General features: G+C 72.9%; 50 protein-coding genes, 2 tRNA genes, 1 other RNA gene and 2 pseudogenes (1 of these 55 cut by a window edge). 31 read left to right on the top strand and 24 right to left on the bottom strand.

Translation table 11 applies throughout. From position 1 onward, the window contains the following. The 4 genes from COO58_RS24530 to COO58_RS24515 all read right to left on the bottom strand — a co-directional run. Positions 1-156 carry the start of an NUDIX hydrolase gene (locus COO58_RS24530; RefSeq protein ID WP_098747564.1) on the bottom strand. The gene continues 357 nt to the left of window position 1, outside the view, so the window shows 156 of its 513 coding nt (coding positions 1-156); it begins with the start codon at positions 154-156; its stop codon lies beyond the left edge, outside the window. Positions 157-177: 21 nt separating this feature from the next. Then, positions 178-1,257: a DNA-binding protein gene (locus COO58_RS24525; protein ID WP_255292763.1), complete on the bottom strand. Its 1,080-nt coding sequence runs from the start codon at positions 1,255-1,257 to the stop codon at positions 178-180. 372 nt (positions 1,258-1,629) lie between these two features. Then, a complete protein-coding gene (locus COO58_RS24520; RefSeq protein ID WP_098747440.1) occupies positions 1,630-3,390 on the bottom strand; it encodes a glycosyl hydrolase in 1,761 nt (586 codons plus the stop codon). A gap of 255 nt (positions 3,391-3,645) precedes the next feature. After that, positions 3,646-3,730 (bottom strand) — tRNA-Ser (locus tag COO58_RS24515). An 80-nt stretch (positions 3,731-3,810) separates the two neighbouring features. On the opposite strand from COO58_RS24515, the gene ffs reads away from it, so the two are divergent. The 9 genes from ffs to COO58_RS24470 all read left to right on the top strand — a co-directional run bounded on the left by ffs (position 3,811) and on the right by COO58_RS24470 (position 14,143). Next, positions 3,811-3,900: signal recognition particle sRNA small type (ffs, locus tag COO58_RS24510), an RNA gene on the top strand. A gap of 107 nt (positions 3,901-4,007) precedes the next feature. Further along, entirely contained in the window at positions 4,008-6,863 is a 2,856-nt protein-coding gene (locus tag COO58_RS24505; RefSeq protein WP_098747439.1) for a DNA polymerase III subunit gamma and tau, read from the top strand. Between the two features lie 107 nt (positions 6,864-6,970). Continuing rightward, positions 6,971-7,279, top strand: coding sequence for a YbaB/EbfC family nucleoid-associated protein (locus COO58_RS24500; RefSeq protein ID WP_216642399.1), 309 nt, complete (start codon positions 6,971-6,973; stop codon positions 7,277-7,279). 8 nt (positions 7,280-7,287) lie between these two features. After that, positions 7,288-7,881, top strand: a complete 594-nt coding sequence (gene recR, locus COO58_RS24495; RefSeq protein ID WP_091568414.1) for a recombination mediator RecR — start codon at positions 7,288-7,290, stop codon at positions 7,879-7,881. A 324-nt stretch (positions 7,882-8,205) separates the two neighbouring features. After that, the gene (locus COO58_RS24490; RefSeq protein WP_098747437.1) at positions 8,206-9,867 is read left to right on the top strand and encodes an ABC transporter substrate-binding protein; all 1,662 of its coding nucleotides are present in this window, start codon (positions 8,206-8,208) and stop codon (positions 9,865-9,867) included. 77 nt (positions 9,868-9,944) lie between these two features. Continuing rightward, entirely contained in the window at positions 9,945-10,949 is a 1,005-nt protein-coding gene (locus COO58_RS24485; RefSeq protein ID WP_091568422.1) for an ABC transporter permease, read from the top strand. Further along, positions 10,946-11,914, top strand: a complete 969-nt coding sequence (locus COO58_RS24480; RefSeq protein WP_091568427.1) for an ABC transporter permease — start codon at positions 10,946-10,948, stop codon at positions 11,912-11,914. Before COO58_RS24485 ends, COO58_RS24480 begins: the two co-directional genes overlap by 4 nt. Positions 11,915-11,925: 11 nt before the next feature. Continuing rightward, positions 11,926-13,047 carry an ABC transporter ATP-binding protein gene (locus tag COO58_RS24475; RefSeq protein ID WP_098747435.1) on the top strand — a complete coding sequence of 374 codons (1,122 nt, stop codon included), beginning with the start codon at positions 11,926-11,928 and terminating at the stop codon, positions 13,045-13,047. After that, entirely contained in the window at positions 13,040-14,143 is a 1,104-nt protein-coding gene (locus COO58_RS24470; RefSeq protein ID WP_098747433.1) for an ABC transporter ATP-binding protein, read from the top strand. Before COO58_RS24475 ends, COO58_RS24470 begins: the two co-directional genes overlap by 8 nt. A gap of 51 nt (positions 14,144-14,194) precedes the next feature. Here the strand turns inward: COO58_RS24470 and COO58_RS24465 are convergent, their stop codons facing one another. Beyond that, positions 14,195-14,653, bottom strand: a complete 459-nt coding sequence (locus COO58_RS24465; RefSeq protein WP_098747432.1) for a hypothetical protein — start codon at positions 14,651-14,653, stop codon at positions 14,195-14,197. After that, positions 14,635-15,294, bottom strand: a complete 660-nt coding sequence (locus COO58_RS24460) for an HNH endonuclease family protein (RefSeq protein WP_091568442.1) — start codon at positions 15,292-15,294, stop codon at positions 14,635-14,637. Before COO58_RS24460 ends, COO58_RS24465 begins: the two co-directional genes overlap by 19 nt. A 109-nt stretch (positions 15,295-15,403) precedes the next feature. Here COO58_RS24460 and COO58_RS24455 point away from each other — a divergent pair, with 109 nt between their 5' ends. After that, complete coding sequence (locus COO58_RS24455) at positions 15,404-16,837, top strand: MFS transporter (RefSeq protein ID WP_091568446.1); 1,434 nt, start codon at positions 15,404-15,406, stop codon at positions 16,835-16,837. A 114-nt stretch (positions 16,838-16,951) separates the two neighbouring features. Here the strand turns inward: COO58_RS24455 and leuA are convergent, their stop codons facing one another. Continuing rightward, positions 16,952-18,697 carry a 2-isopropylmalate synthase gene (gene leuA / locus COO58_RS24450; RefSeq protein WP_098747430.1) on the bottom strand — a complete coding sequence of 582 codons (1,746 nt, stop codon included), beginning with the start codon at positions 18,695-18,697 and terminating at the stop codon, positions 16,952-16,954. Between the two features lie 237 nt (positions 18,698-18,934). Next, the gene (locus COO58_RS24445; protein WP_098747429.1) at positions 18,935-20,209 is read right to left on the bottom strand and encodes an MFS transporter; all 1,275 of its coding nucleotides are present in this window, start codon (positions 20,207-20,209) and stop codon (positions 18,935-18,937) included. Positions 20,210-20,286: 77 nt separating this feature from the next. On the opposite strand from COO58_RS24445, the gene COO58_RS24440 reads away from it, so the two are divergent. Continuing rightward, on the top strand, positions 20,287-21,273 hold the full coding sequence (locus tag COO58_RS24440; protein WP_098747427.1) for a MarR family transcriptional regulator: 987 nt from the start codon (positions 20,287-20,289) through the stop codon (positions 21,271-21,273). Positions 21,274-21,320: 47 nt separating this feature from the next. Here the strand turns inward: COO58_RS24440 and COO58_RS24435 are convergent, their stop codons facing one another. After that, the gene (locus COO58_RS24435; protein ID WP_091568465.1) at positions 21,321-21,851 is read right to left on the bottom strand and encodes a nitroreductase family protein; all 531 of its coding nucleotides are present in this window, start codon (positions 21,849-21,851) and stop codon (positions 21,321-21,323) included. 84 nt (positions 21,852-21,935) lie between these two features. After that, positions 21,936-22,700 carry a hypothetical protein gene (locus COO58_RS24430; protein WP_098747426.1) on the bottom strand — a complete coding sequence of 255 codons (765 nt, stop codon included), beginning with the start codon at positions 22,698-22,700 and terminating at the stop codon, positions 21,936-21,938. 238 nt (positions 22,701-22,938) lie between these two features. Between COO58_RS24430 and COO58_RS24425 the strand changes: the two genes are divergently transcribed. Together COO58_RS24425 and COO58_RS24420 are read left to right on the top strand one after the other, a co-directional pair. Continuing rightward, positions 22,939-24,204 carry an aspartate kinase gene (locus COO58_RS24425; protein WP_091568473.1) on the top strand — a complete coding sequence of 422 codons (1,266 nt, stop codon included), beginning with the start codon at positions 22,939-22,941 and terminating at the stop codon, positions 24,202-24,204. 5 nt (positions 24,205-24,209) lie between these two features. Next, positions 24,210-25,268, top strand: a complete 1,059-nt coding sequence (locus tag COO58_RS24420; RefSeq protein WP_098747424.1) for an aspartate-semialdehyde dehydrogenase — start codon at positions 24,210-24,212, stop codon at positions 25,266-25,268. A gap of 130 nt (positions 25,269-25,398) precedes the next feature. Here COO58_RS24420 and COO58_RS24415 read toward each other — a convergent pair whose 3' ends face one another. Beyond that, on the bottom strand, positions 25,399-26,853 hold the full coding sequence (locus tag COO58_RS24415; protein WP_091568479.1) for a diguanylate cyclase: 1,455 nt from the start codon (positions 26,851-26,853) through the stop codon (positions 25,399-25,401). Positions 26,854-27,030: 177 nt separating this feature from the next. On the opposite strand from COO58_RS24415, the gene COO58_RS24410 reads away from it, so the two are divergent. The 3 genes from COO58_RS24410 (at position 27,031) to COO58_RS24400 (ending at position 30,641) form a co-directional block, all read left to right on the top strand. After that, positions 27,031-27,810, top strand: a complete 780-nt coding sequence (locus COO58_RS24410; protein ID WP_098747562.1) for a phosphodiesterase — start codon at positions 27,031-27,033, stop codon at positions 27,808-27,810. 5 nt (positions 27,811-27,815) lie between these two features. Continuing rightward, a complete protein-coding gene (locus COO58_RS24405) occupies positions 27,816-28,496 on the top strand; it encodes a histone deacetylase (protein WP_091568483.1) in 681 nt (226 codons plus the stop codon). A gap of 402 nt (positions 28,497-28,898) precedes the next feature. Further along, positions 28,899-30,641 carry a bifunctional UDP-sugar hydrolase/5'-nucleotidase gene (locus COO58_RS24400; RefSeq protein ID WP_091568486.1) on the top strand — a complete coding sequence of 581 codons (1,743 nt, stop codon included), beginning with the start codon at positions 28,899-28,901 and terminating at the stop codon, positions 30,639-30,641. Between the two features lie 132 nt (positions 30,642-30,773). On the opposite strand, the gene COO58_RS24395 is transcribed toward COO58_RS24400, so the two are convergent. After that, positions 30,774-32,054: an MFS transporter gene (locus COO58_RS24395; protein WP_098747423.1), complete on the bottom strand. Its 1,281-nt coding sequence runs from the start codon at positions 32,052-32,054 to the stop codon at positions 30,774-30,776. Between the two features lie 110 nt (positions 32,055-32,164). Here COO58_RS24395 and COO58_RS24390 point away from each other — a divergent pair, with 110 nt between their 5' ends. Beyond that, entirely contained in the window at positions 32,165-32,638 is a 474-nt protein-coding gene (locus COO58_RS24390; RefSeq protein WP_091568493.1) for a hypothetical protein, read from the top strand. Positions 32,639-32,651: 13 nt separating this feature from the next. Here the strand turns inward: COO58_RS24390 and COO58_RS24385 are convergent, their stop codons facing one another. Beyond that, positions 32,652-33,755 carry a calcium:proton antiporter gene (locus COO58_RS24385; protein WP_091568496.1) on the bottom strand — a complete coding sequence of 368 codons (1,104 nt, stop codon included), beginning with the start codon at positions 33,753-33,755 and terminating at the stop codon, positions 32,652-32,654. A gap of 162 nt (positions 33,756-33,917) precedes the next feature. Between COO58_RS24385 and COO58_RS24380 the strand changes: the two genes are divergently transcribed. Then, the gene (locus tag COO58_RS24380) at positions 33,918-34,430 is read left to right on the top strand and encodes a SigE family RNA polymerase sigma factor (RefSeq protein ID WP_098747421.1); all 513 of its coding nucleotides are present in this window, start codon (positions 33,918-33,920) and stop codon (positions 34,428-34,430) included. Continuing rightward, positions 34,427-35,677 (top strand): hypothetical protein, encoded by a 1,251-nt coding sequence (locus COO58_RS24375; protein ID WP_098747419.1) that lies wholly within the window; start codon positions 34,427-34,429, stop codon positions 35,675-35,677. The genes COO58_RS24380 and COO58_RS24375 overlap by 4 nt, the downstream gene beginning before the upstream one ends. Here the strand turns inward: COO58_RS24375 and COO58_RS24370 are convergent. Further along, on the bottom strand, positions 35,619-36,326 hold the full coding sequence (locus tag COO58_RS24370) for an HAD family hydrolase (RefSeq protein WP_098747417.1): 708 nt from the start codon (positions 36,324-36,326) through the stop codon (positions 35,619-35,621). The two genes, COO58_RS24375 and COO58_RS24370, sit on opposite strands and share 59 nt — an antisense overlap. Before the next feature lie 102 nt (positions 36,327-36,428). Here COO58_RS24370 and COO58_RS24365 point away from each other — a divergent pair, with 102 nt between their 5' ends. Then, positions 36,429-37,232, top strand: a complete 804-nt coding sequence (locus tag COO58_RS24365) for a nucleotidyltransferase domain-containing protein (protein ID WP_091568510.1) — start codon at positions 36,429-36,431, stop codon at positions 37,230-37,232. Positions 37,233-37,346: 114 nt separating this feature from the next. On the opposite strand, the gene COO58_RS24360 is transcribed toward COO58_RS24365, so the two are convergent. Together COO58_RS24360 and COO58_RS24355 are read right to left on the bottom strand one after the other, a co-directional pair. After that, a tRNA-Pro gene (locus COO58_RS24360) sits at positions 37,347-37,423 on the bottom strand. Between the two features lie 135 nt (positions 37,424-37,558). After that, positions 37,559-38,452: a metallophosphoesterase gene (locus COO58_RS24355; protein ID WP_098747416.1), complete on the bottom strand. Its 894-nt coding sequence runs from the start codon at positions 38,450-38,452 to the stop codon at positions 37,559-37,561. Between the two features lie 25 nt (positions 38,453-38,477). Here COO58_RS24355 and COO58_RS24350 point away from each other — a divergent pair, with 25 nt between their 5' ends. Next, positions 38,478-38,933, top strand: coding sequence for a GatB/YqeY domain-containing protein (locus COO58_RS24350; RefSeq protein ID WP_091568548.1), 456 nt, complete (start codon positions 38,478-38,480; stop codon positions 38,931-38,933). Positions 38,934-39,003: 70 nt separating this feature from the next. Here COO58_RS24350 and COO58_RS24345 read toward each other — a convergent pair whose 3' ends face one another. After that, complete coding sequence (locus COO58_RS24345; protein ID WP_091576836.1) at positions 39,004-41,442, bottom strand: transglycosylase domain-containing protein; 2,439 nt, start codon at positions 41,440-41,442, stop codon at positions 39,004-39,006. Between the two features lie 403 nt (positions 41,443-41,845). Here COO58_RS24345 and COO58_RS24340 point away from each other — a divergent pair, with 403 nt between their 5' ends. After that, on the top strand, positions 41,846-42,166 hold the full coding sequence (locus tag COO58_RS24340) for a WhiB family transcriptional regulator (RefSeq protein ID WP_043327856.1): 321 nt from the start codon (positions 41,846-41,848) through the stop codon (positions 42,164-42,166). A gap of 21 nt (positions 42,167-42,187) precedes the next feature. Here COO58_RS24340 and COO58_RS24335 read toward each other — a convergent pair whose 3' ends face one another. The 3 genes from COO58_RS24335 to COO58_RS24325 are packed head-to-tail and all read right to left on the bottom strand — an operon-like array spanning position 42,188 to position 45,006. Next, a complete protein-coding gene (locus COO58_RS24335; RefSeq protein WP_176558961.1) occupies positions 42,188-43,339 on the bottom strand; it encodes an ArsA-related P-loop ATPase in 1,152 nt (383 codons plus the stop codon). A gap of 54 nt (positions 43,340-43,393) precedes the next feature. Further along, positions 43,394-44,368, bottom strand: coding sequence for an ArsA-related P-loop ATPase (locus COO58_RS24330; RefSeq protein WP_098747413.1), 975 nt, complete (start codon positions 44,366-44,368; stop codon positions 43,394-43,396). Between the two features lie 26 nt (positions 44,369-44,394). Further along, positions 44,395-45,006 carry a hypothetical protein gene (locus COO58_RS24325; RefSeq protein WP_091568556.1) on the bottom strand — a complete coding sequence of 204 codons (612 nt, stop codon included), beginning with the start codon at positions 45,004-45,006 and terminating at the stop codon, positions 44,395-44,397. 334 nt (positions 45,007-45,340) lie between these two features. On the opposite strand from COO58_RS24325, the gene COO58_RS24320 reads away from it, so the two are divergent. The 7 genes from COO58_RS24320 (at position 45,341) to COO58_RS24290 (ending at position 53,151) form a co-directional block, all read left to right on the top strand. Beyond that, positions 45,341-45,784 carry a hypothetical protein gene (locus COO58_RS24320; RefSeq protein WP_091576838.1) on the top strand — a complete coding sequence of 148 codons (444 nt, stop codon included), beginning with the start codon at positions 45,341-45,343 and terminating at the stop codon, positions 45,782-45,784. A 62-nt stretch (positions 45,785-45,846) separates the two neighbouring features. Further along, positions 45,847-46,002, top strand: a complete 156-nt coding sequence (locus COO58_RS24315; RefSeq protein ID WP_013289021.1) for a DUF4177 domain-containing protein — start codon at positions 45,847-45,849, stop codon at positions 46,000-46,002. A 64-nt stretch (positions 46,003-46,066) separates the two neighbouring features. Next, the gene (locus COO58_RS24310; protein ID WP_091568559.1) at positions 46,067-46,528 is read left to right on the top strand and encodes a RidA family protein; all 462 of its coding nucleotides are present in this window, start codon (positions 46,067-46,069) and stop codon (positions 46,526-46,528) included. Positions 46,529-46,646: 118 nt separating this feature from the next. Further along, positions 46,647-47,441 (top strand): MBL fold metallo-hydrolase, encoded by a 795-nt coding sequence (locus tag COO58_RS24305; RefSeq protein ID WP_091568561.1) that lies wholly within the window; start codon positions 46,647-46,649, stop codon positions 47,439-47,441. Further along, entirely contained in the window at positions 47,438-51,016 is a 3,579-nt protein-coding gene (locus tag COO58_RS24300) for an adenylate/guanylate cyclase domain-containing protein (protein ID WP_091568563.1), read from the top strand. Before COO58_RS24305 ends, COO58_RS24300 begins: the two co-directional genes overlap by 4 nt. A 137-nt stretch (positions 51,017-51,153) precedes the next feature. Beyond that, positions 51,154-51,624: a hypothetical protein gene (locus tag COO58_RS24295; RefSeq protein ID WP_098747411.1), complete on the top strand. Its 471-nt coding sequence runs from the start codon at positions 51,154-51,156 to the stop codon at positions 51,622-51,624. A gap of 30 nt (positions 51,625-51,654) precedes the next feature. Further along, positions 51,655-53,151, top strand: a complete 1,497-nt coding sequence (locus tag COO58_RS24290; protein ID WP_098747410.1) for a serine/threonine-protein kinase — start codon at positions 51,655-51,657, stop codon at positions 53,149-53,151. Here the strand turns inward: COO58_RS24290 and COO58_RS24285 are convergent. Continuing rightward, positions 53,138-53,530, bottom strand: a complete 393-nt coding sequence (locus COO58_RS24285) for a hypothetical protein (RefSeq protein ID WP_091568570.1) — start codon at positions 53,528-53,530, stop codon at positions 53,138-53,140. The genes COO58_RS24290 and COO58_RS24285 overlap by 14 nt on opposite strands. A 235-nt stretch (positions 53,531-53,765) precedes the next feature. Between COO58_RS24285 and COO58_RS30985 the strand changes: the two genes are divergently transcribed. Together COO58_RS30985 and COO58_RS31145 are read left to right on the top strand one after the other, a co-directional pair. Further along, positions 53,766-54,227, top strand: a complete 462-nt coding sequence (locus tag COO58_RS30985; RefSeq protein WP_255292762.1) for a hypothetical protein — start codon at positions 53,766-53,768, stop codon at positions 54,225-54,227. Further along, entirely contained in the window at positions 54,184-54,498 is a 315-nt protein-coding gene (locus tag COO58_RS31145) for an alpha/beta fold hydrolase (RefSeq protein WP_304363132.1), read from the top strand. Before COO58_RS30985 ends, COO58_RS31145 begins: the two co-directional genes overlap by 44 nt. A 39-nt stretch (positions 54,499-54,537) precedes the next feature. Here the strand turns inward: COO58_RS31145 and COO58_RS24275 are convergent. The 3 genes and pseudogenes from COO58_RS24275 to COO58_RS24265 all read right to left on the bottom strand — a co-directional run. Then, a pseudogene (locus tag COO58_RS24275) lies at positions 54,538-55,001 on the bottom strand (bifunctional nuclease family protein). Positions 55,002-55,213: 212 nt separating this feature from the next. Continuing rightward, on the bottom strand, positions 55,214-55,915 hold the full coding sequence (locus tag COO58_RS24270) for a MerR family transcriptional regulator (RefSeq protein WP_176558866.1): 702 nt from the start codon (positions 55,913-55,915) through the stop codon (positions 55,214-55,216). A 50-nt stretch (positions 55,916-55,965) separates the two neighbouring features. Beyond that, positions 55,966-56,083: pseudogene (locus COO58_RS24265) on the bottom strand (FHA domain-containing protein); the annotation flags it as partial.

Genomic DNA, 56,083 nt, shown 5'->3' with positions numbered 1-56,083 from the left:
CTTGTAGCGGGGGTCGACCAGCAGGACCTCGCCCCGCTCGTTGCGCAGCAGCACGTCGACGCCGACCCGCTTCCGGGGTTGCCTGGCGTTGCCCTCGGCCAGGTGAGCCTGCCAGGCTGCCGGATCTCGCTCGTACAGGGGGCGATCGTCGACCATGACGCCCATTGTCGGCGGTGTTCATCCCGATGGCAGTGGCAGCGTCAACCAACTCCGTTCCCGGAACGTGTCCCGCAGCCGATCCAGGAGCTGCGGCACATCCGGGCATTGGCCGGCGTGCGACCGCAGCAACAGGGCGAGATGCCGGAGCTGGCCGAGAACGACGGCGGAGGCGAGCCCCTGGGTGAGGTCGATGGTCCGGTGGGTGAGGTCGCATGCCTCCTCGACCCTGGCCTGTGCCATCAGGGCGGTGACCAGCAGAGTACGAGCGAGCGCCTGACTACGTACCCGGGTGGTCGGTTCGTCCCCGACGATGCCGACGAGGGTGCGAAGAGCGGCTGTCACATCGCCGAGGCGAAGCAGGCACCGGGCCGTCTCTATGTCGAGTGAGGTGCGGTCGTACGGGCTCAGCCAGGGGGTGGGGGAATTCGTCGCGTCTCCGAGAGCGGCTTCCGCCAGCCGGAGGGAGGAGTGACAGTCCGCGGAACGGCCCGACGCTGCGAACCCGCGTGCCCGGAGGGCGAACAGTCGGGCGCGAACCGGGCCGGCGGCCTCCTCGTCGGTGACGACGCCGAGTCCGTCCACCGCGTGGGAGACGGCCGCCTCCGCGTTCCCGTCGTGACTCGCCAGGTGGCTCAGGCTGCCGTGTACCTGACCGATGAGGAGCCCGTCCTTGCTGTCGGCGGCGAGCGCCAGAGCGTCCCGGAAGTGCCGGCGACCGGTGGCCGAGTCTCCCGAGTCGTGCGCCATCCAACCGGCCATCTCGTGCAGCGACGCCGCCGCCGTCAGCATCTCTCGCGGAGAGTTCGGTGACCGCCTCGCCGGTCCGGAGAAGGCGGCGAGGTGGGTCAGGGCGGCGCCGTAGAGGTTCTTCCCGCCGATCTGCCGGTCCGCCGACCGGAGCGCGCGGATCAGGTTGAGGCCGGCTTCCCCGTCGACGGGTGATACAGCGCGCTCCGAGGACGGAAGGTCGAACCACAGGCGGTGCGCGGGGATCCGCAACACCCGAGCCCAGTGCACGAGCCGGTCGAGGTGCACCATCGGCGGTCCGTTCTCGACGCGGCTGAGTTGTGCCTGCGTGATCCCGAACCAGCCGGCCACCGTGGCTTGGGGAAGCGGCTGCCGTCCGTGATAGGGATGGTGGCGGTAGGCCCGGATTGCATGACCGAGATGGCGCTCGGCCAGCGCTCGCCGGAGTGGCTCGTGGGACCAGAACGCGGCCGGAACATCAGGTGAGGCGACGATCCGGTTCCGCTCCGCACGTTGGCACGGGGCGCAACGTCCGGAGTTGTTGTCCGTCGCCAGGCCGGTCCCACACCGGGCGCAGGCGGCGTGCCTCGACGTCACGGTCATCGGCTCATTCAACCCGCTGCGTGACTGTCCGGTATACAGGCGGCGCATATGCGGCTTGCTCTACCCGTACGCCAGAGAGGGCCGGACCCTCGACGGGCCGGCCCCCTGACGATCAGGTCGTCACCACGCGGACATGTCGGGGAGCTGGTCGATGGAGATGGTCCTCGGGTTGGCCATCGCGGTGCGCCACAGCCCGGCCACGTCCTTGCCGCTGCCGTTCCAGTCGCGCGAGGCCCACACCACGAAGTACGGCCACGCCGGGTCGGAGTTCGGGTTGAGCGGGCTGAACGTCTCCGCCACACCGGTGGTCTTGGCGCCGCTGACCGCCTTGGTGGTGGCGAAGTCGGAGGCGCTCTGGAAGTAGTCGGAGGTGACCAGGTCGACGTAGCCGTCGCCCGGGTACCAGGACGCCAGCGAGGTGCCCTGGCCGCTGGCCATGCCGTTGAACACCCAGACGATGTTGTGCGCGCCGGCGAGCTGGGCCCGCTGGTAGATCAGCCGCCAGAGCTGCTTGTAGGCGTCCTGACCCTTCTTCGCCCACCACATGTAGTTGTTGTTCGCCTCGTGCAGTGGGCGGAACAGCACCGGCACCCCGGCGTCACCCATCTTCTTCAGCTCGCGGACCACCAGGTCGATGTCCTGGTAGAGCTTGGACGACGGGTTGTTCAGGTCGGGCTGGAAGTCGCAGGGCGCGGAGTAGTTGCCGCCGCGCGGGCAGTACCAGTGCCACTGGAACGCGACGATGCCGTTGCGCGCCTTCGCCCAGTCGATGACCTGCTGGGTCTGGATGCTGCCTCGGGTGTACTCCATGAAGTCGAACGCCACCATCGCCGGGTAGCGGCCGGTCAGCTGCTGCACCCGGTCCGCGTCCGGCAGGTCGGTCTGGCCGCTGACGTAGGTGTGCGTCCGCAGGTAGCAGATCAGGTTGCGGGCCTTGGAGTTCGCCTGCGGGTCGGCGGGCGCCTGGCCGCAGTCCGGGCCGGGCGGGGCGGGCGGCTTCACCGCGTAGACCTCGAACTCGTAGAGCGAGTAGCCCCAGGCGGTGCCGCGTGCGGTGCCGGCCATCCGGACGTACCGGCCGCTGGCCCCGGCGGGCGTGACGTCGTCGGTGCCGCCGTCGCCCGTCGTGGTGCTGAACACCGGGGTCCAGGTGGCGCCGTCGGTCGAGGTCTGGATCTGGTACGCCCTGCCGTACGCCGCCTCCCAGCGCAGCCGCACGGTGGTGATCGGGTACGTGGCGCCCAGGTCGACCTGGATCCACTGCGGGTCGGCGTAGAGGCTGGACCAGCGGGTGCCGCCGTTGCCGTCGACCGCCTGCCCGGCGGCGTTCGGGCTCTCCGTCGACGAGGCGGTGACCGGCCGGTTCAGGGCGAGGTTGCCGGTGGGGACGGTGGTCGGGTCCGGTCCCGGGGTGTCGGTGGGGCTCGGGCTTCCCGTCGGGCTCGGGCTCGGCGGCGCGGTGTCGCCGCAGGCCGCGCCGTTGAGCGTGAACGCGGTCGGGGCCGGGTTCGCGCCGGTGTAGGTGACGTTGAAGCCGAAGCTGACCGTGCCGCCGGCCGGGACGCTCGCGTTGTAGGAGACATTCGTGGCGGTGGCGTTCGCGCCGGACTGCGTCTTGGTCGCGTTCCACATGTCGCCGATCACCTGGTTGCCGGGGAACGCCCAGCCCAGCGTCCAGCCGTTGACGGCGGCGCCGCTGGTGTTGGTGATCGAGACGTTCGTGGTCGCGCCGCCGCCCCAGACGTTGGTGACCTGCCAGGTCACCGAGCAGGCCCCGGCGGCGGCCCGGGCGGGTGGCGTGGTGACGAGGGCGGTGGCCAGCGCGGTGACGGCTGCCGCCGCCCCGGCCAGGCACGCCCGCGTGCGGGTGCGCTGGATCATGAGGAACTCCCGTACGGGTGGTGGGTGCGGGGAGTCCTCGCCGCCCGGACGGGCCGGACCGTCGGTTGCCCTTCCGGTGGTCGACCCGGCGAAGATATCAACGATGGTCTTCTTAACCGGTTAACTTTGTCAATGCCCAGTCGAACACTTGTCGAACGGGAAGCCTTGTGAACCGGTCAATAGGGCCGGTCGGTGGGCCGGCCGGCGGGAACGACGAAGGGCCGGCACCCGGAGGTGCCGGCCCTTCGTCGACGGCGGAGGATACGAGATTCGAACTCGTGAGGGTGTGAACCCAACACGCTTTCCAAGCGTGCGCCCTAGGCCTCTAGGCGAATCCTCCGCGAGCCAGGATACAGGTCCCCCGACGGCGGGCCACCCCACCCTCCCGGAAGATCCACACGGCGTCGGGTAGGCTGGTCCCACCTCCCGTGCGGCGGTATCTCGTGAACCTCCCCAGGGCCGGAAGGCAGCAAGGATAAGCGAGCTCTGCCGGGTGCACGGGAGGCCTTTCTGTCTCCGGGTCCCGGTAACGTCGCCTCGGGTCGAGTCACGGGGTGGTGGGTGGTCACCCGGGGCCGACCGGCGCAGAATGGCTCGGTCGAGAGGAGGCGGGACGGGTGGCACTGGCCCTTTACCGCAAGTACCGGCCCCGCACCTTCGCCGAGATGATCGGCCAGGAGCAGGTCACCGAGCCGCTGTCCCAGGCGTTGCGCAGCGGCCGGCTCAACCACGCGTATCTCTTCTCCGGCCCCCGCGGCTGCGGCAAGACCTCCAGCGCCCGGATCCTGGCCCGCTCGCTCAACTGTGAGCAGGGCCCCACCCCCGAGCCGTGCGGGCAGTGCGACTCGTGCCGCGGGCTGGCCCCCGACGGCGGCGGATCGATCGACGTCATCGAGATCGACGCGGCCAGCCACGGCGGTGTCGACGACGCCCGCGAGCTGCGCGAGAAGGCGTTCTTCGCGCCGGCCCGCAGCCGTTTCAAGATCTACATCATCGACGAGGCGCACATGGTCTCGTCGGCCGGCTTCAACGCCCTGCTCAAGCTGGTCGAGGAGCCGCCGGAATACGTCAAGTTCATCTTCGCCACCACCGAGCCGGAGAAGGTCCTCGGCACGATCAGGTCGCGGACGCACCACTACCCGTTCCGGCTGTACCCGCCGAAGGTGGTCCGGCCCTACCTGGAGCAGCTCTGCGAGGCGGAGGGGGTGACCGTCGAGCCGGCGGTCTTCCCCCTGGTGGTGCGCGCCGGTGGCGGCAGCATGCGGGACAGCCTCTCCGTGCTCGACCAGCTCATCGCCGGCGCCGGTCCGGAGGGGGTCGGCTACGCCCGGGCCGCCGCCCTGCTCGGCGTCACCGACTCCGCGCTGATCGACGAGATGTGCGACGCGCTCGCCGCCGGGGACGGCGCGGCCGCGTACGCCACCGTCGACCGGGTCGCCGAGGCCGGCCACGACTCGCGCCGGTTCGCCACCGACCTGCTGGAGCGGCTGCGCGACCTGATCGTGCTCCAGCAGGTGCCGGACGCCGCCGCCAAGGGCCTCATCGACGGCCCGGCCGACCAGATCGAGCGGATGGCCGCGCAGGCCCAACGGCTCGGCCCGGCCACGCTGTCCCGCTGCGCCGACATCGTGCACAACGGTCTGGTCGAGATGCGCGGCACCACCGCGCCCCGGCTGCTGCTGGAGCTGATCTGCGCCCGGATGCTCCTGCCCGGCGTCGACGACTCGTCCGGCGGCCTGCTCCAGCGCCTGGAGCGGATGGAGCGCCGGCTCACCCTGGGTGGCGCCGAGCCGGCCGCCGCGCACGCCACCGGAACCCCGGAGGTACGCCCGGCGACGCCCGCCCCGGGCGCGGCTGCCGCCGCGGTCCACCCGGAGACCGCCGGCACGCCGGCGGCTGCCGACGCCCCGACCGGCGCGGCCGCCGCCCGCGCCGCCGCCCTGGCCGCCGGCTCCACCCGTGGTGCCGCCGCGAGCGGTGGCCTTCCCGGCGCCTCCGGTGCCGCAGCGGGTGCCCCGGCTGCCGATGCCGCATCCGGTGGCCCGACGGCCGACGCCCCGGCCGCCCCGGCCCGCCGCCCGGTGCCGCCCTCGGCGGTGATGCCCGACCCGGCCACCCCCGAGCCGCCCCGCCCGGGCGCGGCGAACCCCGGCGCGCTGGACGCGGTCGCGGTGCGCCGGGTCTGGCCGGAGGTGGTCGGCAAGGTCAACCGGAGCAACAAGCGGATCGCCGCGCTGATGCGTGACGCGGTGGTGCGTGACCTGGACGGCGACACGCTGGTGCTGACCGTGAAGTCGACGGTGCTGGCGAAGATGATGGCCGACCACGCCGCCGTGCTCACCGACGCGCTCTACGAGGAGTTGGGCGGTCGCTGGCAGATCCGGTGCGAGGTGGCCGGCGAGCGGGGCGCGTCCTCGCTGGGCGGCCCGTCCCGCCCGTCCGGCGCGAGCCGCGCCCCCGCCGAGGCCGTCCCGGCCCCCGCCACCTCCGGTCCGGACGACGCCGCCCGCCGGCGCCCCGACTCCGGGACGCCGGACGCCGCCGACGGGCGTCCGGGCTCCGGTGGCCCGCACGGTGCCGGTGGACGTCCCGAATCCGATGGCCCGCACGGTGCCGGTGGGCGCCCCGAATCCGATGGACCGCACGGTGCCGGTGGGCGCCCCGACTCCGGTGGGCCCGACGGTGCCGGCGGCCGTCCGGACTCCGGAAACGGCGGGGCCGCGCGTTCGGCGTCCGGGCCGGGCGGGGCCGCACCGGCCGGCTCGACCGGTGACTCGGGCACCCGGTCCGCGCACGGCAACCGCGCCGACGACCACGGCAACCGCCCCGGTGGACCGGCGGGTCCGGGCGGCGGCCGCGCCGGCGCCGGCGCCGCGCCGGCCGGCGGGGCGGCCCGGGCGTCGGCGGGTGCGCCGGCCGCTGGGAAACAGGACGACGAGGAGGACTGGCCGGAGCCGGTGCGCCCCGGTGGCGCCACCGGTCCGGTGCGTACCCCCGCCGCGACGCCCGCCGCCGACGGGGAGGACTGGCCGGCGGCGGCCCGTCCGGGCGGGGTGACGGCGACCGCGACCGCCGCTCCGGCCGTACCGAAGCCGGCCGCGCCCCCGGCGGTGCCGGCGGGCGGCGGTGGGCCGAAGAACAGCGCCATCGCGGCGGCCCGCGCGGCCGCGGCGGCCGCGGCGGCCGGCGGTGGGCCCGGCAAGGGGACGCGGGCCGCGCAGCCGGCGCGGAAGACCGCGGACGCGGAGTGGGCCGGTGAGCCGCCCTACGACCCGGACTTCGACGGGCCGGTCCGGGGTGGTCGGGCGCCGGCGGCCGCGGCACCGGCGTACGAGGGCTTCGACCCGGGCGACGAGCCGCTGGACGAGGTGATCGACGAGCGGACCGCCCGGCAGTCCAGCGAGGAGCAGGCGGTGCAGCTGCTGCGCGAGACGTTCGGGGCCGAGAAGATCAACGAGGTGGACGCGCGCTGAGCGCGGGTCGACCCGGAGGAGCGGTGCCGTGGCCCGACTAGGCTGGGCGCGGCCGAGCAGACGAGTGCGAGAAGGAGCGGTCCGTGCGCCCAGGTGGACAGCCGAACATGCAGCAGATGCTGAAGCAGGCGCAGAAGATGCAGCAGCAGATCGCCAAGGCCCAGGCCGAGTTGGCCGAGGCGGAGCTGGAGGGCACCGCGGGCGGTGGCCTGGTCACCGCCACCGTCGCCGGCACCGGTGAGCTGAAGGCGATCAAGATCGACCCGAAGGCGGTCGACCCGGAGGACGTGGAGACCCTGGAGGACCTGGTCGTCGCGGCCGTGCACAACGCCGCCGAGGCGGCCCGCGAGCTGACCGAGAAGAAGATGGGCCCGGTCGCGGGTGGGATGGGCGGCCTCGGCCTGCCCGGGTTCTGAGCCGGCAGATGTACGAGGGTGCCATCCAGGACCTGATCGACGAGTTGGGCCGGTTGCCGGGCGTGGGCCCGAAGAGCGCCCAGCGGATCGCGTTCCACGTGCTGTCGGCGGATCCGGCCGACGTCAACCGGCTGGCCGGCGCGCTGCGCAAGGTCAAGGACCTCGTCCGGTTCTGCACGACCTGCTACAACGTGGCCGAGTCCGAGCAGTGCCGGATCTGCCGCGACCCCCGGCGCACCGACGAGGTGCTCTGCGTGGTCGAGGAGCCGAAGGACGTGGTGGCGATCGAGCGGACCGGCGAGTTCCGCGGCCGCTACCACGTGCTCGGCGGCGCGATCAATCCGCTGGAGGGCATCGGCCCGGACAACCTGCGGATCCGTGAGCTGATGACCCGTCTCGGCAGCGGCGCGGTCCGCGAGCTGATCCTCGCCACGGACCCGAACACCGAGGGCGAGGCGACGGCGACCTACCTGGCGCTGATGGTCAAGCCGATGGGGATCGCGGTCACCCGGCTGGCCAGTGGCCTGCCGGTCGGCGGCGACCTGGAGTACGCCGACGAGATCACGCTGGGTCGTGCCTTCGAGGGCCGCCGGGCGGTCTGAGAACCGTCGTGTCGCCTCCGGCGGGTGCCCTGCGGGGTGCCCGCCGGCGGTGTCTCCGGACCGGATCTCCGACGTTCGTCGATCTGACAGGTACGAGCCTCCGGGACCGGATCGACGTAACAAATTCGGCTCTTCGGCCGACGAACATTAGGTGAACGGCAGCGATCCCCTTCGAATCGAATGCCTCGCTGCGGAAAAGACACGATCCGATACCAACCCGCCCCCCTGGCGTTTCCGCATGCTCCGCCCTGGGGCTAAGGTCACCGCACATCGGTGACCCCTGTCACCACGTTGTCCGTACCCCCAAGGACGAGGTGAAGCACCATGCGTGCACCCAGGCCGAAGGTCGCGATCGCGGCCGTCGCGGTCGCGGCCCTCGCGGTAGCAGGCTGCGCCGAGAGCGACCGCGACAGTGGCTCCGGAGGTAGCAAGAAGGACACCCTCGTCTTCGGCGTCGCCGGAGACCCGAAGGTGCTCGACCCCAGCTTCGCCAGCGACGGTGAGTCGCTGCGCGTGGCCCGCCAGGTCTTCGAGACCCTGGTCCGCCCCGAGGAGGGTGGCACCAAGGTGACGCCGGGCCTCGCCGAGTCCTGGACCCCGGACGCGGCGGGCACGACCTGGACCTTCAAGCTCCGCTCGGGCGTCAAGTTCCACGACGGCTCCGACTTCAACGCGGAAGCCGTCTGCTACAACTTCAACCGCTGGTACAACGCCAAGGGCCTCATGCAGAGCCCGGACGTGACCGCGTACTGGCAGGACGTCATGGGCGGGTTCGCCAAGAACGAGAACCCGGACCTGCCGCCGAGCCTCTTCAAGTCCTGCACCGCCAAGGACGCCACCACCGTGGACCTGGCGTTCACCCGGGTCTCCAGCAAGATCCCGGCCGCGTTGATGCTGCCGTCGTTCTCGATGCAGAGCCCGAAGGCGCTGGAGCAGTACGACGCCAGCAACGTCACCGGCACCGCCGAGGACATCAAGTACCCGTCGTACGCGATGGAGCACCCGACCGGCACCGGGCCGTTCAAGTTCAAGGCGTGGGACGTCGCCAACAAGACGCTCACCATCGAGCGCAACGACGACTACTACGGCGACAAGGCCAAGCTGAAGACCATCATCTTCAAGACCATCTCCGACGAGAACGCCCGCAAGCAGGCGCTCCGCTCGGGTGACATCCAGGGCTACGACCTGGTTGGTCCGGCGGACGTGGAGCCGCTGAAGAAGGAGGGCTTCAACGTCCTCACCCGCCCGGCCTTCAACATCCTCTATCTGGCGATCAACCAGAAGGGGAACCCGAAGCTGGCCGACATCAAGGTCCGGCAGGCCATCGCGTACGCGTTGAACCGGCAGGCGCTCGTCGACTCGAAGCTGCCCCCGGGCGCCAAGGTCGCGATGAACTTCTTCCCGGACACCGTCGAGGGCTGGAACGGCGACGTCACCAAGTACGACTACAACCCGGAGAAGGCCAAGCAGCTGCTGGCCGAGGCCGGCGCGACGAACCTGACGCTGAAGTTCCACTACCCGACCGAGGTCACCCGGCCGTACATGCCGAACCCGAAGGACATCTTCGAGCTGCTCTCGGCGGACCTCAAGGCGGTCGGCATCAACGTCCAGGCCATCCCGCTCAAGTGGAGCCCGGACTACCTCAACGCCACCACCTCCGGCAGCAAGCACGACCTGCACTTCCTCGGCTGGACCGGTGACTACGGCGACGCGTACAACTTCATCGGCACCTTCTTCGACCGGCCGAAGGACGAGTGGGGCTTCAACAACCCCGCGCTCTTCGCCCAGTTCAAGGACGCCGACACCACCGCCGACGCGGCTGCTCGGACGGAGAAGTACAAGGCCCTCAACAAGGCGATCATGGACTTCCTGCCGGGTGTGCCGATCTCGCACTCCCCGCCGGCGATCGTGTTCGGCAAGGACGTGACCGGGATCAAGGCGAGCCCGCTCACCGACGAGCGGTACGCGACCGCAGAGTTCAAGTGATCTGAAGGCACTGACGCGGGCGGGCGCTGTGACCACAGCGCCCGCCCGCACCCCTCCGCACCCCCTCCGAGGCGCCCGTGTTCCGGTTCATCGTCAGACGCCTGCTACAGCTGATACCCACGCTGTTCGGGCTCTCCGTCCTGCTGTTCATCTGGCTCCACCGACTTCCCGGCGGGCCCGAGACCGCGATCCTCGGTGAACGGGGCACGCCCGAGACGCGCGCCGCCATCCGGCGCAACCTCGGCCTCGACGAGCCGATCCTGGTCCAGTACGCCCGCTTCCTGCGGCGGATGATCCGGCTCGACCTGGGCACCTCGACCGGTACGAAGCGAGCGGTCACCACGGAGTTCGTGGAGCGGTTCCCCGGCACCGTCGAGCTGACGATCATGGCCATGATCCTCGCGGTCGGCATCGGCATCCCGCTCGGCTACCTGGCCGCCCGCCGGCGCGGCCGGTTCCTCGACCACGCCTCCGTCGGCGGATCGCTGATCGGCATCTGCATCCCGGTCTTCTTCCTGGCGTACGTGCTCAAGGCGATCTTCGCGGAGAACCTGGGCTGGTTCCCGTCCAGCGGCCGGCAGGACCCGACCATCGGGGCGACCCGGGTCACCAACTTCTTCGTCCTCGACGGGCTGATGACCCGCGAGTGGGACGCCGCCGCCGACGCGCTCTGGCACCTCGTGCTGCCGGGCATCGCGCTCGCCAGCATCCCGCTCGCGATCATCGTCCGGATCACCCGGGCCAGCGTGCTGGAGGTGCTCAACGAGGACTTCGTGCGGACCGCCGAGGCCAAGGGTCTGACCGAGCGGACCGTCCGCCGCCGGCACGTGCTGCGCAACGCCATGCTGCCGGTGGCCACCTCGATCGGTCTGCAGACCGGTCTCCTGCTCTCCGGCGCGGTGCTCACCGAGACCGTGTTCGCGTTCAGCGGCATCGGCGCGTTCGTCGCGGAGTCGATCAGCCAGCGGGACTATCCGGTGCTGATGGGCTTCATCATGATCATTGCGGTGGTGTACGTGCTGGTGAATCTCCTGGTCGACCTCTCCTACAGCGTGATCGACCCGAGGGTGAGGGTGCGATGACCATCACCACAGGCAAGAAGCGCGAGAAGATCGACCGGCTCGCCGAACTGGCCGCCCGCGACGACGAGCAGGGGGTGAGCCTCTGGAAGGAGGCGTTCCGCCGGCTCCGGCGCAACCCGGCCGCCGTCATCGGCGTGGTGATCCTGGCGCTTTTCGTGCTGGTCGCCGTCGTCGGTCCGTTCCTCGTCCCGTACAGCCCGACGGACTCCATCGGCATCCGCGAGGGGCTGGTCAAGTCCGGCCAGGGCATCATCCCGGGTGCCTCCGCCGACCACTGGCTCGGCTTCGACCACCAGGGTCGGGACGAGTTCAGCCGGCTGATCGTCGGCGCCCGGCAGACGCTGCTGGTCGGCGTGGTCTCCACCCTGATCGGCCTCGCGGTCGGCGCGTTCATCGGTGGCGTCGCCGGCGCCGCGGCCGGCCTCGGCGGGCGTTGGGGACGCTGGATCGACACCACCCTGATGCGCTTCATCGACATGCTGCTGGCCATGCCGAGCCTGCTCCTCGCGGTGAGCATCGCGGCGCTGCTCGGCGCCAGCCTGACCACCGTGATGATCGCGGTCGGCGTGGTGTCGGTGCCGATCTTCGCCCGGCTGCTGCGCGGCTCGATGATCGCCCAGGCCAACAGCGACTACGTGCTGGCCGCGACGTCGCTGGGGGTGAAGCGGTCGAAGATCGCCCTCACCCACGTGGTGCCGAACTCGATCGCCCCGGTCATCGTGCAGGCCACCCTGACGTTGGCCACCGCGATCATCGAGGCGGCCGCGCTGTCCTTCCTCGGCCTCGGCAACCCCGACTCGGCCATTCCGGAGTGGGGCGTCATGCTCGCCGACGCGCAGCCCTACCTGGGCATCCGCCCCGGGCTGGCGGTCTATCCGGCGCTCGGCATCATCATCACCGCGCTCGGATTCACCCTGCTCGGTGAGGCGATGCGCGAGGCCCTCGACCCGAAGCTGCGGAAGTAGGTCAGTCAGTCATGGCACTGCTCGAAGTGGACGACCTCTCCGTCACGTTCGCCCGGCGCGGGCAGCGCACCGTGCACGCGGTGGACGGGGTGTCCTTCTCGGTCGACGCCGGTGAGGTGGTCGGCCTGGTCGGTGAGTCCGGCTGCGGCAAGAGCGTCACGTCGCTGGCCATCATGGGCCTGCTGCCCAAGCAGCCGGGCCTGCGGGTCGGCGGCAAGGCGGTCTTCGACGGCACCGACCTGATCCAGCTCGACGACCGGTCCCGCCGCGACATCCGCGGCCGGGACGTCGCGATGATCTTCCAGGACCCGCTCTCCTCGCTGAACCCGGTCATCCCGATCGGGCTCCAGGTGACCGAGGTGCTCACCCGGCACCGGGGGATGAAGGGCGAGGCCGCCACCAGGGAGGCCGCCGACCTGCTCGACCGGGTCGGCATCCCGGACCCGCGCCGCCGGCTCAAGGAGTATCCGCACCAGCTCTCCGGCGGCATGCGGCAGCGCGCGTTGATCGCCATGGCGGTCGCCTGCCAGCCCCGGCTGCTGATCGCCGACGAGCCGACCACCGCGCTGGACGTCACCATCCAGGCGCAGATCCTGGAACTGCTCAAGGACCTGGTCCGCGACTCGGGCACCGCGCTCGTGATGATCACACACGACCTCGGCGTGGTGGCCGGCATGTGCGACACCGTCAACGTGCTCTACGCCGGCCGGGTGGTGGAGACGGCCACCCGCCGTCCGCTGTTCCGCCAGCCCCGGCACCCGTACACCGAGGGTCTGCTCGCTTCCGTGCCCCGCCTGGACGCCGGCCGGGGCGAACGGCTGAACCCCATCCCCGGCTCGGTACGCGACCTGCTGCCCTGGCCGGACGGCTGCGCGTTCGCCCCGCGCTGCCCGCGCCGGGTCGACGACTGCGTGGGCGAGCCGCCGGAGCTGGTGATCGCCCACGACGGGCGTGGCTACCGGTGCGTCAACCCGGTGCCGGTGCCCGGCCTGACCCCCGGTGCGGACGTCGCGGCCACCGTGCCGACCCAGGCCGCGCCCGGCGCGGTGCCGGCCCAGGCCGAACCCGCCGACCCGCCGGCCGTGCCGGGCTTCGGACCGGCCGCGCGCGAGGAGGAGACACCCCATGAGTGACAACGAGATCCTCGTCGAGGTCCGCGACCTGAAGGTGCACTTCCCGATCCGCCGGGGGCTGCTGTTCGACCGGACCGTCGGGCACGTCAAGGCGGTCGACGGCGTCGACCTGAGCATTCCGCGCGGGAAGACGTACGGCCTGGTCGGCGAGTCGGGCTGCGGCAAGTCCACGCTCGGTCGGGCGCTGCTCCAGCTCACCCCGCCGACCGGCGGCGAGGTGACGTTCGACGGCGTCGAGCTGACCACGCTGCCCGCCGGCAAGCTGCGGTCGATGCGGCGCCGGATGCAGATGATCTTCCAGGACCCGATGTCCAGCCTGGACCCCCGGCAGAACGTCGAGTCGATCCTCACCGAGGGCCTGCAGACGCACGGCATCGGCGCCGACCGCGACGAGCGGCGCCGGATCATCGGCGAGACGCTGGACGCGGTGGGCCTGCCGAAGTGGGCGCTCTCCCGCTACCCGCACGAGTTCTCCGGCGGCCAGCGGCAGCGCATCGGCATCGCCCGGGCGCTGGTCCTCGGGCCGGAGCTGATCGTCGCCGACGAACCGGTCTCCGCGCTGGACGTGTCGATCCAGGCCCAGGTGGTCAACCTGCTGGACGAACTCCAGGAGAGCCTCGGCCTGACCTACCTGGTGATCGCGCACGACCTGGCCGTGGTGCGGCACATCTCCGACATGGTCGGGGTGATGTACCTGGGCGCGCTGGTCGAGGAGGCGCCGAGCGAGCGGCTCTACACCGAGCCGCTGCACCCGTACACCCGGGCGCTGATGTCGGCCGTGCCGGTCCCGGATCCGGACGTCGAGGACCGGCGGGAGCGGATCCTGCTCGCCGGGGACCTGCCGTCGCCGGCCAACCCGCCGTCGGGCTGCCGGTTCCACACCCGCTGCCCCTGGGCGCAGCCGACCCGGTGCGCCGACGAACGACCCGAACTGCGGCCGATCGGCGGAAGCCGGGTGGCCTGCCACTGGGCCGAGCAGATCGCCGCCGGCGAGCTGCGCCCGCACGAGGTGACCGCGACGATCACCCGGCCCGAGGACGAGGGCGAGGAGCCGGGCGTGGTCTCCGCGCCCAGCGAGCCCGGCTCGTACGTCTGAGCGCGCGGCGGCGCGTCCCCACCCGGATCCGGACGGGGACGCGCCGCCGGCTCAGCCCTCGGGGCGGTTGAGCAGGCCCACCGCGATCGTGTGCACCGCGTCCACCGCGGCCGGGTCGGCCAGCGGGGCGCTGCCGCCGGTCACCGCGTACCACTCGTCGGCGTCCTTGTACTGCACCCGCAGCGTCACCCGGCCGTCGGCGTGTTCGGTGCGCAGGGTCAGCTCGCCGGTCACCACGCCGACCTCGTCGGTCATCACCCCGCCCGGACCGGCGGTGATGTCGGCCGTCCGGGCGGGTGCCCCGGCCGGGGCACCCGGCACGGCGTCGGCGGACATGCCCGCCCCGGAGACGTCGGCGGGCTCCGGCTGCCGACCGTCAGCCGTCATCCCGGCCGAGGCCGGGCCGGTCGCGGTGGTGTCACCGGCCGCCGCGGCGTCCTCGCCGGTGGCGTCCGGCGTCCTCTCCGGGGCCGGTGTGCCACCCGCCCCGGTCACGGCTTGCTCGCCCATGTGCAGCCCTCCAGCATGTCGGTGAGGGCGGCCTTCTCGGCACTGGTCACCGTCAGCCGCCAGTAGTGCTTGACCGTCACCCAGTCCGCCGCGTACTGGCACCAGTACGACCGGTTCGCCGGCTTCCACTGGGACGGGTCCTGGTCACCCTTTGCCCGGTTGGAGCGCAGAGAAACCGCGATGAGCTGCGGCCGGGTCTGGTCGTTGGCGAAGTCACCGCGCTTCGAGTCTTCCCACTCGTCCGCGCCGGATCGCCACGCGTTGGCCAGCGGGACGATGTGGTCGATGTCCACGTCCGAGGGGTCGGTCAGCACCACCCCGTCGTAGACGCTCTCCCACCGCCCGCCGACCACGTTGCAGCCGGAGAGCTTGATGCCCTCGCCGTCGCGCTGCAGCACGGTGTCCCGGACGTCGCAGTTCTTGCCGGTGTCCCGCCAGTGCGGGAAGCGGGAGCGGCTGTAGCCCTTCATCGACCCCGCGGCGGCCACGGTCAGCTCGCCGAGCTGCTGGTTCACGTTCCCGGCGGCGCTCGGTGGCGCGTCCGGTTCGGTGACGGAGGGGTCACAACCGGCCGCGCCGAGGGCGAGCACCGCGGCGAGCGCGGCGGTCAGCCCGGCTCGGAATCCTGATCTCGTACGCACAGACGACACCTCTCCAGCTTGCGGGCTCCGGGCGAGTCCGCACAGTACCCGGCGGCGGTTTCCGTGATTCGTGGCGTCGAGGGTGGAGTGCGGGGCAGAGTGGATAGCCGTGACCGCACCCGCTCCCGCACTGCGTACCGGCTCGGCCGCCGGGCGTGGCACCCTGCTCGCCGCGATCCTCGCCTCCGGCATGGTGTTCCTGGACAGCACCGTGGTCAACGTCGCGCTGCCGCGCCTCGGCGCGGAGCTGGACGCCACGGTGGCCGGTCTGCAGTGGACCGTCAACGGCTACCTCCTGATGCTGGCCGCGTTCGTGCTGCTCGGCGGCGCGTTGGGCGACCGGTTCGGCCGGCGACGGGTCTTCCTGATCGGGGTGGCCTGGTTCGCCGTCGCGTCGGTGCTCTGCGGGCTGGCCCAGGGCACCGGCTGGCTCGTCGCCGCCCGGTTCCTCCAGGGCGCGGGCGGGGCGCTGCTCACCCCCGGCTCGCTCTCCGTGCTCCAGGCCAGCTTCCATCCCGACGACCGGGGCAAGGCGATCGGCACCTGGTCCGGCCTGTCCGGTGTGTCCACCGCACTCGGGCCGCTGCTCGGCGGCTGGCTGATCGACACGCTCTCCTGGCGGTGGATCTTCTTCGTCAACCTGCCACTGGCCGTGGGCGTGGTGCTCGCCGCGATGCGCTGGGTGCCGGAGAGCCGGGACGAGGCGGTCTCGCGTACCGGGGGAGGGCGGGGGTTCGACGTGGCCGGCGCGCTGCTCGGCGCGCTGGCGCTCGGCGGCGTCACGTACGCGCTGATCGACGCCCCGGCGCAGGGCGCCTCCCCGGCGGTGCTGGCCGCCGCGGTGGTCGGGGTGGTCGCGGTGGTGGTGTTCGTGCTCGTCGAGCGGCGGCGCGGGGACACCGCGATGCTGCCCACCGGGCTGTTCTCCAGCCGGCTCTTCTCGGTGCTCAACGTCTTCACCGTGGTGGTGTACGCGGCGCTCGGCGGGTTCACCTTCTTCCTCGCCGTCTACCTGCAGAACGTGGTCGGCTGGTCGGCGCTGCTCACCGGCCTGGCCACGGTGCCGATGACGCTGCTGCTGCTGGTCGGCTCGCCCCGGGCCGGCGCGCTGTCCGCGCGGATCGGGCCCCGGCTGCCGCTCACCGTCGGTCCGGTGGTCGCCGCGGCGGGCCTGCTGCTGCTGCGCCGGGTCGGGCCGGGCGCCTCGTACTGGGTGGACGTGCTGCCCGGCGTGGCGCTGTTCGGGGCCGGGCTCACCCTGGTGGTCGCCCCGCTGACCACGTCGGTGCTGGGCGCCGTGGCGGACCGGTTCGCCGGGGTGGCCAGCGGCTTCAACAACGCCGCCTCCCGCGCCGGCGGCCTGCTCGCGGTGGCCGCGTTGCCGCTGCTGGTCGGACTCTCCGGCACCGGGTACGAGCAGAAGGGCGCGTTGGCCGACGCGTACCGGGGGGCGATGGCGTGGTGCGCGGGGCTGCTGCTGGGCGGCGCCCTGCTCGCCGTGGTGCTCATCCACCGCCCGGTGAAAGGAAGGGCCCCCTCTTAACGCCTCCGGTAGAGGAGGGGCCCCTTGTTAACACCGACGCCCGAAGGGTGCGGGGGTGTTAAGAAGGGCCCCTTCCTCTGCACGAAGCGTTAAGAAGGGGCCCTTCCTTGCACCTCAGGCGCGGGTGCGGTTGACGGCGCTGGTGACCGCCTTGATCGAGGCGGTGACGATGTTGGCGTCCACCCCGACACCCCACACCGTGCGGCCGTCCACCTCGCACTCCACGTACGCGGCGGCCTGCGCGTCACCGCCGGAGGACAGGGCGTGCTCGTGGTAGTCGAGCACGCGTACGGCCACGCCCAGCGACTGCAACGCGTTGACGTACGCGTCGATCGGGCCGTTGCCGACGGCGGTGAGCGGCCGGGTCTCGCCGTCGACGCCGACCCGGGCGTCGATCTCGACCTTGCCGTCGACGGTGCCGATGGTGTAGCCGGCCAGCGTGACCGCCGGGTCGACCTGGTGGTCGACCAGGTAGTTGCGGGCGAAGATCTCCCACATGGTGCCCGGCTCGACCTCGCCGCCGTCGTGGTCGGTGACCTGCTGCACGACGCCGGAGAACTCGATCTGGAGGCGGCGCGGCAGGTCGAGCTGGTGCTCGCTCTTCATGATGTACGCGACGCCGCCCTTGCCGGACTGCGAGTTGACCCGGATGACCGCCTCGTAGGTGCGGCCCAGGTCCTTCGGGTCGATCGGCAGGTAGGGCACGGCCCAGGTGAACTCGTCCACCGGCACCCCGGCCGCCGCCGCGTCGGCGTGCAGCGCGGCGAAGCCCTTGTTGATCGCGTCCTGGTGGGAGCCGGAGAACGCGGTGTAGACCAGGTCGCCCGCGTACGGGTGGCGCTCGTGCACCGGCAGCTGGTTGCAGTATTCGACGGCGCGCTTGACCTCGTCGATGTTCGAGAAGTCGATCATCGGGTCGATGCCCTGGGAGAACATGTTCAGGCCGAGCGTCACCAGGTCGACGTTGCCGGTGCGCTCGCCGTTGCCGAACAGGCAGCCCTCGATCCGGTCGGCGCCGGCCAGCAGGCCCAGCTCGGCGGCGGCCACGCCGGTGCCCCGGTCGTTGTGCGGGTGCAGGCTCAGCGACAGGCTGTCCCGTCGGGGCAGGTGCCGGTGCATCCACTCGATCGAGTCGGCGTAGACGTTGGGCATCGCCATCTCGACGGTGGCCGGCAGGTTGACGATCAGCTTCCGGTCCGGGGTGGGGTCGACGACCTCGATCACCGCCGCGCAGACCTCCAGCGCGTACTCCAGCTCGGTGCCGGTGTAGGACTCCGGCGAGTACTCGTAGTGGATGTCGGTGTCCGGGGTGTGGATCTCCGCGTACTTCTGGCAGAGCCGCGCGCCCTGGGTGGCGATGTCGGTGATGCCGTCGCGGTCCAGGCCGAAGACCACCCGGCGCTGCAGCGTCGAGGTCGAGTTGTAGAAGTGCACGATGGCCCGGCGGGCGCCGCGCAGCGACTCGAAGGTCCGCTCGATCAGGTGCTCCCGGCACTGGGTCAGCACCTGAATGGTGACGTCCTCGGGAATCAGGTCCTGCTCGATCAGCTGCCGCACGAAGTCGTAGTCGGTCTGGCTGGCCGACGGGAAGCCGACCTCGATCTCCTTGTAGCCCATCTGCACCAGGAGCTGGAACATCCGGCGCTTGCGCTCCGGCGACATCGGGTCGATCAGCGCCTGGTTGCCGTCGCGGAGGTCCACCGCGCACCAGCGGGGCGCGGTCTCGACGCGGCGGGTGGGCCAGGCGCGGTCGGGCAGGTCGACCCGGAACTGCCGGTCGTACGGGAGGTAACGGTGGACCGGCATCCGGCTGGGCCGCTGGCGGGCGAACGGATCGGTCTCGGTGACAGGTTGAGCCATCTCGGAGTGCTCCCTGGAACATGTGGCGTCAGCAGATCGGACGGTGTCGGCGAGATGCCGGGCGACGGTGCGCGGCGGTGCCGAGATGAAGATCGGATGTGCTGGACGGCGCGGTTCAACTCCGCGACGAGGTGCCGGCCGGTCAGGCCTCGTCGCGGCAGCCAAGGAGAAGGTACGCCTGCCACATGACAGGGTCACCCTACGTGGTGGGACGGGTGGTGGGAAGGTTGGTCCGGACTATGGGACCGGAGTCACCGCTTCGGTGGACTCCGGCACTCCGCCCAGCCGGGGCGTCCGCTCCGCCCAGGCCACCGCCGGCACGATCGCCGACCCGACCAGCACGAAGATCGCCGCCGTCGGATACCAGCCCCAGCCGCCGGTCGTCACACCGAGCGCGGTCAGCCCCGCCGGCGCGATCAGGTACTGCACCTGCTCGCCGAGCCGCAGCGCCCCCACGTACGCGCCGCGCTGGTCGTCCGGCGGAAGCGTGGCGGTGAGCCCCCAGGTGCCCGCCGACTCGATCAGCTCGGCCAGGATCAGCAGCGTCGCGGCGGCCACCAGCACCACCACGGTGAGCGCGCCCCGGGTGACCCCGGAGATCGGCAGGACCAGACAGAAGAGCGCGATCAGCAGGCCACCGCGGCGGGACGCCCGCGCCGCGCCCGCGGCGGTGTCGGCACCTCGGCTCACACGTACCTGGAGCAGCACGATCAGGACCGTGTTGAGCAGCACCAGGGCGGCGATCACGGTCTTCGGGGCGTCGGTGTGGGTGAGGATCCAGAGCGGCATGACCGTCAGGTAGAGCACCCCGTGCGCGGTGAGCAGCCCGGACAGCAGGGACACCGCCATGAACGGCCGGTCCCGCAGTACGGCGAGCCGACCCATCGGCTCCACCGGCCGGGTCACCTGCGGCAGTCGGGGCAGTCGTCGAATGAAGAGGGCCGTGACCAGGAAGACCGTCGCGATGAACCAGACCATTCCCCGGTACGCCTCGATCGTGTCCACCGCCAGCACCAGGCCGCTGATCACCGCGCCCAGCCCGAAGCCGACGTTCAACGACGACCGCTGGTACGCCATCGCGGTGACCCGTTCGGCCGGCGGGAGCGCGTTGATCGAGTAGACCTGACGGGCCACCCCGGTCGACGCGTCCACCGCCGCCAGCGCCACCACCACGGCGAGGAAGCCCGCGAAGCCGCCCACGAACGGGTACGTCGCGAAGAGCGCGGCGTTCAGCACCAGCCCGACCACCCAGACCCGCTGCGGCCCGTACCGGTCGGTGAGCCCGCCGAGCGGCACCGTGCCGAGCAGCGACACGCCTGCCGCGATGGACAGGCCCAGCCCGACCTGGGCGGCGCTGAGCCCGAGGGCCCGGGTGAAGAAGACGGCGCTGCCGGCGTGGAACAGGCCGCTGCCGACGGCTCCGACCATGGCCTGCACGGCCAGCGCGCGGGTCAGCCCGGCCGGCGGTACGACGTTTCGGACGGCGGTACGGATGGTGTCTCTGGCCCCCATGGCTCGGAAGTGAACCGTCCCCCCACGAGACCGGTCGAGCCTTTTAGGCTGGGCCGAATCCTGCTCCGGGGGTGCCTGTGTCCGAGTTGCGCTTCAGCCTGGCGGACGTGGCGGGTGTGCGGCTCGCCGTGTCGCCGGTCAACGAGACGGTCATGAGCATGTGGGCGCTGGCCGACCCGGTCCGCTATCCGGTGCACCTGCCCTGGATCGACCGCGCGCGGGTGACCCTGCGCCGTCCCGAGGTCGCCACCCGGGTCCGACCGCTGACGGAGCTGACCTGGCGCGGTTGCCCGTTGCCCGACTTCCTCACCCCGGCGGCCCGCCCGAACGTGGAGATGGCCGAGCAGCTCGACCAGATCGCGGCGACGCCGCCGGCCGTGGTGGTCCGGGACCTGATGGCGACCACCCCGCGCCGGCCGCTGAGTCCGTTCGGGCTGGCGCTGCTCGCCGACCCCCGTGGGCTGCTGCCGCAGCTCGTCGACGCGGTGCGGGTCTGGTTCGACGAGGCGATCGCCCCGGACTGGCCGCGGATGCGCGCGCTGCTCGACGCCGACGTGACGTACCGCGCGGCCCAGCTCGCCGAGAGCGGCGCCGGCCGGTTCTTCGGGCAGCTCCACCCGAGCCTGCGCTGGCTCGGCGACCGGTTGGTCAGCGACGATCCGTTCGAGCGGGACTTCGACCTGCGTGGTCGCGGGTTGGCGCTCAACCCGACGGTGTTCACCGACCGGCGGGTGCTGTGGAACCTGCTGGAGGACTCGTTGCCGGCCGGCGCGTATCCGGTCCGGGCGGTCGGGACGCTCTGGGAGGCGGCCACACCGCCGCCCGGCGACCCGCTGGCCAGGGTGCTGGGCCCCGGCCGGGCCGCGCTGCTGCACCTGCTCGATTCGGCGGTGACCACGACCGACCTGGCCCGGCTGACCGGGATGTCGGCGGGAAACGTCTCCCAGCACCTCACCGCGCTGCACGCGGCCGGGCTGGTCGCCCGCTGCCGGGTCGGGCGGCACGTGCTCTATCGCAACACCGACGTCGGGGCGGCTCTGCTCCGAGCCCCCCGCGGCGTCTGACCCGGCATCACCGGCCGCCGGCGCCACGACGGTCGATCGTCCGAGGCTCAGCGCAGCAGCAGGGCGGGCAGGGGGCGCCGGCGGCGCAGCGCGGTCTCCCGGGCGTACAGGTCGGGCGGGAGTGTGGCCGGGTCACCGAGGCGGCCGACGGCGACCACCACCAGCGGCCGGACGTCGTCGGGCAGGTCCAGCTCGGTGGCGAGGCGGGGCCGGTCGAGCCGGGTGAGCTGGCGTACGTGCAGGCCCAGCGCGGTGGCCTGCACGGTGAGGTGGGCGACCGCCTGGCCCAGGTCGTAGGCGCTCCGCTCGGGGTCGTCACCGGCGTGCGCGGCGAGCAGCAGGGCGGCGGCGTGCCGGGCCCAGCCCTGGTCGGCGTCGGGCAGGCCGACCAGGATGTGCTTCCAGGTCTCGTCCTGCCGGTGTCCGAGCGCGAACCGCCACGGCTGGGCGTTGCCCGCGGAGGGGGCCCACCGGGCGGCCTCCAGCAGGGTGGCCTCCTCGTCGGTGCTCAGCCGCGCGTCGGGGTCGAAGGCGCGCGGGCTCCACCGGAAGGCGAGCAGCGGGGTCAGGTCGGCCATGGGGACAGACTTCCCGAGGGGTGTGTCATCGGGCCGCCCGGGGGTCGCCAGATGTGGTCAAGGGCACCCGTAACGGACAAAGCGCTACGACGTTGTCGGCTCCGGCGCGTCCCGGCCGACCGGTTCGCTGTAGCCCACCGCACCGGCCAGCTCCACCGTCGCCGGCGCGGGGCCCGGCTCACCGGTCAGCGTGAGCATGCCGAACGCGGCGCGGACCGCCACCGGGGTGCCGTCCTCCCGGTAGCAGTAGATGCCGACGTCCAGCGGGGCGTTCATCGAGGCCGAGGTCGAGTCGACGGCATAGCACCTGCCGGTGACGCCGGTCGGCGCAGCGGCGGGGGAGACCGCCAGCGGGGCCCGCCGGTCGGTGAGCACCTCCAGCCAGTCGGTGAACGGGTGCTGCACCCGGGGGTCCAGCCGGCGGGGCACCGCGTCGTCGGCGTCGCCGAGACGTACGCAGGAGGCCGGCTCCGCCCGGCCGGCGGAGGGGAGAACGCACTGGAACAGCCCGTCGGAGGTGGCGGCGAGCGAGACGTCCACCGTGCCGTCGTGCGCCCAGCCGGGCACGTCGACCCGCCAGCTGCCGTCGTCGGCGCTGGTCACCGCGACGGTGCGGGGAGTGCCCCCGGTGGGGGTGAAGGCGTACGTGGCGGTGAAGTGTCGGTCCTGCGCGGCGGCGGCCACCCCGGCCAGTTCGTCGCGGGCGGCGTCGACCTGCACCGGGACCGGGTCGGCGTCGCCCGTCGGGGTCACCGCCGGCGGGTCGGCCCCGCATCCGGCCAGCACCGTCGGCAGGAGGAGCGCGAGTACGCCGGTCCGCCTCGGAACCGCGCGTCGATGAGCGTGCACCGGCCCATTCTGCTGGCTGGTGGTGGCCCGGGTCAGCCCACCGTACGGCTGTACCGCTTGGCGTGTCCGTGGTCCGCGGGGCTGGTGAGCCGCCCCACGCCGGGGCCGGATGGTGGGATCACCCGACCCGGCGTCGTGGCCCGCCCGATACCCTGAGGAGGTCTGACACACGCCGCCGGACGAAACGCCCGGCGGCGTCGGCACGCTCAGGGTCGTCGCTGGGAGGGAGTGCACCGTCGTGGCACTCGTGGTGCAGAAGTACGGCGGGTCCTCCGTCGCCAACGCCGAGCGGATCAAGCGGGTGGCCGAGCGCATCGTGGCGGCCCGCAAGGCGGGCGACGACGTGGTCGTGGTGGTCTCCGCCATGGGTGACACCACCGACGAGCTGCTCGACCTGGCCAACCAGGTCAGCCCGTTGCCGCCGGGCCGCGAGCTGGACATGCTGCTCACCGCCGGGGAGCGGATCTCCATGGCGCTGCTCGCCATGGCCATCCACAACCTGGGGTACGAGGCCCGCTCGTTCACCGGTTCCCAGGCCGGCGTGATCACCACCTCGGTGCACGGCCGGGCCCGGATCATCGACGTGACCCCGGGGCGGCTCAAGGGCGCGCTGGACGAGGGCGCGGTGGTCATCGTCGCCGGTTTCCAGGGCGTCTCGCAGGACACCAAGGACGTCACCACGCTCGGCCGGGGCGGCTCCGACACCACCGCCGTGGCGCTCGCCGCCGCGCTCCACGCCGACGTCTGCGAGATCTACACCGACGTGGACGGCATCTTCTCCGCCGACCCGCGGATCGTGCCGAACGCCCGGCACATCAAGCAGATCACCTACGAGGAGATGCTGGAGCTGGCCGCCTGCGGCGCGAAGGTGCTGCACCTGCGCAGCGTCGAGTACGCGCGGCGCGCGGGCTTGCCGATCCACGTCCGTTCGTCATACTCGACCAACACCGGCACGATGGTCACCGGATCGATGGAGGACCTTCCTGTGGAACAGGCACTGATCACCGGGGTCGCCCACGACCGCAGCGAGGCGAAGATCACCATCGTCGGGGTGCCGGACGAGCCGGGCGCCGCCGCGCGGATCTTCGACACCGTGGCCGGCGCCGAGATCAACATCGACATGATCGTGCAGAACGTGTCCACCGAGGGCACCGGCCGCACCGACATCTCGTTCACGCTGCCCAAGGCGGACGGCCCGACCGCGATGGCCGCGCTCAGCAAGATCCAGGAGTCGGTCAAGTTCAAGGGCCTGCTCTACGACGACCACGTCGGCAAGGTCTCGCTGATCGGCGCCGGCATGCGCTCGCACCCGGGCGTCGCCGCCGGGTTCTTCGCCGCGCTCGGCACCGCCGGGGTGAACATCGAGATGATCTCCACCTCGGAGATCCGGGTCTCCGTGGTCTGCCGGGACACCGACCTCGACAAGGCGGTCCGGGCCATCCACGACGCCTTCGAGCTGGGTGGTGACACCGAAGCCGTCGTCTACGCCGGCACCGGGCGGTAGCGCGGATGGCGTCGTTACCCACCCTCGCCGTGGTCGGGGCGACAGGTGCCGTCGGCACGGTGATGTGCCAGATCCTCTCCTCCCGCCGCAACGTGTGGGGCGAGATCCGGTTGCTCGCCTCCGAACGGTCGGCCGGTCGCCGCATCCTGTGCCGGGGTGAGGAGCTGACCGTCCAGGCGCTCACCGCCGACGCGTTCGACGGTGTCGACGTGGCGATGTTCGACGTGCCGGACGACGTGGCGGCCGAGTGGGCGCCGGTCGCGGTGGCGCGCGGCGCGGTGGTGGTGGACAACTCCGGCGCGTTCCGGATGGACCGGGACGTGCCGCTGGTGGTCCCCGAGATCAACCCCGAGCAGGTGCGCAACCGGCCGAAGGGGATCATCGCCAACGCCAACTGCACCACCCTGGCCATGATCGTGGCGATCGCCCCGCTGCACCGCGAGTACGGCCTGCGCGAGCTGGTCCTCGCCTCGTACCAGGCGGTGTCCGGGGCGGGGCAGGCCGGGGTGGACGCGCTGCACCTCCAGCTCGGCAAGATCGCCGGGGACCGGGTGCTCGGGTCCCGCGCCGGCGACGTGCGCCAGGCGGTCGGCGACGAGCTGGGCCCGTTCCCGGCGCCGTTGGCGCTGAACGTGGTGCCGTGGGCCGGCTCGCTGGCCGACGGCGGCTGGTCCTCCGAGGAGATGAAGCTCCGCAACGAGTCGCGCAAGATCCTCGGGCTGCCCGACCTGAAGATCTCCGCCACCTGCGTCCGGGTGCCCGTGGTGACCGGTCACTCGGTCGCCGTGCACGCGGTCTTCGCCACCGAGGTGGACGCCGAGGGCGCCCGCGAGGTGCTGCGCAACGCGCCGGGCGTGATCCTGGTCGACGACCCGGCGGCCGGGGAGTTCCCGATGCCGATCGACGCGGTCGGCACCGACCCGTCCTGGGTGGGCCGCATCCGCCGCGCCGTGGACGACCCCAGAGCCCTGGACCTCTTCGTGACCGGCGACAACCTCCGCAAGGGCGCCGCCCTCAACACCGCCCAGATCGCCGAACTCCTCGCCAAGGCCCTGACCTCCTGACTGCCTGACCCCCTGACCTGCCCCCGCTTCCTGCGCGATCTTGCACTTCGTGCCCGGGCATCGTGGACATATGCCGCGCATCAGGGGCTGGAACCGCAAGATCGACGGCGGGTGGGGGTGCGGGCGGTGGTCAGGCGGCGGAGAGGTGGATGCCGTCTCGGCCGTGGCGTTTGACCGCGTAGAGGGCCTGGTCGGCGCGGTGGAGGGTGCGCTCGGGGGTCTCGCCGGGGCGGGGCAGCGCGACGCCGACGCTGATCGTCCGACCGGTACGCCGGGCCGCCTCGGTCAACCGCTCGGCGATCCGGACCGCCTCCTCCGGGCGGCTCACCTCGATCACCGCGACGAACTCGTCGCCCCCGGTCCGGTACAGCTCGTCGCCCTGCCGCAGCGCGCCCTCCAGCGCCCGGGCCAGCCCCACCAGCAGCCGGTCGCCGGCCTGGTGGCCGTACGTGTCGTTGACGTCCTTGAACCCGTCCACGTCGATCGCCAGCAGGGCGGTACGCCCCGGCGTGGCGCTGGCGATCCGCTGCCCGAACGGGCCGGTGTGCCGGAGGCCGGTGAGCGGATCGGAGTTGGCCTGCTCGCGCAGCCGCGCCAGCGTGCGCAGCCGGTCCCGGCAGGTCCACGCCTGCCCGGCCAGCAACTCGATCAGGTTGACGGTGGTCGGGTCGGGGCGCAGCAGCCGCTCGTCGGCGACCAGCAGCACCCCGCCGGCGGTCGGCGTGCCGACCGGCACCGCCACCAGCGTGCGCGCGCCGGCCCGGGTCAGCGGCAGATACTCCTCGGTCGGCGGGTGCCCCGCCTCGCCCAGCGTGTACGCCGAGCCGTACCGGTGGGCACGGTCGATCATCCGGTCCAGCGCGACCGGCCCGGCCTCACCCAGCTCGGCCCGGATCCGCGCCTCCAGCTCACCGGGGGTGTCGGTGGGCGCGTTCAACCGGGGCCCGCGCCGGCCGGTGAGCACCAGCACGGCCGCGGCGAGCGCGGACACGTCCCGGGCGGCGGCGATCGCGGCGGTCGTCAGGTCCCAGTCCGTCGGCGCGGCGGTGAACGCGGCAGCGTGCCGGAGCAGCTTCTCGCTGCGGCTCTCGGCCGGCGGGCCGCCGAGCGCCGCGATCCGGGCGCCGAGCCGGTCGGCCAGCCGCTCGGCGGTCTCCCGCCACGGCGTGAGCCCGACCGGTTCGCTCCACTGCAGGTCGAGCACGCCGATCGGGTGGCCGTCCGGGTCGCGTACCGGCACGCAGAGCTCCGCGGTGACGTCCGGCCGGACCGGGAGGTAGTCGGGGTCGGCGGCCACGTCGGGCACGGCGGCGGTCTCCCCGGAGGCGTAGACCCGCCGCACCACGGACGGCTCGGGCCGGTGGTGGGCCGGCGTCCCGTCGGTCGTCGCCGGGACGTGCGAGAAGACCTGCCAGGCGCCGGTCGCCGCGACGCACCGGAGCCGGTCGTGGACCCGGAGCAGGATCGTCGCGGTCGCCGGGGTGTGCCGGGCGAGCGCGGCGGCCGTCCACTGGCACGCCTCCGGCACGGTCGACGCCGTGGGAAGGCGTGCCGTGACGTCGCGGAGAACTCGCTCGTGATCCACGTCGTTCCTGCTCGGAGGGGGTCGGGTGCGATCAAATGTACTCAGCGCGGCGGCCGTCGACCTTCGTACACATGTGCTATCCACAGGCTGTGGACGCGGCCTGTGGGTACCGGGCGGGCCTGCGCGGCGCGGCCCGCCGGCGATAGCGTGGAGGCCCCGGGCTCCGAGGAGGCGCCGATGCTCATCGCCCAGCTCAGCGACCCGCACGTGACCACCGGTCCGCTCGCCGCCGAGCCGGCCTCCGGGCTGCACCGGGCGCTCGGGTCGGTGCTCGCCCTGCGTCCCCGGCCCGACTGCGTGGTGATCACCGGCGACCTCACCAACAACGGTCGGCCGGACGAGTACCTCGCCCTCCGCGAGATCGTCGGGCGCTTCCCGTTGCCCGTCCACCTGGCCACCGGCAACCACGACGACCGCGAGTCGCTGCTCGACACGTTCGGCGGCACCCCCCACCTGGCCGGCGGGTTCTCCGCGCACTACCACGTCGACCATCCGGACGCCACGCTCGTGGTGCTCGACTCGCTCACCGCGGGCAGCTCCGACGGGCGGCTCGGCGACGAGCAGCTCGACTGGCTCGACGGCGTGCTCGCCGGCCGTCCGGAGGCGCCCGCCGTCGTGTGCCTGCACCATCCGCCGATCGCGGTGGGCATCCCGGCCGCCGACGCGATCCGGCTCGCCGACGGGGACGCGCTCGCCGCCGTGGTCGCGCGGCACCCCCACGTCGTACGCGTCGCCGCGGGTCACCTGCACCGCCCGGTGACCAGCGCGTTCGCCGGCACGGTGCTGACCACCGCGCCGAGCACCTGGGTGCAGGCGAGCCTGACCATGACCGACGAGGAGGAGATCGGCCTGGTCGCCGAGCCGACCGCGTTCCTGCTGCACCGGGTGGCCGACGGTGGCTGCGTCACGCACACCGTCCAGGTGAGCCACGCCGCGGGGCGGACCTGCTGGTTCTGACCGCCGTGCCGCTCCTCTGGTATGTCGCGTACGGCTCCAACCTGCACGCGTCGCGGCTCGACTGGTACCTGCGCGGCGGGCGTCCGCCGGGCGGGCTGCGCACGTACCCGGGCTGCCGGGACTGCCGACCACCGGAGCGGACGGTCGCGGCGCTGATCCCCGGCGGCGTCTACTTCGCCGGTGAGTCCCGGGCCTGGACCGGCGGGATGGCGTTCTACGACCCGGGGTTGCCCGGCCGGGCGGCGGCGCGCGGCTACCTGGTGACGGTCGAACAGTTCGCCGACATCGCGGCGCAGGAGATGTACCGGCCGCCGGGCGCCGACCTGGCCGGCATCCGCGCGGCGATCACCACCGGCCGGGCCACGCTCGGGTCGGGCCGTTACGAGACGCTGCTGCGGGTCGGCACCCGCGACGGCCTGCCGATGCTCACGTTCACCGCCCCGCACCGGGCGGTGGACGTGCCGTGGACCCGGCCGGCGCCGGTCTACCTCGGCATGCTGGCGCGCGGGCTGCGGGAGGCGCACGGCTGGGACGTCGCGCGGACCGTCGACTACCTGGCGGGCCGGCCCGGGGTCGCCGGTCGGTGGAGCCGGTCGGCGCTGCGCGTGGTGGCCGGCGGGGGACCTCCCTCCGACGGTGAGTCGAGTTCGGACAGTTCGGTTCGGGTGCCGGTCCGTCCGGTGTGAACGACCGTTCGGCTCGCGACGGGTGGTCCGGCGGGAGTTTTTCCGGTAAGCAAGGTTGCCAGCGCAACGGTTTCCGCGTGACATGAGCGACGGCGCCGGCTCCCTGGTCCCTGGGGGCCGGCGCCCTGGGTGTCGCTGCGACCGACAGCGTGCCCCGTGCGGGAATTCACCTGACCGTCATGTCGGACTCGTCGGGCAGACCGGTACGGGTCGCCCAGCGGGGCGAGGATTCCGGATGACGCCCCGGTCGACCTGCGGGCCGGTGGATGAGAAGCTACCCCCGGCGGGGCGGCGTTCCCCCGAGTGCCGCCTTCCGCGATCGACCCCTGTCACGGCACGGATCAGGGTCACCGGGCGAACCATCGTCCGGACACCACGCGCCGGTATCTCACGAGGAGTTCCATGTCCGTCCCCGGGATGCGCCGCCGGGCCGCCGTCGGCCTGGCCGCACTCGCCGTGACCGCGTTCAGCGCGGTCGCCGTCACCCCCGACCAGGCCGAGGCCCACTCGAAGCCGGTCGACGTCCAGCTGCTCGCGATCAACGACTTCCACGGCAATCTGGAGCCGCCGAGCGGGTCCAGCGGCGTCATCGACGGTCAGCCCGCCGGTGGTGCGGAATACCTGGCCAGCCACCTGAAGGCCATGCGCGCGGCAGCCCAGCAGCAGGGCAAGGGCACGGTCACGGTCGCCGCCGGCGACCTGATCGGCGCCTCGCCGCTGCTCTCCGCCGCGTTCCACGACGAGCCCACCATCGAAGAGATGAACCTCGCCGGGCTCGAGTTCGCCAGCGTCGGCAACCACGAGTTCGACGAGGGCGCGGCCGAGCTGCTGCGGATGCAGCGCGGTGGCTGCCACCCGGTGGACGGCTGCGCCGACGGCACCCCGTTCGAGGGCGCCACGTTCAAGTACCTCTCGGCGAACGCCTTCAAGACCAAGACCGGCCTGCCGCTGATGCAGCCGTTCGGCATCAAGATCGTCAAGGGTGTGCCGATCGGTTTCATCGGGATGACCCTGGAGGGCACCCCGAACATCGTCAGCCAGCAGGGCGTCGCCGGCCTGCGCTTCACCGACGAGGCCGACACCGCCAACAAGTACGCCAAGATCCTGCGGCTGCTCGGCGTCAAGAGCATCGTCGTGCTGCTGCACGAGGGCGGTGTGCAGAACGGTGGCGGCATCAACGACTGCACCGGGTTCAGCGGCCCGATCGTCGACATCGCCAACCGGATGGACCCGTCCATCGACGTGATCGTCAGCGGGCACACCCACGCCGCGTACAACTGCAACATCAACGGCAAGCTGGTCACCAGCGCCAGCTCGTTCGGCCGCCTGGTCACCGACATCAACCTGAAGATCGACCCGCGTACCCGGGACGTCATCAGCGCGTCGGCCAACAACGTCGTGGTCACCCGGACCGTCGAGAAGGACCCGGCCTCGACCGAGCTGATCAACCGGTACAAGACCGCCCTCGGCCCGGTGGCCGACCGGGTGGTCGGCGAGACCACCACCGCGATCACCAAGACCCAGGAGAACCTGTACCAGACCGGGGTCGACGCGAACGGCAAGCCGACGTACCAGACCGGTGAGTCGCCGCTGGGCAACCTGATCGCGGACGCCCAGCTCGCCGCGACCGACACCGAGCAGAACGCGGTCGCCGCGTTCATGAACCCCGGTGGCGTCCGCGCCGACCTCGACGCCGGCCCGGTCACCTACGCCGAGGCGTTCACCGTCCAGCCGTTCGCCAACAACCTGGTGACGCTGGACCTGACCGGCGCCCAGCTCTACTGCATGCTGGAGCAGCAGTTCACCGTGGCCCGGGTGCTCTACGCGTCGTCGACCGTGAACTACGTCGTCGACGTCAACGGCACCACCGCGCCGGCCGGCACCCCGTGCGCCGGCACCCGGGTGGTCCGGGGCAGCCTCACCATCAACGGCACCCCGGTGACCGACACCGCGACCTACCGGGTCACGGTGAACAACTTCCTCGCCGGTGGCGGCGACGGCTTCAGCGTCCTGACCGGAGGCACCAACGCGGTGACCGGTCAGATCGACCTGGACGCCTTCACCGCGTACCTGACCGAGAAGTCGCCGGTGTCCGCGCCGGCGCTGGACCGGATCCGGACCACCGCGGAGGTTCCCGCCGCCTGACGGCACCGCACCGCCAACGGGCCCCGGAGCGCTGCTCCGGGGCCCGTTGCCGTCCGTGCCGGTCGAGGAGTTCGCGTCGGGGAGGGGTGCCGAAGCGTGCCGCGAACGCCTTGGTCGATGAGCCTGGGGAGGTCAGGCCGCCGGCACTGGCTCGGGGTCCCGCGCCGGGCGGCCGTCCTGCGCGGGGGTGAGCAGGGGGCGCAGTGACAGCGCGAGCAGTGAGGCGACCAGGCAGCCGCCCACGACGACGGCCACCCAGACCCGCCCGTCGGCCGCGCCGATCAACGGTCCGGCGGTGACCGGGCCGACGACCCCGCTGATCCCGAAGATCATCGAGCTCATCGCGTTGTAGCGACCGCGCAGCTCGTCGGTGGCCAGCGCGTTGGTCAGGGCCGGCATCACCGGCGACAGCATCGTCTCGCCGAACCCGAAGATCGCCGAGCAGGCCACCACGCCGAGCGCCGCGAGCAACGCGTTGCCACCGCCGACCACACCGGCCGCACCGAGCACCAGCCAGGCGCCCGCGAAGACCGCGCCGACCGTCGCCAGCGCGCCGGTGCGGCTGCGCCCCTCCAGCCGGCGGAGCACCAGCAGCTGGGAGAGCACGATCATCACGGTGTTCGCGGCCAGCGCCCAGGCCACCACGCGGGGTGTCACCTCCACCACCCGCACCGAGTACGCGGCGAAGCCCACCTCGATCTGCGCGTACCCGCAGGTGGTGAGCACCAGGCCGAAGACGACCAGCCGGCGGAACGGCCGGTCCCGCAACACCGTCAGGTAGCCACCGCTGACCGGGGTGACGCCGCCCTCCGGGACCGCGGTCGTGGCCGGGCGACGCCCGACGTGGGGCAGGGTGAGCAGGATCAGGGCGGGGGTCAGATAGCTCACCGCGTCCAGCACGTAGATCGCCTGGAACGTGGCCGGCCGGGCCACGTCGACCACCGCGCCGGAGATCAGGCCGCCGACGCCGATGCCGAGGTTGAGCAGGGCGAAGTTCAACCCGAAGACACGCTGTCGCTCACCGTCACCGGTGAGCGACGCCAGGATGGTGTTCTGCCCGGCCCAGATCGCCGAACTGCCGACCGCGACCAGGGTCATCACCCCGAACGCGGAGGCGGTCGAGTCGACCAGCGCCAGCGACCCGGTGCCGACCGCCTCGACCACCAGGCACGGCAGCACCACCCGCCGGGCGCCGAACCGGTCGATCAGCGTCCCGCCCAGCGGAGAGAGCGCCAACGTCACCGCGCCGAACCAGCCGATCACCAGACCCGCCCGGGCGTCGGTCAGCCCGCGTACGTCGGTCAGGTAGATGAACAGGAACGGCAGGGTGAGGCCGCGCCCGACCGCGGAGAGCAGCGTGCCGACCAGGATCCGGCGGGCTTCGGGACGGGCGGGCAGGGCGCGGCGCAGCATGGCTGGATTCTGTGCGGCGGGTACGACGGCCGCGACCCGTTTACCCCGGGCCCGCCACGGTCGCGCAGCCGGAAGGTGAGCAAGCACACCCGGTCTGCCATGCTGGCCTGGTGAGCACGACCTGGCGCCACCTGCCCGCCCCGGCCCGCGAGATCGCCGAGACCGCCACGGACGCGGTCGCCGCCGCCCGGGACCGGGACGCGGCCGCGTACCGCCCGGCCGTCGAACGACTCGCCGTGGCCGACCGGGCCGGGCTGGTGCTCGGCGGCGCGGTGCGCCTGCTGCTGGAGGAGGGGCACCCGGACGGGTTGGACGGCGACGACGTGCGTCAGGTTCTGGAGCGCTGCGCCCGGTCCGCCGCCACGTGGTGGCCCGAGGTCGACCCGCACGTGCTGCTGGTGCTGCTGGCCGGCGCGCTCGGCGTCTACGACCCGGGCGACGACGAGAACCCGCCCGACCCGGCGGCCGTCGCCCGGCACGCCCCGCTGCTCGTGGCCGACCTGCTCACGGTCACCGGACGCCCGTTCGCCGACTACCTGAACGCGGCGTTCGCCGAGGTGGCCCGCACCGAACTGCACGACTGACCGGCCGACCCGGTCACGGGCTGGCGGCCAGGAAGACGAACGCGGCGAGCAGCACCAGGTGCACCCCGCCCTGGAGCACGGTGGCGCGCCCGGGCACCACGGTCAGCACGCCGGTCACCGCGGTCAGCGCGAGCAACGTCATCTGGGTGCCGCCCAGGCCCAGCAGCAGCGGGCCGTCCAGCCAGATCGAGGCGATCGCGATGGCCGGGATGGTCAGGCCGATGCTGGCCATGGCCGAACCGAGGGCGAGGTTGAGGCTGATCTGCACCCGGTCCCGTCGGGCCGCCCGGGCGGCGGCCAGCGTCTCCGGCGCCAACACCAGCAGGGCGATGACCACGCCGACGAACGCCTGCGGCAGGTTGGCCGCCTGGACGGCGGACTCGATCGCCGGGGAGATGGTCTTCGCGTCGCCGACCACCGCGACCAGCGCCACGACCAGCAGCGCCAGGCTGGCCAGGGCGGTACGCGTGGACGGCGGTTCGGCGTGCCCGTCGCCGTCGCGGTCCTCGGCCATGATGCTGCCCTCCTGGGTGACCGGGAGGAAGTAGTCGCGGTGCCGGCCGGTCTGCACCATCACGAAGAGCAGGTAGAGAGCCAGCGAGGCGACCGCCGCGAAGGCGAGCTGGGCGGGGGAGAACTCCGGACCGGGACGGCTGGTGGTGAACGTCGGCACCACCAGGCTGAGCGTGGCGAGGGTGGCCACCGTCGCCAGGGCCCCGCCGGTGCCCTCCGGGTTGAACACCGCCACCTGACGGCGCAGCGCGCCGAGCAGCAGGGCCAGACCGAGGATGCCGTTGCAGGTGATCATCACGGCGGCGAAGACGGTGTCCCGGGCCAGCGCCTGCGTCTTGTCCCCACCGCTGATCATCAGGGTGACGATCAGACCGACCTCGATCACGGTGACCGCGACCGCCAGCACGAGTGAGCCGTACGGCTCACCGACCTTGTGGGCCACCACCTCCGCGTGGTGCACGGCCGCCAGCACGGCGGCCGCGAGCAGTGCGGCCACCACGCCGATGAGCACACCGGGCAGCTCCCGGCCCCACGTGAGCACGAGCAGGAGCACGGCGACCAGGGGTACGACCGTGGTCCAATCGGTCAGGCGGGATCGGATCATCGCTGGCATCTGTCAACAATGCCAGGTGAATCGATCAACCGCCCGTGGCCGGACGCCTTCGCACCGCTTTCTTCCCGTCCCCGTTCGACGCCGCGAGCGCCGGCCGCCGTGGCGGTGCAACAGTCCACACCGCCCGGGCGTCCCGGTGGCAGGAGGTGGCCGATGGCTGGTGCCGAACCGGCGTTCGAGGAGTTCGTCCGGGCACGGTGGGCGGCGCTCGTCCGCTACGGGTACGTGCTCACCGCGAACCCGCACGACGCGGCCGACCTGACACAGGAGGCGCTCGCCCGGCTCGGTGCGGCGTGGGACCGGGTGCAGCGCCGGGACAACCCCGAGGCGTACGTCCGGACCACGATGGCGCGGCTGCACATCAGCCGGTGGCGGCGTACCCGTCGGGAGCGGCTGGTGTCGGACGTGCCCGACCGGCCGGTGGTCGATCCGGCGATCGAACGGGTCGACGCGTCGGACGAGCTGTGGCCGGCCGTGGCGGCGTTGCCGCCGCGGCAGCGCGCGGTCCTGGTGCTGCGCTACTACGAGCACCGGTCGGACGACGAGATCGCGGAGCTGCTCGGGATCTCCCGGGGCACCGTGCGCAGCCAGGCCGCCCGTGCCCTCGACAAGCTGCGCGCGAACGCGGCCCCGCACCACCAGCCGACAGCCGGGAGGCGAGGATGACCGACGAGCTTGAGCAACGGCTGACCGCGACCCTGGACCGGGCGGCGGAGGCCGCCCCGGTGCCGGCGTACGACCCGGTCGGGGCGGTCCACGTCCGCCGGCGTCGCCACCGACGCCGGCGGGTGGCCGCGGTCGCGGCGGCGGTCCTGATGCTGACCGGAGCGGCCGGTGTGACGGTGCGGCATCCGTCCGGGCCCGACCCCCGCCCCGCTCCCGGTCACTCGTTCGCGCCGGACCGGATCCCCGACTTCGCCCGGCTGCCCGAGCCCGGGCAGGTGTGGCCGGGCTCGGTGCACACGCTGCCGGCGACCCTGCCGGACGGCCACCGCTACGGCGTCGCCGCCCTGCTCGGCGAGGACCGCTACCTGGTGGCCCGGGACGGCTTCGTCGACGTGGCCACCCCCGCGATCTTCGACGTCCGCGGCGGCACGCTCACCGAGATCGGCGACGCGGCGGTGACCGACGGGCTGGTGCGGCCGAGCGTCCTGATGGTCCGGAGGGTGGGCGGACAGGTGATCTGGCTGCTCGAAGGCACCCGGAAGAACCGCTGGGGGCGGGAGCTGTGGGCGGCGCCGCTCGACGGCGGGGCCGCGCGGCTGCTGACCACCGTGCAGGCGCCGCGCTTCACGGTGGTCGGGGACCGGGTGGTCTGGGAGTACGAGGCGCCGGGCACCGCGGAGCGCCCGGGCGGCCCACTGGTCGACCTGCGGTCGGTGTCGCTGGCCGGCGGCCGGGTGACCCAGATCGCCGGCAGTGAGGGGCTCAGCCTGACGTACGTGGGTCCCTGGACCACCGACCAGCGACTCGGCACCGGCCTGACGGCCCGCGACGCGGGTGTGCTGCGCAACCTGGCGACCGGGCAGCGGCTGGACTGGCGGGCGAACCCCGATCTCCGGTACGTGCAGTGCAATCCGGCCTGGTGCAGCGGGCGGGACGCCGACGGCCGGCTGGGGTTGCAGGAACGCGACGGCAGCGGCCTGGTGCGGCTGCCGTACCGGGGCACGTTGCAGGCGACCGCCGGCGGCCGGGTGGTGGTGGGTGGCGTGAACGTGCCGGCCGGCGAGGCCACCGTCGTCTGGGACCGGGACACCGGCCGGGCGGCGGCGACGGTGCGGGCCCTTCCCGAGGGCTTCGACGGCGACGCGGGTCCCCACCTTCTCCAGCTGTTCGACTACGACCCCGAGGTGCTCACCCTGCGTACGACGGAGGCGGAGCTGGTCGTGCTCGACCTGGGAGCGATCCGCTGAGCAGGGCGGGCAGTGCGGTCAGGCTCGCGAACGAGGGCCCGTCCCAACCCGGGTCGGTGTCCTGGTGCTCAGTGGTCCGCAGCACGGTCATCCCGACCGCGGCGGCCCCGGCCAGCTCGCCGTCCGCGCCGTCGCCGACGTAGACGCAGTCGCCCGGGGCGACGCCCAGCCGCTCGGCCGCGTGGCGGTAGATCGCCGGGTCGGGCTTGGCCAGCCCGACGTCGCTGGAGAAGACCGCGATGTCGAAGCGGTGGGCCAGGGGGGTCCCGGGCCACGCCTCGGCGGTCTCGGCGGTCGCGTTGCTGATCAGGGCGAGCGGACGCCGGCTCGAGCGCAGCGCGTCGAGCACGTCCAGGACGGCGGGCGAGACGCGGCCCAGCACCCGGCGCGCGAGCGCCCGACGGTGCTCGGCGGCCCGGCTCACCTGCTCGTCGCTCGGCGTGCCGCCGAGCCGGCCGGCGAGGATCCGGATCGTCTCCTCGACGTCCCAGCGGACCAGCCGGTCCCGCCACGTCGCGTGGTACGCGGCGACCAGCGCGTCCGGCGGCACCCCGACGACGAGCGCCATCTCGCCGACCACCCGGTCGCGCTCGGCGTCGGCCCCGTGGACCAGGGTGTGGAACAGATCGAAGATCACCGGCCGGGCCATGCGGGCATCCTACTGAGACGGTGACCGCCGTCACCCCGGCGCTGCTCCGGAGACGCGGAACGTGCTTGCCGCAGACGGTTCGGGGAGGGAAGGGTACTGCGGGTGACGCACTCTCCCCACGGCCTGACCATCCCGTCAGGTCTCTCCCCTCAGCGTCGCCGCCTGCTGACCGAGCTCGCGGCCCGGAACGACGCGGATCACGGCGAGGACCTGCTGGGCCTGGTCCTCTCCGGTTCGGTGGGCCGGGGTGTCGCCACCGAGCGCTCGGACCTGGACGTCTACGTCGTTCTCACCGACGGGGGCATGGGCGGCCGCAGGACGACCCGATCCCCTGACGTCGACGAGATTCCGGTCCCGCTGTCCCAGCTGGAAGAGGTGCCGCCGTTCGGGAGCGGGGGCTGGTGGTTCCGCTGGTCGTTCGCCTGGGTCCCGATCCTCCTCGACCGCACCGAGGGTCGGTTGCCGGTAGCGCTTCATCGAGCGGCCACGGTCACGCCCGACGAGGCGGAGGCGATCCTGGTCGAGCACGACCGCCTGGACGGGTGGCTGAACTATGCCTACCGCGCCCTCAAGAGCGACCGGGACGGGCGCGGACTGGAACGCCGGCTCGATGCCGCCGAGTCGGTGCCCTGGTTGCTGGACGTCATCTTCACGTTGGCCGGGCGGGTGCGCCCCTACCACAAGTACCTGCCCTGGGAGCTGGGTGAACACCCGCTGCCCGGGTGGGAGGCGGGTGAACTCCTGTCCCTGCTGGAGGCGACCCTGGACGGCGATCCCGCCGCCATCCGGACCACCTTCGCGCGGGTCGAGAGCCTCTGCGCGACGTTCGACGACGAGCGTTCCGTGCCGGTGCTGACCCCCGTCTTCGAAGGCTGGGGAGACGAGCTGCAGATCTTCCGGAAGTGAACGGGCGGGAAGTGCGCGGCGGTGCTGGCTCGGGTCGCTGCGGGCCCTGCCCGGGATTGGGCACCAAGATGCACCAGAGGGCACATCCATGGATCGGATGTGCCCTCTGACCTCTGGTCGGGGTGGCCGGATTCGAACCGACGACCTCTTCGTCCCGAACGAAGCGCGCTACCAAGCTGCGCCACACCCCGAGGCGTGCCGACAAATAGTAGCCCACCCGCCTCCGTGGTCAAACTCGGTACCCCCGCCTCGTCGCCGGCGTCCGATCTTGGTACGCGGTCGCCCTCCCACGGGCCGGCGCGTACCAAGATCTGCCGAGCGATCCGTCAGCGGGAGATCAGGGTCAGGATGCTCGCCTCGGGCGGGCAGGCGAAGCGGACCGGGGCGGTGGGGTGGGTGCCCAGGCCGGCAGAGACGTGCAGCCAGGAGTCCGAGCCGGGCCAGCGGTGCAGCCCGCGCGCCATCGACCGGGGCAGCCCGCAGTTGGTCACCAGCGCGCCGTACCCGGGCACGCAGACCTGCCCGCCGTGGGTGTGCCCGGCGAGCAGCAGTCCGAAGCCGTCGGCGGCCATCCGGTCCAGTACCGCCGGTTCCGGCGAGTGCGCCAGGGCGATCGACAGCGCGGCGGAGTCGCCGACCGGACCGGCCACGGCGTCGTAGTCGTCCCGCTCGATGTGCGGGTCGTCCACCCCGACCAGTTCGATCTCCCGGCCGCCGGCCTTGAGCGTGGTGCGGGCGTTGTTCAGGTCGGCCCAGCCGGCGCCGGTGAGGATGTCGCGCAGTTCCTGGTACGGCAGTGCCACGCCCTCGGTGTACTCCCGGTCGGGCAGGAAGTAGGTGAACGGGTTCTTCAGCACCGGCCCGGTGTAGTCGTTGGAGCCGAAGACGAAGGCGCCGGGCAGGTCGAGCAGGGGTTGCAGGGCGCGCAGCACGCCGGGCACCGCCTTCGGGTCGGCCATGTTGTCGCCGGTGACCACCACCAGGTCCGGGTCGAGCGCGGCCAGCGAGGCCACCCAGTCCTGCTTGCGGCGCTGGCCGGGCATCATGTGCAGGTCCGACAGGTGGAGCACGCGCAGCGGTTCGGCGTCGGTCGGGAGCACCGGCACGTCGTACCGGCGGAGGGTGAACAGGTTGCGCTCGACGAGCGACGCGTATGCCAGGGTGGCCGCGCCGACGGCGGCGGTCCCGGCCGCGAGCCGGAATAGTGTGCGCTTTCGCATGGCGTTCAGGGTAGTTTCACCGTCCATGAGCACGCTGAAGGACCGTCTCACCGCCGACATGCGCGCCGCCCTGAAGGCGCGCGACGAGCTGACCACCTCCACGCTGCGGATGGCCCTCGCGGCCGTCGGCACCGCCGAGGTCGCCGGCCGGGAAAAGCGCGAGCTCAGCGACGACGAGGTGCTCGCGGTGCTGACCAAGGAAGCGAAGAAGCGGCGCGAGGCGGCGACCGCCTTCGCCGACGCCGGGCGCGCCGAGCAGGCCGGCAAGGAGACCGCCGAGGGTGAGGTGCTGGAGCGCTACCTGCCGAAGCAGCTCTCCGACGAGGAGCTGGCCGGGCTGGTCTCGGGGGCGCTCGCCGCGGGCGGCTTCACCGGCAAGGCGCAGATGGGCCCGGCCATGAAGGCGGCCCAGGGCGCGGTGGCCGGCCGGGCCGAGGGCGGCCGGGTCGCCGCCGAGGTACGCCGCCAGCTCGGCCTCTGACCGCCGCTGACCAACGGAACGGGCGGGCACCCTCACGTGGGGGTGCCCGCCCGTCGTCGTCGCTCGCCGGTCAGCCGCGTGGGCGTCCCGGCCGGCCGTTGCCGTTGCCCGGGGGAGCGGGGGGACCACCCGGGTTGGCGGTGTTGCCGGGGGTGGGCGCGCCCTGGCCGGAGCTGACCTCGATCAGGACCACGCCGCCCTTGATGGTGCGCCCGTCCGGGCTGGTGCCGGCCGCGGTGCCGGCCGGGCACTCCGACGGCACCTTGTTGCTGGAGACCACCGGCTCGAAGCCGGCACCCTTCAGCCGGGACTTCGCGGTCTCGACGGACTCGCACTTCACGCCGGGGATCGAGCGCTGGTCGCCCAGGACGATCTTGCCGTTCGGCGGGGTGAAGTCCTTCCGCTCCTTGCCCTTCATGGCGTCGCGCAGCGTCTCGTAGACCGCCGGGTTGATGCCGTTCGGCACGTCGTGGCCCATCTCCTGGGTGGTCTGGGCCCAGTCCGGGTCGGCCATGATGCCGGCCACGGCGTACTGCTTGGTCATGGCGACCAGCGAGGAGGTCTTCTCGCCGTCGGTGGTGCCGGACTTGCCGGCCACCGGCGCCTTCACGATGCCGCGGACGTTGCCGGCGGTGGCGGTGCCGCACTTGGAGGTGGAGGAGCGGTCGCCGACCGGGCAGCGGGCGGCGTCCACTGCGGCGCGGGCCACCTCGGTGCTGATCCGCTGTTCGCAGTGCGGCTTGGCGATGTCGAGCTTCTCGCCGTCCGGCCCGCGGATCTCCTGCACCGGGATCGGCTCGCAGTATTTCCCGTCGGCGGCCAGCGTGGCGTAGGCGTTGGCCAGCTCCAGCGGGGTGGTCTGCGAGACGCCGAGGCTGAACGCGCCCCACTGGTGGGCGTTGGCCGCGAGCTGAGCGTCGCTGGACGAGCGGAACGAGATGCCCATCTTCTGCGCCGCCTTGACCGCGTTCTCCGCGCCGACCCGCTGCTGCAGGTCGATGAAGAACGTGTTCACCGAGAAGCCGAAGCCGCTCCACATGGTGTGCGGGCCGGCCATCGACTTGTTGGCGTTGGTCGGGCAGTACTTGCTGGTGCCCTTGCAGGCGGCCGGCGAGTTGAACTCGACCGGGTAGTCGGACTTGAACTGCTGCGGCGCGTTGATGGTGTAGCTGAGCGGGTAGCCCTTCTCCAGCGCGGCCACCAACGTGAAGATCTTGAAGGTCGAGCCGGCCTGGTAGCCGGCGATGCCCGGGCCGCCGGTGATCAGCGGGTTCACCGTGTTCGGGTAGTTGCCCCGGATCTTCTTCTTGGCCTTGCGCGGGTCGCTGGAGAGCTTGTTCTGCGGGTTGTTCGGGTCGTCGATCTTGAAGTTCCGGTTCACCGCCACGGCCCGCACCCGGCCGGTGCCGGGCTCGATCACGGCCACCATCCGGGCCGCCTTGCTGCTCTCGCTCAGGTGGTTGCGCACCGCCTTGTCGGCGGCCTTCTGGGCCTGCACGTCGAGGCTGGTGACGATGGTGTAGCCGCCGCTCTTCAGCCGCCGCTCGCGGTCGTACGAGGTGCCGCCGAACGTCTCCTGCTGGAGCCACCAGCGGTAGAAGTAGTCGCAGAAGAAGCCCCAGGATCGGGTGTTGGTCTGGACGCAGCCGTTCGGCGTGCGCTTGTCCTTCACCTTGAGCTTGACCTTCTTGGCGGCGTCCGCCTCGGCCTGGGTGATCGCGCCGATCTGCACCATGTTCTGGATGACGTAGTCACGCCGGCCCACCGCGTCCGGGTAGCCGGCCTTGGTGGTGGGGTTGAAGTCGGTCGGCGCCTTCACCAGGCCGGCGAGCATGGCCGACTCCTGGATGTCGAGCTTGCTCGGCGGCTTGCCGAAGTAGACCTGGCTGGCGGCGTAGATGCCGTAGGCGCCGTTGCCGAACGCGGCGATGTTCAGGTAGCGCTCCAGGATCTCGTCCTTGGAGAGCTCCTTGTCGACCTGGAGCGCCAGGCTCATCTCGCGCAGCTTGCGGGTGCTGGTGTCCTCGGTGGCGGCGACCACGTCGGCCGGGTGGGTGGCCGAGTAGGAGATGGCCAGCCGGACGTACTGCATGGTGAGCGTCGACGCGCCCTGCCGGGACGAGCCGGCGGACTGGTTGTTGACGAACGCCCGGGCCACGCCGTTGAGGTCGACGCCGTTGTGCTTGTAGAAGTCGTGGTCCTCGGCCGCGACGATGGCCTTCTGCATGTACGGCGAGATGTCCTTGAGCTTGACGTCCTTGCGGTTCTCGTCGTACATGGTGGCCAGCGGCGTCTTGCCGTCGGAGGCCAGCAGGTAGGTGATCTGCGGGGCCCGGGCCACCGTCAGTTCCTTGGGCAGCGCGCCGAATGTCTCGGCACCCGCCTTGGCGGCAAGTCCGGACATCGCCACTGCGGGGAAGGCCGCCGCGGCGACCACCACGCCGGCCAGCAGGCCACAGATCAGTAGCGATGCGGCGTTGGTAAACACGTTGTGGTCACGTTTCCGCATCCAGGTCACCTCGACAGGGTACGCGAGCAGGGATCGGCGGGCGCGCGGGGAACTTTCCCCATTTCCTGCACGCGCCGGCCTCGTTGTGCTAAACGCACGAGCCCTGGTGCGGGGTTGCGTGAGATCCGCAGAAGTGTCCTCCGGACTCCACGTGCGGCGCAGCGTTTTCCCGTACCCGAGCCGGGTAGACGGCGGGCGAAGGCCCGGGAAGCCGGGAGTGTCCGGAATGATGGATTTAGCCGACAACGTTGCGTAATCGGGCGACTACACAGCATGATGGTGGCGGCGACCGCAGCCACACGTCGTCCGCGCCGCCCTGGGGGGGCCGGGCGGACGACCGGGGGTCCGAAGAGCTGGCTGCTCGCGCGAAGTCGGTAGGTACTGCAAGGGGGGACGTGTACAGATGGGCATGATCACTGACTGGCCGTCACTGGCGGCGTGTCAGAACGGGGACCCGGACGCGTTGTTCGTACAGGGCGCCGAACAGAACGTGGCGAAGAGGATCTGCCGGAGCTGCCCAGTTCGGTACGAGTGCCTGGCCGACGCGCTCGACAACCGGATCGAGTTCGGTGTGTGGGGTGGCATGACCGAACGCGAGCGACGCGCGCTGCTGCGGCGGCACCCGCAGGTGACCAGCTGGCGCAAGATGTTCGAGGCGGCCATGAAGAAGAACGCCAAGGAGAAGGCCGGCAAGGACAAGGTGCTGGTCACCACCGCCACCTGACCGCCACGCGGGTCGGCGGGATCACCGCCGGCTGATCGCCTCACCGATCGTCCGCAGCCCGTCGACGTCGTGCACGTCGGCGGGCTGCGCCGTCACCGACACCGCCGGCACCGCGGGGAACGCCTCGGTGAAGCGGGCCGCCACCTGGTGCTCGCGTACCGCCTGCTGGGCCAGCGCGGCGTGCGCGCGCAACACCTCGACGGTGCCCTCGTGCCCGCCCTCGGCCGCCAGCCGCTCCGCCGCGGCCAGGCTCTCCGCCGCGGTCAGCTCCGGCACCGCGGGCTCGTGCACCCGGTTGAGCACCAGCCCGGCCAGTGGCATCCGCTCCTCACGCAACCGGCCCGCGAAGTAGGCCGCCTCCCGGACCGCGTCCGGCTCCGGCGCCGCGACCAGCAGGAACGCCGTCTCCCCGGCCTGCAGGATCCGGTACGTCTGCTCGGCCCGCTGCCGGAACCCGCCGAACATCGAGTCGAGCGCGGCGACGAAGCCGGACAAATCGGTGAGCAGCTGCGCGCCGAGCACCTTCTGCACCACCTTCGAGAACATCCCGAAGCTCGCCGTCACCAGGCTGAACATGCTCCGCCCGCCGGTGCGCGCCGGGGCCAGCAGCAGCCGCAGCATCCGGCCGTCGAGGAACCGGGACAGCCGGGCCGGTGCGTCGAGGAAGTCGAGCGCGGAGCGGGACGGCGGCGTGTCCACCACGATCAGGTCCCACTCGCCCCGGGCGTGCAGCTGACCCAGCTTCTCCATCGCCATGTATTCCTGCGTGCCGGCGAAGGTGGAGCTCATGGCCTGGTAGAAGGGGTTCGAGAAGATCTCCGCGGCCTTGGCCGGGTCGGTGTGCTGGAGCACCACGTCGTCGAACGTGCGCTTCATGTCGAGCATCATGGCGTGCAGCTCGCCGCCGCTGGACTCGACGTCGATGCCCTTGACCTGCCGGGGCGTGTTGTCCAGCTCGGTCAGGCCGAGCGACTGGGCCAGCCGGCGGGCCGGGTCGATGGTGAGCACCACCGTCCGTCGGCCGTGCTGCTCGGCCGCGCGCAGCGCCAGCGCCGCCGCGGTGGTCGTCTTGCCCACGCCGCCCGCCCCGCAGCAGACCACGATCCGCACGCCGGGGTCGGCGAGGATCTGGTCGACGTCCAGCGGAGGCGCCGCGTCTTCGGAAGGCACCAATCGAGCGTATCGGTCCCGAGGGCGTCTCTGCTCCGTGCCGGCCGCAGGTGTGAGTCAATCCGCCCGGACGAGGACCTCGGCCAGCGTCTCCAGCCCGGCCCGGTCGACCCCGTCGGGCAGCAGCGGCAGCTCGGTCAGGGGCAGCCCCAGCTCCACCAGGTCACCGCGGAGCGAGTCCTCCAGCTCACGGCGTACCCGCTGGTCGCGCGCCTCGGCGGCGAGACCGGCCACGGTCCGGGCGTCGGTCGGCAGACCGGCGGCGGACAACCCCCGCTTCAGCTCCGCCGCGGTCACCGCGCGGCCGGCGGGCACCGGCGGGCGGGCGCCGTTGACGATCACCCGGCCGACCGGGAAGCCGAGCTGGGTCAGCTCGGCGACCGCGTCGAGCGTCTCCTGGACCGGCATCTCCTCCAGCAGCGTCACCACGTGCACCGCGGTCATCGGCGAGCGCAGCAGCGCGGACACACCCTCGCTCTGGGTCTTGATCGGGCCGACCTTGGCCAGCCGCGCGGTCTCCGCCGTGACGTTGAGGAAGCGGCCGATTCGTCCGGTCGGTGGAGCGTCCAGCACCACCGCCTCGTATGCCCGACGGGACCCGCTGGTGCGGGTGGTCGCCTCCTTGACCTTGCCGGTGAGCAGCACGTCCCGCAGGCCCGGGGCGATGGTGGTGGCGAAGTCGATCGCGCCGAGCTTGCGCAGCGCCCGGCCGGCGGCGCCCAGCTTGTAGAACATGTCCAGGTACTCGAGGAGCGCCGCCTCGGCGTCGACCGCCAGGGCCCGCACCTCACCGCCGCCCGGCGCGTCGGTGAGGTGCCGCTCCTCGTACGGCAGCGGTTCGGTACCGAAGAGCTGGGCGATGCCCTGCCGCCCCTCCACCTCGACCAGGAGGGTGCGCCGGCCCCCGGCGGCCAGCCCGAGGGCCAGCGCGGCGGCCACGCTGGTCTTCCCCGTGCCGCCCTTGCCGGTCACCACGTGCAGGCGGGCCGGCCATCTGCCGGCGGTCTCGGCCGGCTGCTCACTCGCTGCCACCCGTCGAGCCTAACCAGCCCGGCGGATCAGGCGACCTCGCAGACCCACCAACCCGTCTTCTGCACCACGGTGAAGCGCAGTTCCTGGTCGGCGACCTTCTCGTCGGCCGTGGTCATGGTGACCCGGGTGGAGACCGTGGCCCGGTCACCGGTCTGGTTGTCGACCACCGGGTTGGTCCAGCGGAACCGGGGGTTCTGGTACTGCCCGGCGTACTTCTGCACCTCGGCGACCTTGGCCGCGATCTTCCGGTCGTCGCGGGCCGCGGAGCAGACGAACGTGGCCGCCTTCTCGGCGTCCCGCTCCTGGTAGACCGCCTTGAGGAAGCCCTCCACCGCCACCTGCGGCTCCTTCGCGCCCCGGCCGTCCTCGCCGTCGCGCAGGGCGAGGAACGCGGCCGTCCCCCCGCCGCCGCAGAGCAGCACCGCCGCGGCCAGCACGAGGGAGGCGATCAACAGGGTCGGACGCTTGCGCGGCGGCGGCCCCGCCGGGTACGCCGGGTGGCCGGGACCGGACCCGGGCGGCGGTGTGGCGCCGGGGGCCGGAACGCCGGGCCCGGGCGGCGTGAGGCCGGCGGGCGCCGGCTGCGGGATCGGGTCGCCGGGCGTGCCGGTGGCGCCCCCGACGGGCGGTTGGGTCATGTGTCTCCCCCGGGTTGCGGCGCGCCCGTCGCCGCCCCAGGCGACGGGCACGGGGTCGAGGTGCGGGCGAGCGACGGCGCGCGCCCAGTCCGGAAGGGTAGCGGTCGCCGGGCCGCTTGCCAGCCCCGCGTACGCCCGTGCCGGGCGCCGCGTCGTCGTCGCGTTCCGGACCAGCCTTGTGTCGCATATGTGACTTGACGTGATCAGGCGTGCGCGTCCCGTTGCCGGGACTGGCTTCAGGTCCTACGTTCGTCGCGACGCGGGGGGCCGGACCGGGGAGGTCCCGAGCCGGACGGTGGTGGTGGTGAACAGGTACGACGCCCGGAGGCAGCGGATGCGCGACGCGGAGAACATTCCCCGAGCCCAGTTCCCCGGCGACCGGGCCGGGCGGCCCGGCGACGCCGAGGTTCCCGGCGCGGGCACGCCGTTCAACGAGCGGTCGTACCGGCCCCCGGTCGAGGTGGTCCGCACGCTGGTCCGGCCGGCCGGGCGGGGTCGCGACGAGGAGGAGCCCGGCTACGTCATCCACCTGCCGGTGCGGGTGCCCGACCTGGCGGCGGCCACCGCGCTGGCCGGGACGGTGGCCACCTCGCTGGGCTTCCTGGTCGAGCTGGACGCCGGCGAGACCACCGTCTCCACCGCCGACGACCAGAACAACCGGCACCGCGTCTTCTGCGACCTGCTGCTGCCCGACCGCAGTCGCTGCCCGCAGCGCTACGAGCACGAGGGCCCGTGCGGCGAGCCGCCCGCGCCGGAGCAGCGTCCCGCGTCCCGCTGAGGGCGGCGGACCGTAGGCTGTGCCTGACCGAAGTCCAAGTCAGGCAAGGGAGCCTTCCTCCGATGCAGAAGTGGGAATACGCCACGGTCCCGCTGCTGGTCCACGCGACCAAGCAGATCCTCGACAACTGGGGCGAGGACGGCTGGGAGCTGGTCTCCGTGGTGCCCGGCCCGAACCCGGAGCAGCTCGTCGCGTACCTGAAGCGCCCGAAGGGCTGAGTGTGAGCGCGAGGAGTGAGCCGGGGTTGCGAGCCCCGCAGTCGCGAACGAAGGACATCGACGCATGAGCAACGGACCCCACGCGAAGCTCGCCGAGCTCGGTCTCGACCTGCCCGAGGTGGTGCCGCCGGTGGCCAGCTACGTGCCGGCCGTCCAGTCCGGGCAGCACGTGTACGTCTCCGGTCAGCTCCCGATGGCCGACGGCAAGCTGCTCGCCACCGGCAAGGTCGGCAACGGCGTCTCCGCCGAGCAGGCGAAGGACCTGGCGCAGCGGTGCGCGCTGAACGCGCTCGCCGCGATCGACGCGCTGGTCGGCCTGGAGAACGTGGTCAAGGTGGTGAAGCTGACCGGCTTCGTGGCCAGCGCGTCCGGCTTCACCGGTCAGCCCGGCGTGATCAACGGCGCCTCCGACCTGTTCGGGTCGGTCTTCGGCGAGGCCGGCCGACACGCCCGCAGCGCGGTGGGCGTGGCCGAACTCCCCCTCGACGCCCCGGTCGAGGTCGAGGTCATCGTCGAGGTGGCGTAACGCCCCGTCCCCGTGATCTTGCAGTTCCCGCCCCGGCACAAGCCCCAGACGGGGACAAACCCGGGGCCGGACCTGCAAGATCGCGGGGAGTGGCGGGCGGAGTCGTACGATCGCTGCCATGGGTGGGCGTGTGAGCGGGGCCGCAGGGGCGCTCGCGGATGAGCTGCCCGGGTGGGTCTCGCTGCTGCGGGCGCCGAACCCGGGGCCGATGACGCTCGACGGGACGAACACCTGGGTGCTGCGGGCCGGCCCGGACGCGCCGGCCGTGGTGGTCGACCCGGGGCCGGCCGACGAGGCGCACCTCGCCGCGATCGCGGCCCACGGGCCGGTCGGGCTGGTGTTGATCACGCACGGGCACGCGGACCACACCGAGGGGGCGCCCCGGCTGCGCGAGCTGCTCGGCGGCGTGCCGGTGCTCGCCGCCGACCCGGCGCACACCGCCGGCGGGGCGCCGCTGACCGCCGACAGCACGTTCGACACGGGCCTCGACGTCCGGCTGCTGAGCACGCCCGGGCACACCGCCGACTCGGTCTGCCTGCTGGCCGCGCACGGCGACGAGCGGGTCGTGCTGACCGGCGACACGATCCTGGGCCGGGGCACCACCGTGGTCGCCCACCCCGACGGCAACCTCGGTGACTACCTGTCCAGCCTGGAGCTGCTCTCCACGTACCGCGGGGTCCGGGCGCTGCCGGGCCACGGCCCGGCGCTGGCCGACTGCGGCGCGGCGGCCGAGTTCTACCTGGCCCACCGGCGGGCCCGGCTCGACCAGGTGCGTGCCGCGGTGGCCGCCGGCGCCGCCACCGCGCCCGAGGTGGTCGCGGTGGTCTACGCCGACGTCGACCGGTCGCTGTGGTGGGCCGCCGAGTGGTCGGTCCGCGCCCAGCTCGAATACCTCGGGGTGGAACAGCCGTGACCTGCCCGGTGTGCGGGACCGTCGCCGTGCCCGGCGCGCGGTTCTGCCACAACTGCGGGGCCGCGTTGCCGGCCGCCGCCACGCTGCCGGCCGCCGAGCGCCGGGTGGTCACCGTGCTCTTCGGCGACCTCTCCGACTTCACCTCCTGGTCGGAGGACCTGGACCCGGAGCGGGTCGGCGCGGTCACCGACCGGGTGCTCGCCGCGCTGGCCGGCGCGGTCAAGACGTTCGGCGGGCACGTCGACAAGCTCACCGGCGACGGGATCATGGCGGTCTTCGGCGCGCCGGTGGCGCACGAGGACGACGCCGAGCGGGCGGTGCGGGCCGCGCTGTCCATGCAGCGGGCGGTCCGCCGGGTGCTCGACGACGAACGGGGCGGCGGCGCGCCGCTGGGCCTGCGGGTCGGGCTCAACACCGGCGACGTGATCGCCGGGATCCAGGCGGCCATCGAATACACGGTCATCGGCGACACCGTGAACACGGCGGCCCGGCTGGCCGACGCCGCCGCGGTCGGCGCGGTCTACGCCGGCGGGCGGACCTCCGCCGCCACCCGGCACGTGGCCTCCTGGCGGGCGCTGCGCCCGTTGCGGCTCAAGGGCAAGCGCGAGCCGGTCGAGGCGTACGAGCTGCTGGGCCTGCTGGACGCGCCGGGCACCCGCTCCGGACTCGGTGACGAGGCCCCCTTCGTGGGCCGGGAGACCGAGATCGGCCGGGTCGCCGGCCGGCTCGCCGAGGTGATCGACCGGGGCGAGCCCCGGGTGCTGCTGGTGACCGCCGAGGCGGGCATCGGCAAGTCCCGGTTCGCGGCCGAGGTGGAACGCCTCGCCGCCGGCTACGACGTCGGCGCGGGCAGGTACGCGGCGCACACCGGCGCCCGGGTGCTCTCGGTCCGCTGCGCCGCGTTCGGCGAGCGCCGCCGGCTCGCGCCCCTGGCCGACCTGGTCCGCGCGGCGGTCGGCCTGCCCAACGACGCGGCGACCGCGATCACCCGGGCCGCCGTGGAGGAACGGCTGCGCCGGCTCGGGCAGCGCCTCGCCCGACTTCCCGGCGACCTGCCCCCGATCGCCGTCGACCAGCTCCTGGCCCTGCTCGGGTACGCCGAATTGCCCGCCGGGACGGAGACCGGCGAGTGGAGCGCGGCGGCCCCGCCACCGGACGCCGAAGCGGTGCCGAACGCGGTCGCGGACCTGCTCAGCGCGCTCGCCGGCGAGGCGCCCCTGGTGATCGTGGTGGACGATCTGCACGACGCCACCGCCGAGACGGTCAAGGCGTTGGCGCTGACCCTCAACCGGCTCTCCGGCCCGGTGCTGGTGCTCCTGCTCGGCCGGCCCGAGCTGGTGCGGACGGCCGGCGCGCTGACCCGGCTCGCGGACGCCGAGGTGCACGCGCTGCCGCCGCTGCGCGGCGCGGACGCGTCCCGGCTGCTCACCAGCTACCTGGCCGGTGGCCGCCTGCCCCAGGCCGACACGGACCGGCTGCTGGCCACCGCCCAGGGCAACGCGTTCTACCTGGCCGAGCTGGTCACGCTGCTGATGGAGCGCGGCGCGCTGACCGCCGGGCCGGGTCGCGGCGCGGACGTCGGCTGGCGCCTCGCCCCCGGTTCGCTGGGCAGCCGGCTGCTCTCCCGGGACCTCGCCGCCGTGCTCGCGGCCCGGATCGACGCGCTGCCGCCGGACGCCCGCTCGGTGCTGCGGGACGCGGCGGTGGTCGGTGACACCGTGCCGGGCGGCACGCTGGAGGCGCTGCGCGAACAGCGGGTCGGGCGGGACGGCCGACCCGCCGCGGTGGCCGCGGTCGAGCTGGACCGGGCGGTCGAGGAGCTGCTGCAACGCCGGATGCTGCACCGCACCCGCACCGGGTTCGCGTTCGCCACGCCGCTGATGCGGGAGGCCGCGTACGCCGGGGTGAGCAAGGCCGAGCTGGCCGAGCGGCACGCCGCGCTGGCCCGCTGGGCCGCGCCGGAGAGCGTGGACGGGACCGGCCCGCCGGCCGGTGGGTTCACCGAGGCGGCCCGGGACGACTTCGTCGCCGAGCACGTCGAGCGGGCGACCCGGCTCGCCGACGCGGTCAAGCTCCGCCCGGACGCGCCGGCCCGGGCGGTCGCCCCGCTGGGCGTGGCCGCGCTGAGCCGGGCGGCCCGCCGGTCGCTGCGCTCCGGGGAACCGGCGATGGCGGTCGAGTACGCCGAGCGCGCGGCCGAGCTGGCCCGCGACGGGGTGCCGCCGGCCGACCGGGTGGTGCACGCCCGGGCGCTGTTGCAGATCGGCCGCCCGGCCGACGCGCTGGCCTCGGCCGAGAAGATCGCCGCGAACACCGGCGAACCCACCATCCGGGCCGCCGCGCTGCTGCTCGCCGGGCAGGCCCAGCAGACGCTGGGCGACGCCGAGCGGGCCGAGCGCAGCTGGCAGGAGGCGTTGCAGGTGGCCACCGACGCCGAGCTGCCCACGGTGCGGGCCTCGGCGATGCGCCGGCTCGGCATGGCCGACTTCATCGCCGGCCGGCTGGGGCAGGCGAGCAGCCGCCTGGCCGCCTCCTACCAGGTCAGTCTCGCCGCGAGGGATCCGCGCGGGCAGGCCTGGTCGTTGCAGAACCTGGCCTGGGTGACCACCACCCGCGGGGACTTCGCCGGCACCGACGCGGTGCTCGGCCGCGCCGCCCGGTTGTTCGCCGAACTGAAGGACCCGTACGGGCGGGCCTGGCTGCGCGGCACCACCGCGTTCGCCCGGCTGCTGGCCGGTCGGTTGCGGGAGGCGTGCCGGCTGGCGCGGGTCTTCCTGCCGTTCGGGGAGCGGGTCGGCGAGGCGTGGGCGGTGGGCACGTTGCGGGCGGTCGAGGCGTACGCCACCGCCGAACTGGGCGACCTGGCCGAGGCGGACCGGGCGGCCCGCCGCGCCTACCGGGACTTCGCCGAGGTGGGTGACGACTGGGGGCAGGGCTTCGCGCTGGTGGTGCGCGGCGTGGTGGCCCGCGGGCTGGGCGAGCCGGAGCACGCCGCCGACCTGTTCACCGACGCGCTGGCCTACGCCGACCGCACCACCCACCCGCTGCTCACCGGGATGGCCGGCACGCTGCGCGGCTTCGTGGCTCTGGACATGGGCGACCACGAGACCGCGGAGCGGGAGGCGCGGTCGGTGCTGACCACTGTGGAGCCGCACAACCCGCAGGCTCCGGCCCAGGTCGCGCCGCGGGTGCTGCTCGCCATGGCCCGCGTCGCGGCCGGCGACCCGGGCACCGCGGTGGGACTTCTCGCCCCGGTCGCCACCGGCGCGGCGAACGCGCCGTCGCTGCTGTTCTCCCGCCGGCAGACGATGGCCCGGTACGCCGCCGCGCTCCTCGCCCACGGCCAGCGCGAGCAGGCGCTGGACTGGGCGCGGCGGGCGGTCTCCGCCCCGGCCGAGGACGTCCGCAGCCAGGTGGTGGCGCAGCTGGTCCTGGCCGAGGCGCTCGACGCCTGCGGACGTCCGGCGGAGGCGTTGGCCGGCGCCGAGGAGGCGGTGCGTCTGGCGTACGCCACCGAGCAGCGCAGCGAGCGGGCCGCCGCCGACGCGCTGCGGGCCCGTCTCGCCGGCGGCTGACCACCCACCCCTGTTCTGCCGGTTCCGGGGATGTGCTCGTCGGTGGGGCCGGTTAGCGTGGGGCGCTGCCGTCGGGATCGACGGCCACCACCGGTGTGCCCGAGCGGCCACCGGCGGACCGTTGCTGGGGAGGAACGATGAGGCTGCCGCGCTCCGGCGCCGGCTGGACGATCGCGGTCTTCGGGCTGCTGGCGCTGCTGCTCGGCGCGCTGGGCCTGATCTGGCCGGAGACGCAGCTGCGCCTGCTCGGCTTCGAGGTGCCGACGGAGCGCGCCCCCGGTGACTACACCGGCACGTTCCTCACCGCGTCCTCGATGGCCTCGTTCAACATGGGGGTCTACTACCTGCTCGCGGTCGCCACCGAGTGGCGCCCGTTCTACCGGTTCACCGTCTGGTTCCGGCTGGTCACGTTCACCGTGTTCACCATCGCGGTGCTCTCCGACGTGGCGCCGGACCGGTTCTTCGGGGTGGCGGCGTGGGAGGGGCTGGGCGCGGTCGCGACCGCCGTCGGCCTGTGGTGGGACGCCCGTCGGGCGGCCGCCGCCGCGGCCGGGTCGACCCGGCCCGACGACTCCGCGGCGGCGCCGGCCCCCGACGCGGCGCGCTGAGCGACCGGGACCGTTGGGTATTTTCGAGCCGTGACCGAGACCCCGCCCGGCGCCCTGCGGCTGCCCATCGTGCCCGGTCTGACCGATCTGAAGGTCTTTGCCCGGGGTGGTTACGCCACCGTCTACCGGGCCACCCAGATCTCCGTCGGGCGCGAGGTGGCGGTCAAGGTGGAGAACCGGACGCTGGACCACGAGCGCGACCAGGCACGCTTCCTGCGCGAGGCGCGCGCGGCCGGGCGGATGTCGTCCCACCCGCACGTGGTGGACCTCTTCGACGTCGGCGTCACCGTCGACCAGCATCCCTACCTCATCATGGAGCTCTGCGACGGCTCGTACGCGGAGCGCATGAAGACCTCGCCGCTGGGCCCGCTGGAGACCCGCGACCTCGGGGTGAAGATCGCCGACGCGCTGGCCCACTCGCACGCGGCCGGCGTGCTGCACCGCGACGTCAAGCCGGCCAACATCCTGCACTCGGAGTTCAACTCGGCGGTGCTGGCCGACTTCGGCCTGGCGGTGCTGGCCGAGGTGCGCGACGCCTCGGTCACGCTGGAGGTGCTCACCCCGGCGTACGCGCCGCCGGAGATGTTCAGCCACAGCCCGCCCAGCCCCGCCGTCGACGTCTACGCGCTCTGCGCCACGCTCTACGCGGTGATGCACGGCCGCCCGCCGCGTTGGCAGTCCGAACGCAACCCGAGCCTGGTCACCGTGCTGGAGATGTTCCAGCAGCCGATCCCGGGCCTGCCCGGCGTCCCCGACGAGCTGATCGACGTGCTCCGCCTCGGGATGTCCAACGACCCGGGCGAACGCCCCTCCGCGGTGGAACTCCGCGGCCTGCTCGCGTCGCTCCCGCTCGACCCGAACACCCCGGTGAGCGGCGTGCCGTTCCTGACTCCCGGCGGTGGCGCCGCGGGTGGCCCGCACGGCCGCGCCGGCGGGCCGAGCCCGCGACCGCCGGCCGAGCACGACCACCCGACCGTGCCGACCCGGAGCCGACGCTGGCCCCGGCGCTGGTTCCTCGGCGGGGCCGGGGTGCTCGCGCTGGCCGCGTCGGCCGCCGGGGGCGCCTGGATGGCCGGCGGAGCGCCGTCGGTGGTGTCGCCGACCCCGGTGGCCACCGGCGTGGTCGGGTCGACACCGGTGCCGGGTTGTGCCTCCGCCGACGTCCGGCTCCCCGACGGGGCGCACTGCGCAGCCGAGCTGGAGTGCTACGGCCCGGTGCGGTTGCGGCGCGACCGCGCCGAGGCGAGCCGGGTGCCGTGCGACGGTCGGCACACCTGGGAGACCTACGCGGCCGGTGACCTGCCCGTCGCGCTCACCGGGGCGGGCCACGACACGGTCGTCGCCGACCCGGCCGTCCGCAAGGTCTGCAACGTCGGCACGTTCCAGCTGGTCAGCGGCATCGGGCCGGCGGCCGGGTGGAACCTGGAGGTGCTGCCGCCCGCCTCGACCGAGCCGGGCCGCACCTACCGCTGCCTGGCCGGGCGGGGCGTGGACGCGCTCGCCAGCCCCACCCTCACCGGTCGCTGAGCCCGTTCACGGTCCGCTGCTGCCGGACGGCCCGGGGGTCGAGCGCCTCCAACGTGTCCGCGTCCACCGGATGACCGGCGGGGGTGCGCAGGTTTCGCACCGCGCGCGGGTCGATCGCCTCCAGCGTGTCGGCGTCCACTCCGTACCCCGGGTCCTGGGTCGGCCAGGTGCTCTCCGCCGGGGCCGGCGGAGGGCCGGCCTGCCGGGCCGCGGTGACCGTCACCCCGGCGACCATGCCGAGCAGGACACAGACCAGGGCCAACACGACCGAGAGGATGCCGGGCGGTCGCCAGACCGCCAGCGTCACCACCGCGACGACCGTCGCCACGGACGCGACGACGGCCTTCGCCCGCGCATCGGGCTTCGGGAACGAACTCACCCGACAAGCATGGCCCAGCGCGTCGACCTGTCAACCGCCGGCCCGGGACGGCTTCCCGTCACCCACGCTCCACTTCGGAGCGGCGAAAAGCGTCGATCGAGAAAAAATCGTTACATTCCTTGGCTGTTTGCGGCGTCGGTCCGCGTTTGGGGGCAGCTCCGGTGGCCGTCTCTCCCTAAAGTGACGGGGGTCGAGGTCTCCTCGACGGAACTGTTCCCCGACGGAAGGCAGCCTCATGCCCCGTGCAATCCGGTCCCTCGCCGCAACAGGGATCGCCGGCGTCCTCCTCGCCGGACCGGCCGTCGCGCCCGCCGCGGCGGCGACACCGCAACCGCCCGCGTACGACCGCACCAGCGCGGCCGAGGCGCGCCGGGTGGACCGCGTGCCGACGCCGAAGCTCGACTGGTACGCCTGCTACGACTACGCCGAGTGCGCCACGGTCCGGCTCCCGCTGGACTACGACAACCCGAAGGGCGCCACCACCGAGGTCGCGTTGCTCCGGGTCAAGGCCCGCGACCAGCAGCACAAGGTCGGCAGCCTCTTCCTCAACCCGGGTGGCCCGGGCGGCTCCGGCACCAGCATCGCGCTCGCCGCGCCCTACTTCCTCGGCGACGACCTGCTCGACCGCTTCGACATCGTCGGTGTCGACCCGCGTGGCGTCGAGGCCAGCTCGAACATCAGGTGCTTCGGTCGGTGAAGGACCAGACCGGGCGTACGCCGGGCTGAACGTCGCGTTCCCGTGGACGAAGGCGGAGGAGAAGGCGTACGTCGCCGCGTCGAAGGCGGTCGGCAAGGCGTGCTCGACCACCGGCAAGCCGCTGACCGGCGCCGCGTCCACCGCCGAGGTGGCCCGCGACATGGACGTGCTGCGCCGGGCGGTCGGCGACAAGAAGCTCAGCTACCTGGGCTTCAGCTACGGCACCGCGCTGGGGCAGTACTACGCCAACATGTTCCGCCACCCACCGTGACCACCACCGCCGCGCACCCCGGCCACCCGGCCGGCACACTCAACCCGCGAAATCCTCCGGCCGCACCTGGTCCAGGAACTCGCGGAACTTCTCCACCTCGTCCTCCTGCTCGTCCGGGATCACGATCCCCGCCTCGCTGAGGACCTGCTCCGCACAACGAATCGGAGCCCCCACCCGCAACGCCAACGCGATGGAGTCACTGGGCCGCGCCGACACCCGCACGCCGTCACCGAGCAGCAGATCCGCGTAGAAGACGTTCTCCTTCAACTCGGTGATCTCCACCGCCCGCAACGGCGCCTGCAACGCCGCCAACACGTCCCGCAGCAGATCGTGCGTCAACGGCCGCGCCGGCTTGACCCCCTGCTGCTCGTAGGCGATGGCCGTCGCCTCGACCGCACCGATCCAGATCGGCAGATAACGGTCCCCTCGACCTCCCGCAGCAGGACGATCGGCTGGTTGCTGGGCAACTCCACCCGAACTCCGACCACGCTCAGCTCGCGCACCGCCGCCTCCGTGTCGTCGTCACCTTCGCACCGCGCCCTTCCCTGCACGGTACACGGACCAGGACACGGGAGTCCCACGCGCTACGTGCACCACGCCTCGACGGACGGGCTTACCCCGGCAAGCCTACGACACGCTTCCCGCACCAGATCTTTCCGCGCCCACCCACGACGAAGGGCCGGGCACCCCACGGCACCCGGCCCCACCACCGACCTCACCGGCCCAACGTCGACCGCAGCCCCACCCGCACCAACGCCGCGTGCAACTGCTGCGACAACGCCGTCAACTCCCGCGCCGTCTCCGCCGCCCGGGCCCGCGCCGCCGGATCACTCTGCCGCACCAACGGCGCCACCAACTGCGCGAACAGACCGACCTCCCGATCCGCCGCCGACCGGTACGCCCGCAGGTGCCGCGGCTCCAACCCGTACGCCGCCAAACCCGCCACCGCACTCGCGATGATCAACGCGTCCGCGTCGTACCACCCCGGCGGATCCGACACCAGCACACCGAGCCGCTCCAACTCGACCAACGTCGACTCGTCGACCCCGCTGCGGGAGATCAGCTCCGCCCGACTTAGCCGCACCTCCGACGACCCGACCGGCTCCACCGACTCCCGACCCGGAACCTCACCACCCGGACCGACCGCCACCAGATTCGGCCGCGACCGCCCCACCGGCTCATCCGAGACGTCCCACTCCGCCAACTGCTCCCGGATCACCCGCAACGGCAGATACTGATCCCGCTGCGCCGTCAACACGAACCGCAGCCGAGCCACGTCGTCCCAGCCGTACTTGCGATAACCCGCCGGCGTGCGCTGCGGCTCCACCAGGCCCTCGGCCTCCAGGAACCGCAACTTCGAGATCGTGACGTCCGGGAACTCCGCCCGCAACTGCGCCAGCACCTCGCCGATACTCATCAGCGCCGGCGCCCGCGCCGCCCCGGACGGCGTCGAAGCCGCAGGCTCGTTCACCCCCGGCCGGCCTCCTCCTCCGGGCGCGGACCGGCGATGAACACCACCCGGAACTTGCCGATCTGCACCTCGTCACCGTTACCGTTGCTCAACGTCGCGGCCTCGACCCGCTCC

The organism is Micromonospora sp. WMMA1996 (assembly GCF_002573675.1).
GTDB classification, from domain to species: domain Bacteria; phylum Actinomycetota; class Actinomycetes; order Mycobacteriales; family Micromonosporaceae; genus Micromonospora; species Micromonospora sediminicola.
This window is presented reverse-complemented; position numbering and strand designations above follow the sequence as displayed.

What these genes read in the sequence shown, in the direction of transcription:
- COO58_RS24520 (WP_098747440.1), bottom strand. Translation starts at nt 3,390, where the DNA reads ATGATCCAGCGCACCCGCACGCGGGCGTGCCTGGCCGGGGCGGCGGCA.
- COO58_RS24500 (WP_216642399.1), top strand. Translation starts at nt 6,971, where the DNA reads ATGCAGCAGATGCTGAAGCAGGCGCAGAAGATGCAGCAGCAGATCGCC.
- recR (WP_091568414.1), top strand. Translation starts at nt 7,288, where the DNA reads ATGTACGAGGGTGCCATCCAGGACCTGATCGACGAGTTGGGCCGGTTG.
- COO58_RS24490 (WP_098747437.1), top strand. Translation starts at nt 8,206, where the DNA reads ATGCGTGCACCCAGGCCGAAGGTCGCGATCGCGGCCGTCGCGGTCGCG.
- COO58_RS24480 (WP_091568427.1), top strand. Translation starts at nt 10,946, where the DNA reads ATGACCATCACCACAGGCAAGAAGCGCGAGAAGATCGACCGGCTCGCC.
- COO58_RS24475 (WP_098747435.1), top strand. Translation starts at nt 11,926, where the DNA reads ATGGCACTGCTCGAAGTGGACGACCTCTCCGTCACGTTCGCCCGGCGC.
- COO58_RS24470 (WP_098747433.1), top strand. Translation starts at nt 13,040, where the DNA reads ATGAGTGACAACGAGATCCTCGTCGAGGTCCGCGACCTGAAGGTGCAC.
- COO58_RS24465 (WP_098747432.1), bottom strand. Translation starts at nt 14,653, where the DNA reads ATGGGCGAGCAAGCCGTGACCGGGGCGGGTGGCACACCGGCCCCGGAG.
- leuA (WP_098747430.1), bottom strand. Translation starts at nt 18,697, where the DNA reads ATGGCTCAACCTGTCACCGAGACCGATCCGTTCGCCCGCCAGCGGCCC.
- COO58_RS24445 (WP_098747429.1), bottom strand. Translation starts at nt 20,209, where the DNA reads ATGGGGGCCAGAGACACCATCCGTACCGCCGTCCGAAACGTCGTACCG.
- COO58_RS24435 (WP_091568465.1), bottom strand. Translation starts at nt 21,851, where the DNA reads ATGGCCGACCTGACCCCGCTGCTCGCCTTCCGGTGGAGCCCGCGCGCC.
- COO58_RS24420 (WP_098747424.1), top strand. Translation starts at nt 24,210, where the DNA reads ATGGCGTCGTTACCCACCCTCGCCGTGGTCGGGGCGACAGGTGCCGTC.
- COO58_RS24410 (WP_098747562.1), top strand. Translation starts at nt 27,031, where the DNA reads ATGCTCATCGCCCAGCTCAGCGACCCGCACGTGACCACCGGTCCGCTC.
- COO58_RS24400 (WP_091568486.1), top strand. Translation starts at nt 28,899, where the DNA reads ATGTCCGTCCCCGGGATGCGCCGCCGGGCCGCCGTCGGCCTGGCCGCA.
- COO58_RS24395 (WP_098747423.1), bottom strand. Translation starts at nt 32,054, where the DNA reads ATGCTGCGCCGCGCCCTGCCCGCCCGTCCCGAAGCCCGCCGGATCCTG.
- COO58_RS24385 (WP_091568496.1), bottom strand. Translation starts at nt 33,755, where the DNA reads ATGATCCGATCCCGCCTGACCGATTGGACCACGGTCGTACCCCTGGTC.
- COO58_RS24380 (WP_098747421.1), top strand. Translation starts at nt 33,918, where the DNA reads ATGGCTGGTGCCGAACCGGCGTTCGAGGAGTTCGTCCGGGCACGGTGG.
- COO58_RS24375 (WP_098747419.1), top strand. Translation starts at nt 34,427, where the DNA reads ATGACCGACGAGCTTGAGCAACGGCTGACCGCGACCCTGGACCGGGCG.
- COO58_RS24370 (WP_098747417.1), bottom strand. Translation starts at nt 36,326, where the DNA reads ATGGCCCGGCCGGTGATCTTCGATCTGTTCCACACCCTGGTCCACGGG.
- COO58_RS24355 (WP_098747416.1), bottom strand. Translation starts at nt 38,452, where the DNA reads ATGCGAAAGCGCACACTATTCCGGCTCGCGGCCGGGACCGCCGCCGTC.
- COO58_RS24350 (WP_091568548.1), top strand. Translation starts at nt 38,478, where the DNA reads ATGAGCACGCTGAAGGACCGTCTCACCGCCGACATGCGCGCCGCCCTG.
- COO58_RS24345 (WP_091576836.1), bottom strand. Translation starts at nt 41,442, where the DNA reads ATGCGGAAACGTGACCACAACGTGTTTACCAACGCCGCATCGCTACTG.
- COO58_RS24340 (WP_043327856.1), top strand. Translation starts at nt 41,846, where the DNA reads ATGGGCATGATCACTGACTGGCCGTCACTGGCGGCGTGTCAGAACGGG.
- COO58_RS24325 (WP_091568556.1), bottom strand. Translation starts at nt 45,006, where the DNA reads ATGACCCAACCGCCCGTCGGGGGCGCCACCGGCACGCCCGGCGACCCG.
- COO58_RS24320 (WP_091576838.1), top strand. Translation starts at nt 45,341, where the DNA reads ATGCGCGACGCGGAGAACATTCCCCGAGCCCAGTTCCCCGGCGACCGG.
- COO58_RS24315 (WP_013289021.1), top strand. Translation starts at nt 45,847, where the DNA reads ATGCAGAAGTGGGAATACGCCACGGTCCCGCTGCTGGTCCACGCGACC.
- COO58_RS24310 (WP_091568559.1), top strand. Translation starts at nt 46,067, where the DNA reads ATGAGCAACGGACCCCACGCGAAGCTCGCCGAGCTCGGTCTCGACCTG.
- COO58_RS24305 (WP_091568561.1), top strand. Translation starts at nt 46,647, where the DNA reads ATGGGTGGGCGTGTGAGCGGGGCCGCAGGGGCGCTCGCGGATGAGCTG.
- COO58_RS24295 (WP_098747411.1), top strand. Translation starts at nt 51,154, where the DNA reads ATGAGGCTGCCGCGCTCCGGCGCCGGCTGGACGATCGCGGTCTTCGGG.
- COO58_RS30985 (WP_255292762.1), top strand. Translation starts at nt 53,766, where the DNA reads ATGCCCCGTGCAATCCGGTCCCTCGCCGCAACAGGGATCGCCGGCGTC.
- COO58_RS24270 (WP_176558866.1), bottom strand. Translation starts at nt 55,915, where the DNA reads ATGAGTATCGGCGAGGTGCTGGCGCAGTTGCGGGCGGAGTTCCCGGAC.